A 57,671-nucleotide genomic window follows, 5' to 3' on the forward strand; every position below is an offset into this window, starting at 1 on the left:
TTGCCTTGAACTCTCTAATTCAAGCTTTTGCTGTGAGAGTAACCTGAGGTTTTCCTGCAAATGTTTATTGGTCGTTTCGAGTTTTTTAGTTTGTTGTTTTACGGTGTGCTTTAAACGGGAATTAAACCTTGCTTGAACCACTGCATAACCGGTTGCCAACAAGAGGATGGACAGTCCGATGTACAACAGACGCAGATCTAACAAACGACTTTTTGCTTCATACTCATGCAGCAACAACCCATCTATAGAGCCATTGTCCGGCGCCATTTTTAAATCTTTGTAAGTTTGCGCAATTCGTGCAAAACGATCTTCAAAAACGGTACCGATGGCAACCAACTTGGGTCTGATGATAGTTTCAGTCACTCTGGCTTCTTTTAAAACAGACTCAACAGATGCCTTCGGGGTGTATTTTTCGACCAGCAGTTCAGCCATTTCCTGTTGATTTTCTAAAGCGTATTGCCAGCCCCGCCTTGTCGCATCGACAAAGCGCTTTACTCCTGCCAGGTCACTTCTCACTCTAGCCTCTGTCGTAAACAGTAAGTCGCCATAAAAATCAATGCCATAACTAGCCGGATCAATGATGTTCAGGTCGATTTTTCGGTTTCTATACTTAATCGGTTGATTAGAAAGATAGGCTGACATGACGTCGGCTGTGCCATTGGTAAGCGCCCAGTCATCGAAGTTGTGTGGCACATACTCATAGTCATTCTCATCAATGCCAAACATCACCATCAGCGCCTGCAAAGATGCATCATCAACGTTGCGCTGAAACATTACTTTCTTGCCCACCAGATCATAGGGACTTTTAATATTTAGCTCTGACGTGGAAATGAAAACCAATGGACTCGTTTGGAAAATGGTGGTGGCAATGACCAGTGGTTTGTCATTTAAGCGTTGAAGTACCAAAGAAGAGTCTGCGACACCAAAATCAGCTTTCCCGGCTAATACATCGGCGGCGGCACTGGAGTTAATGTCTCTTTCCCTGATTTCAACGTCGAATCCGGCCTCCTTATAAAAGCCCTTTTCTTTTGCTGCGTAAAAACCGGCAAACTGAAATTGATGAAACCACTTCAATTGCAGGACGACTTTTTCCTGGGCGAAGGCAAAAAGAGGTTGGAGAAGCAATATAAGTATCAGGGTACGGCGCATTGCAAAATTTAATTGTTAAATTTATTCAAATGACTATAGCCAACTAAACCACGATACCCTGGCTAATCATCGACTTATTGAGTAAACCGAAAACTAAATGGCTCGTTGACAGAATAAATAGGTCGGTCGCTTACACCTCAACGCCCCCACACATGAAACGCATTCAGATACAGCCGTTCCACTTTTTCGCGGGCCCAAGGCGTGCGGCGCAGAAACTTCAGACTGGATTTAACCGAGGGCTCATGGCTAAAGCAATTAATGGGCACGGCCTTGGCCATTTCTTCCCAGCCCAGTTCTTTTTCCAGGCGCACCAGCATTTGTTCCAGGGTAATGCCGTGCAGGGGGTTATTAGTTTGTGTGCTCATACTGTCCACAATAAAAAGGAGAGCGTTCTTTATATCAATATACTTGCAGATTGGGTACAGCCTGTTTCCTTAAACTTGGCACTCGGCATTGCTGGGTGTAGCCTAAAGCAATACATAACCTTATCAGACATTGTGAATCAGACTCTCATCCCCAATGCTTTTGTGCGCTGGCATTGCCAGGCCTTGTTACAGCGTCGCTACGATATTCAGCCTTTGTTGAATACTCTGGGCATGCAGCTGAGTGATTTTGATAGTGACGGTTACCTCTTGCGAGCAGAGCAGTACGCCGCCCTGATTAAACAAGGCATCAAATTATTTGATGATGAAAGCTTTGGAGCAATGGACCCGCCTCTTCGCAACGGCACTTTTGAGTTTATGGCCAGAGCCTGCCTGCATGCAGCCAACCTGGAAGAAGCCATACAGCGCATGCAACACTTTTTTTATTTGCTTGATCGTCCGCTTGCCTGGCAAGCCAGTCAAGTACAGTCACAAAACATACTGGAATTACAGACACCTGATAGTCAGACTCACAGTTATTTTGTTGCCTACTGGCTGGCGGTAGTATGGCGTTTCCTGTGCTGGCTTATTGATACTCCGATCAAACTCAGCCGGGTTGAATTTGCTTTTTCCACACCAGATTTTGCTCATGAAATCAGACCTGTTTTTGCTGATTTGACGCATTACGGACAGTCGAAAAACGCCCTGTATTTTGCTAAAAGCTTTCTGACCTTGCCTGTGAAGCAAACGCCGAGAAGTCTTCAAACATATCTGATCAATGTCCCCGAATGCCTGTTAAGTCACTACAAACAGGACCTGAGCGTTGCAAGGCGAATTCGGGAGTATCTAGAATCTTTGCCAGATTTGTCCCAAGCGCAATTGGGAACAACGGCGGCGCGGTTTAATTGCAGTGAACAAACCTTGATTCGCGCTCTTCGCCAAGAGCAGCAAAAATTCAGCGATATCCGTGACAAGATCCGCAAGCAACGTGCAGGTTACCTTTTGCTGACCACCGACCTCAGTGTTTCACATATCGCCCATCGTTTAGGTTTTAGTGAAACCAGTGCCTTTCACCGCTGTTTTCGTAAATGGCATGGACAGACACCCCAACAATTCAGACAGGCTAGCGGCCAGTCCACAACAACAATGTAGATACTCTGGCTGACAGTTCTGTCGAAAGCCACTCAATCTGACAGTTTTTGCCACTAACTTGATAGTTTCCAACCTATGCCAGGTTCAAAGGCTGACTAGAATAATCGCTAGCTTATGATTCTCAGATAAGGGATTGTCAATGCAACAGGCCTATATCCTCGATGCCATCCGCACCCCCAGAGGGCGAGGCAAGCCCGGTGGCGCACTTTACCAAGTTAAACCCATCAACCTTTTAAGCGACTTGCTGATAGAGCTGCAAAAGCGCAATGGCTTTAACAGTGCAGAAATAGACGACATTGTGATGGGCTGTGTGACCCCCATAGGCGAGCAGGGCGCCGATATCGCAAAAACAGCGGCTCTCGTGGCCGGATGGCATGAAAATAATGCCGGGGTCACCATCAACCGCTTCTGCGCTTCCGGTTTGGAGGCGGTCAATATGGCGGCCATGAAGATCCGCTCCGGCTGGGAGCAACTGGTAGTCGCCGGCGGCGTCGAGTCCATGTCGCGGGTGCCCATGGGCAGTGATGGTGGTGCCTGGGCCCAAGATCCACAAACCAGCTTCACTACCCGTTTTGTACCGCAGGGTGTCGGCGCCGATTTAATAGCCACGTTGCAGGGCTACAGCCGCACACAATTGGATGAATTTGCCATGCAATCCCATCAAAAGGCCGCCGCAGCCTGGCAGTGCGACGCTTTTGCCCGCTCGGTGGTGCCGGTGCGCGATAGCCTGGGCAATGTCCTGCTTGGCAAAGATGAACTCATTCGTCCCGACGCCAGCTTGCAAAGCCTTGGTGCCCTTAAACCTTCATTCGCTGCTTTAGGGGATATGGGCTTTGATGCCTTAACCAAGCAAAAATATCCGCAAGTAGAACGTATTGCCCATCTGCACACCCCCGGCAATTCATCCGGCATCGTCGATGGTGCGGCGGCGGTGTTGATTGGCAGCGAACAAATGGCCCATAAATACGATTTAAAACCACGGGCCAGAGTATTAGCCACGGCGTTGGTGGGCACCGATCCGACTATTATGCTGACCGGGCCTGGTCCCGCTGCACAAAAGGCACTGGCCCTGGCGGGCCTGGAGGCAAAGGATATCGACTTGTTTGAAGTCAATGAAGCCTTTGCTTCGGTAGTACTGCGCTTTATCGACGATCTCAAAGTCGATCCTGCCAAAGTTAATGTAAACGGCGGCGCCATTGCCATGGGCCATCCTCTGGGGGCCACCGGCGCCATGATCCTGGGGACCTTGTTGGATGAACTGGAAGTGCGCGGCGACAAACTGGGGCTGGCTTGTCTTTGTGTAGGCGGCGGCATGGGTATTGCCACTATTATCGAGCGGTTGTAGGAGAAGGACATGTACATGCACATGAAACATATCAAGCTCTCTGTGGATGAACACAATATCCTGCATCTGACCTTTGACCGTGCCAATTCACCCGTAATTTTAATCGATCCGGCATTTTGCCAGGCCTTTTCCGCTGCGGTGGAGCAGGCGCTTAGCGGACCCTGTGTGGGCGTTATCCTACGGTCGGCGAAAAGTACTTATTTTGCCGGTGGCGATATCGACTTGCTGTACGCCACCAACAAGGACAACAGCGATGCCTTAAGTACCATGTTGGCTCAGCTGAAAGCCGCTATCCGCCGTTTGGAATGCGGTGGTAAGCCGGTGGTAGCCTGCATCAATGGCGCCGCACTGGGCGGTGGTTTTGAGCTGGCGTTGGGCACACACCGCCGACTTGTTGTAGATGATCCCCGAATCCGACTCGGGCTGCCGGAAGTTAATCTTGGTCTGCTGCCAGGGGCAGGCGGTTTGACCCGGATGGTCCGTATGCTGGGTTTGACTACAGCCATGCCTTATTTAACCGAGGGGAAATTGCTCGACCCGCAACAGGCGCTGCAAGCCCAATGGGTGCATCAGTTAGCCGATAATCAGGATGAGATGTTGCGGGAAGCCAGTCAGTGGATCTTGAGTCATCCGCAGATAGCGGCGCCTTATAGTGGTAAAGAAGACTGGATCCCGGGCGGCAGGCCAAACGATCCTAAGCTGGCTTCGGCCATTTCTGTGGCACCGGCTATGCTACGCCAAGCTACCCGCGGCAACCTGCCTGCACCTGAGGCCATTCTATGCGCCATGGTCGAAGGGGCGATGGTGGATTTTGACAGCGCCTGTCGCATTGAAAGACGCTATTTTATGCAGTTGGCACAGGGGGCCGTGAGTAAGAATCTGATCAATACCTTTTGGTATGGACAAAATGCCCTGAAATCGGGCTTCAGAAGGCCCTCCGCTGAAAAGCCTTGCGCTGAACGGCGTCAGTTCACAAAAGTGGGTGTGCTCGGTGCCGGGATGATGGGGGCCGGTATTGCCTGGGCCTGTGCCAGTAAGGGCATTGAGGTGGTGCTTAAAGATCAGAGCATCGAGCAGGCCGATAAGGGCAAAGACTATAGCCGCGCTCTTTGTGAAAAAGCCAAGGCCAGTGGAAAGCTGTCAGCCGACGATGCCGAAGCGCTGCTGGCAAGAATTCATACCCGTGCCGAGGCCTTGGATCTCTGTGACTGTGAGTTAGTGATTGAGGCGGTATTTGAAGATCGCGAGGTTAAACGTCAGGTCATCGAGCAGGCCGAAAGCGTATTGTCAGAATCAGCCATTTTTGCCTCCAATACCTCCACTTTGCCCATCGGCAGCTTGGCTAAGTATGCCAAACGCCCCGCACAATTTGTCGGTCTGCACTTCTTTTCGCCGGTGGATAAGATGCCTTTGGTGGAGATTATCCGTGGCGAACAGACTAGTGACGACACCCTGGCCGGTGCCTATGATCTTGCTGTGCAACTGGGGAAAACCCCGATTGTGGTTAACGATGGACGTGGCTTTTTCACCTCCAGGGTCTTTGCCGCCTTTGTCAAAGAAGGCATTGCCATGTTGCAGGATGCCCCGCCTGCACTTATCGAAAATGCGGCCTATCTGTGTGGTTTTCCAGTGGGGCCCTTGGCGGTTTCCGATGAGGTCAGCCTGTCGCTGTTCGCCCGAATCAAGCAACAGACTCATACTGATCTAGCTGCAAACGGACAAAGTGCGCCAAGTCATGCTGCCGATAATATTATCGATAAAATGCTTAACCTTAGCCGCAGCGGGCGCAGTGCAGGCAAAGGCTTCTACGACTATCCAAAAGACGCCGAGAAACAGCTTTGGCCGCTGCTAAGTCAGACCTTTTTAGACGGTGAAGGTTATCTTCGTTTAGAAGAGGCCAAAGACAGATTACTGTGCATTATGGCCCTGGAGACCGTGCGTATTCTGGAAGAGGGCGTACTGCAATCGGTGGCCGAGGCCAATCTTGGCGCCATTATGGGCTTAGGTTTCCCGGTGTGGACCGGCGGCCCGTTGCAGTTTATCAATTATCTGGGCGTGGCTGAATTTGTGCGCCGCTGCGACAGCTTAAGTCGTCGCTATGGTCAGCGCTTTGAGCCTACACAGAAGCTTCGCGCCATGGCTGATGCCGGTCAGCAGTTTATGGTGGAAAAGCCGTGACTCTGCATAGCGTGAATGGGGTGAATAAACCCAAAGGCCCGCTGGAGGGGATACGCATTCTGGATTTCTCCACCTTGCTGCCTGGGCCCTATGCCACCATGATCCTTGCCGATATGGGCGCCCATGTGATTAGAGTAGTCGCCCCCGAGAGGCCCGATCAGGTGGAAAGCCTGCCACCTTTTGTCGAGGTAAAGGGCAAAAAGACCAGCGTCGCTCATCTATATCTGAATCGAAATAAGCGCAGTATTGCCTTGGATTTGAAGGTGCCGGAGAGTGTCAGCGCGGTGAAAAAACTGCTGGTACAGTCGGATGTATTGATTGAGCAGTTTCGCCCCGGTGTGATGGCTAAATTCGGTTTGGCCTATGAGGATCTGAAAACCACCTATCCGGGATTGGTCTATTGCTCCTTGACCGGTTTTGGTCAAACCGGCAGCCACGCTAAGCGCGCCGGGCACGATATTAACTATCTGGCGTTAAGCGGACTTGCCAGTTACAGCGGAAGAAAAGAGACCGGTCCGGTGTTAAGTGGTGCGCAGGTGGCGGATTTGGCCGGTGGTGCGCAGCAAGCGGTGATGGCGATTCTGGCGGCACTGCTGGCGCGGACAACCAGCGGACAGGGGCAACATCTGGATATCAGTATGACAGATGGGGCTTTTGCCCTGAATGCGCTTTTTGGTGCCTGCGCCCTTGGCACTGATACACCGCCTGCAACTGGCGGTACTTTGTTAAACGGCGGCAGCCATTATGACTATTACCAAACTGGTGATGGCCGTTATCTGGCTGTCGGTGCTCTTGAACCTAAGTTCCTGAGCGGGCTCTGTGAAGCCCTTAATCACCCGGAGTGGAAAACCTTAGGTGATCATTCTCCGGCAATGTTTAAAGCCTTACTTACAGAAGCTTTTAAGCAACATCCCCTTAGTTACTGGCAGGCGCTTTTTGCACCACTTGACATTTGTGTGGAGCCGGTGCTGGATTTTTGTGAAGCGGCAAGCTTAACGCTTGTTAGTGAAAGGCAAATGCTGTGGCCTTATCAAACTTGCGATGGGAAGGAAATCAAACAAATCGCCCCACCGCTTAAATTCGACGGCTGTGAACCGCCTCGTCATACCGCAGTGCCAAGTGGTGCCGATAGCCAAGCCATATTAGCTGCGCTGGGATTCAGCGACAGTCAGATTCAAATTATGAGTCAACCCAGTAGGAGAACCTCCCTTGAATGAGTACCTGGCACCAAGCCAATACTTTGATTTTGACCACCCCGATGTGCGGGCACTGGCCGTGCAGTTTACGAACAATGATCCCAAGCAGAAAGCCATCGATATGTATTATTGGGTACGCGATGAAATTCGCTACAACCCCTATCTGGTGGTGGAAGGGGCTGACAGCTTCAAAGCCAGCTATTGTCTGCAGGACAGTGAAGGGTATTGTATTACCAAGGCCAGTTTGTTGATTGCCTTATGCCGTTTTCACGGTATTCCTGCGCGTATTGGTCTTTGCGATGTTAAAAACCATCTCTCCAACGATCGTCTCAGCCGATTGATTGGTAGCAATGTGTTTCCGATGCATGCCTATGCCGATCTTTATCTCAATGGCAAATGGGTCAAAGCGACGCCTGCCTTTAATGTCTCCCTGTGTGAGAAGTTTGGTACTGCTGCCCTTGAGTTCGATGGCGAGCAAGACGCAATCTTCCAGGCTTTTACGCCCGATGGCCGCGCACATATGGAATATGTAAAGGATCATGGTACCTTTGCCGACATGCCGGTGGCGTTTATGTTGGCCTACCTAGAAAGCTGTTGTCCGGGACTGTTTGGTTCACAGGCAATACTAGGCCAGGCACTGGAACTGGAAAAATAAGGAAAAGATTGATGAACCCTATGCTTGATGACCAAGAAGTATCGTTATTCCGCGATACAGTGCGCGGTTTTATGCAAAAAGAAGTGGCCCCCCATTATGAGCAATGGGAAAAAGACAAATGCATACCCAAGTCCTTTTGGCTGAAGATGGGCGAACAGGGCATGCTGTGTGCCGACATTCCTGAGGAATATGGCGGTATCGGCACCGATTTTCGCTTTAATATGGTGGTGATTGAGGAGGCCTCCCGCGCAGGTTTTGCGGCATTGGCCACAAATTTGACCGTGCATTCCGATATCTGCGCTCACTACATCTTGAACATGGGCAATGAGGCGCAAAAGCATAAATACCTGCCCAAGATGGTATCCGGCGAGTGCATAGGCGCCATCTGTATGACCGAGCCGGGCGCGGGCTCAGACCTGCAAGGTATGAAAACCAACGCGGTGAAAAACGGTAACGAGTGGCGTTTAAACGGCTCCAAGACCTTTATCACCAATGGGCAAAATGCTTCGCTGTATATCGTTGCTGCCCGCACTAATCTGCAGGTTAAAGCAGCCAAGGGTTTATCCTTGTTCCTGGTGGATGGCGATAAGGCTGGTTTCCAGCGTGGCCAGAACCTGCACAAGATGGGCCAGCACGCTGCCGATACCTCTGAGCTGTTCTTTGAAGATGTGATCTTATCTGATGAGGATATTCTGGGACCGCAAGACGGTGGCTTTATTGCCTTGATGCAGGAGCTTCCCCGCGAGCGCTTGGCGCTGGCAGTGGGCGCAGTGTCTCATGCCGAAGGGGCGCTGTATCTGGCCACCCAGTACGTTAAGGAACGTCAGGCGTTCGGTGGGCCATTGACCAACCTGCAAAGCGTCCGTTTCTCTCTCGCCGAGATGGCGACCCAAGTGGAATTGCACAAGGCCCTGAATGAGAAATGCAAAGGGCTGCTGATGGAGAAAGCCCTGAGTACAGAACTCGCCAGTATGGCCAAATACGCTGCGACCGATATGGAATGCAAGGTCATCGACCAGGCCCTGCAGTTATTCGGGGGCTACGGCTATATGCAGGAATACCCCATCTCTCGCTTCTATGTGGATGCCAGAGTACAGCGCATCTACGGTGGCACCAACGAGATTATGAAGGAAATTATCTCCCGTAAGCTGGTGGCCGATTAATCCTCGTATAAAGAAGGGGGCGATGCCCCCTTGGTGATTGCAGACTAGTCTTTTTCCTTCTTATCTATTTCCCATTCATACTCAAACGCGGTCTCGCTGCCGTCCTCTTTCTGCTCCACAAATTTGGCTTCGAATTCGGAAAAATTAAGGGTGACATTTTCCGTGAGCCTGTCCTCACCGCCAGTCCCTCCAGTGGAAATGCTGGTGATTAGCACATTATTCAGGGTGATTTCATAAAGTGGAGTCTGCTGCGAAGCGCGGCGTACCGTTAACACCACATCATCAAAATGGGTTCCCTGCGCCATGTGTCTGAACAAAGGCACAGTGGTGCTGTCGACATACTTAGTAAATTGCATATCCATTTGCCCAATTTTCTTGCCGACTTTGGGGGTATGGTCTCCATTTGACTTAATCTCGACTTTTTTACGAGCGCCCCAATGCCAATTCAACACATCCATTTCACCGGGGTGGCGGGGATCTTTCGCTTCGCCAGCAATATCGCCCATCTTCATAAAGGCAGCGGCCATGACTTCGTGTGACAACAAGGACAGGGCAAAAACGGCAACTACGTAGATTGCTGAAAGCTTTTTCATCACAATCTCCTGGTAGTGGTAGAGTTAAGGCATGGCTGGCGAAATACGCTAGTCATGCCAATAGCAAGTATAGCGTTGCCGTTTGATGAGACATTGTCATCTGGGCAAAAACTTTAGACAGTGGCCGTAAACAGGTTTGGCATCCCCATGTAGCAGGTGACCGTCAGGGTAAAGCGAACGCTGCATAGCGTTGTATTTTAGAACAGCGAATTCGCCAGTTTTGTGCTACTTAAAGACTTATAGGCTGGATGCCTTAATCCGATGAGGCTAGTCTGTTAGCAGGAAATAATGAGACGCCCGGAATGCGACGGATTTACCTGTTTGTATTATCCATTGTGTCATCGGCCGCCGCCCAAGATCATATCCCAGATACGATGTTGTGGCTGACAACCGATGCGCCTGTTCACCGACAGGCAAACCCCATGGATGTCAGTGGAGCGACACTTTCACTTCTGCTGAAGCAGATGCCTCAGATACGGGTCAAGCACATCAGCGCCAACACCAATCGTATCTTCAGTATGCTGGAGCAGGAAACATCGGCTTGTGCCGGCAACTTCCTTAAAACCAGTTTGCGTGAAGAGGCCTTCCCTTCAACCACTCATCCGCAAACCATTTTTCTTGGCCTTCGGCTCTATGTCCGTGCAGATAACGCCTTGGATCTTGCTCAGCCCGTGGTCCTGGAAGAATTCCTGGCATCCATGCCCAATAAACAGTTTGGTGTGGTTGGAGGGCGTAGTTATGGGGATAAATTCGATGCCATTTTTTCCGATGCCCAATGGAATGAAAAGCTTTGGATCCGCAATGCCGAAGATATGGCTGCCGGCCTGGTCGACATGCTGATTCAAGGGCGGGTGTCAGCCATACTGGAGTACCCAAGTGTCGTTGCACATTATAAAAATCAATTTAGTAGCGATGTGCCGTTGTTAAGTTATTCATTGCACCAATCACCGCTATTTAGTCTTGGCTATATCTATTGCTCACCCACCCCTCAAGGTAGGGCTCTGGTTGCCGCCTTTGACAAGGCTATTGAGGCTGCAAGCCGGCAAGAAAGTTATTTGCAAGCTCACTTACGTTGGTTTCCCGAAGCGCAACACAATGAATTACAAGAAATTTTTACTCTGGTGTATGGCACTGAAAAGCAGCCATAGCGCTGTCTTGGAATAATTTTGTTGTTGGCACTAAAGGCTCTCCCCATTTTGTCGATAAAGACTATGGGAGGATCCATTATGAACATCCAATCATATCAGGCGTCGATTGCCCACGAGCAGCAACACTTTGTAAAACATGACAGGCAAGTCGTGGCGCGACAATCCGTGGCTTTACCCATACAAAGTCAGCGAGAGAGGGCACCAACCGCCGTACCTCAAGCCACAGTATCTGAAAAGGCTGCGGCTTCAGCATCGCATAAAGGCGTGCAAAAAGAACAGTCCGATCAAGAAGACATCAAGTCGGACGATCCTGAGCTAAGAATGCTCAGGCGTCTGGTAGAAATGTTAAACGGCCGGCCAATTGACTGGTTTGAAGCTGCCAGATGGGAGGGCGAGTCGGTTCAGTCAGCGTCGACAGGCGATGTTCAACAAAACCCGCAATCTGCAGATGAAACCCAGCTGATCGTTAAAGAAACAGCACTTAACTATCAGGCTTATCATTTTAGCATCTCCCTGGACTTGCAATTAGCAGAGGGGCAACGATTTAGCTTTCAAGGTCAGCTCGATTGGCAGCAACTGAACGTCTCCCAGAGTCTTTCAGTGGTTAAAGAACAGCAACTCAAAGATCCTCTGGTGGTTAGCTTTGATTGGCGACCGGTAAGTTTTAAAGGCAACACCACTTTGGATTTGGACGGTGATGGCAACCTGGACAAATTGCCCACTCCTGAAGGTAATGCCGGGTATCTGGTCAGAGACCTTGACAGAAATCAGCGCATGGATGGTCCTGCGGAATTGTTAGGGGTCACCAGCGGTGATGCCTGGGCCGATATACAAACTCTGGATGATAATGGTGATGGCCTGTTAGATAGCCGGGACAAAGCCTTTAACGATTTATATTGGTGGCAGCCTGGGGCGGGTTCAAAACTCGTGTCACTCACTGCGTTACAAATTGATGCAATATTGTTGCAAGGTGCCAACACTGTCGTGGATATTGCGTCAGAAGGCGAGCCCATAGCCAGACTCAGGAAAACCGGGGCCTTTGTCTATCACGACAATCAGGCGCGCTCAGCAGTAGGGCTGATTCAGCAGTTTGATTTTTATACTTAAGGCTCATTGTTGGATTTTTGGCAGGGTCGATTCACGTCGGAAAAATCTTGCCGAACCTGAATAATTCTCGCTTTGTATGCCTCGGCATCACCGTACTCAAAAAACTTACCATAGCGGTTATGCAGTGCTCGCTGCCGATAGGCATGCTTTATCGGGCACCAGTGCTGCTCGGTGTGCCCGGCAATTTCGCTGACATAAGCCATCAAGCCGTTAAAGTACCCACAATAGAGGCAATTCAGTTTTTCAATACCATTTAAGTAGCCAAGTTTATGCCTGTCTAAGCGGATATAGTCAGCACGACGCACCTTGGGAATGCGATAGACGGGAAAGCAAACCATTTGGTAAAGAGACACCAGAATATCCATGAGCAGGGCGGGGAACAGACAAGCCCAGATAAAGGGGGCCGTCAATATCTTCAGTAGTGAAGAGTGAAAGAGATAGGTGTGCAACTTAGTGGCCAGGGTTTTGTGGTATCGCTGAGTTTGCTCTTCAAAGTAGACCTTCCCTTCTTTGATCTTGTAGGAGAACTCCGTTTCCATTTTTTGCAGCTCTTCGCGCAAATCTTGTTCAAGGGATTTGATTTGCTCGATGATCTTTTTGGCGTTGTCCATGTTTTTGTTCCTGCCTTGCGGTGGCTGCTTGTAGGACAATCGCCCAGGGGCAGCAAGTACTTTTGTATTATAAGAATAGATGTTTCACATCCATGATTGCGCGTTTTCTTTTACTTCCGACAAATTAAAGAGTTGTTTGTTTGCATGGTACGCGGCTTACCAGAAGAGTTGACTCGTTAAATTAGGGGGTAAACCCCTATATAAGCGCATCGCCAATCGGTTCACATTAGTTCCACGTCAGAAATTCTGACCCTGAAATTTGTTTTTGACAGGAACTACCGATGAAATTATTCAAACTCTCCGCGCTGGCTGTTGCCAGCATGATGATGGCCTCGCCGCTGGCCTTGGCTAAACCCACCCTTGGCAAAGAGCTCGCCTCTGTGCTGCCAACGCTCTCTGGCGCTGACACCCTGATGGCAGTATTGACTTATGATCAATTGGAGCCCGTATCCGAAGCTCAAGTGCAGAAGCTCCTGAGCTTGGGGATCACTCAGGGCGTGCAGTTTAAGTCCGTACCCGTTGTTGGCGTGATGGTTAATGCCGCGCAAATCCAAGCCTTGTCAGAGGACGATGATCTGCGTTCAATTTGGTTAAACCGCAAGCTGGAATACTTCACCGCCGATGCCAGGCAAATTACCGGTGTCGATGCGGTGCAGGGAACTGAATTTGCAGCACGCAACGGCCAGGAATTCACAGGCAAAGGCGTAACCATTATGGTCAATGACTCTGGTGTGGACGCTACCCACCAGGATCTGTTCTTTGGTCAGCAAGTGATTGAAAACGTTCAGGCCATCACCCATGCCAGTGCCCTGGAAATTACCGGTGTCACCGAGGGATTTGTGCTGACCGGGCAGCCCAACACCGATACCAACTCCGGACACGGCACCCATTGCGCCGGCATCATTGCTGGTACCGGCGTCATGTCGGATGGCAAATATGTGGGCGCCGCCCCCGATGCTAAGTTGGTAGGTTATGGCTCCGGTGGCGGACTCTTCATCCTGGATGCTGTCGGTGGTTATGACTATGCCATCAACCATGTCTACAGCTTCGATGATCCTATCAGGGTAATCAGCAATTCCTGGGGCTCCAGCGGCAAGTTTGACCCAGCTGGTCCGGTCGCGCTGGCCAGCTACAAAGCCCACAAACTCGGCATTCTGTCAGTGTTCGCATCAGGTAACTCGGGCCCCGGAGAGGACACCCACAACCCCTATGCCCAGATCCCCTGGGGCATCGCTGTCGGCGCCGGTGACAAGGACGGAAAATTAGCCGGTTTCTCCTCCCGCGGATTAAAAGGCGAGGAAGGGACCTTTACCATGCCGGATCAAACCACCTGGACCTATAGCAATGATGTGACCATTGTGGCGCCAGGAGTGGATATTATTGCTACCCGGGCAAGTACCAATTTAAGTGCCAATGGTGGTGAAGCCGATGTGGAGGCAATTGAGCCCGAGTATCTGCCTTTTTACACCATGATATCTGGTACTTCCATGGCCACTCCCCATGTATCAGGGATCGTTGCCATGATGTTGGAAGCGAATCCGGCGCTGGACAATCTGAGCATCAAACGTCTGCTGATGGAAACCGCTACCAATATGCCTGGTTACGAACGCTGGGAAGTGGGAGCGGGTTACGTGAATGCACGGGCTGCGGTGGCAGCGGCATTAAATTACGACCCCGAACACAGAATAACAGTCAATAATCTCGCCGATAAAACCTTTAACGCCAACGCCCTGCTGTTGCCCAGCGAGCGCAGCGAAGAGCTTGAGGTGTTTTACAGCCCGGTAGGTGAACCTGAGGTGAAAACCTTTGTGGTAGACGACCAGGCAGCCTGGGTAAAAGCCAGCGCCAACACAGCCACCAACCTGACCAAGCTGGTGCTGGTGGATCCTGATGGCGTGGAGTATTTCGGCAACTTGTCCACCCCGGTGCTGGAAGAGTCCATGCGCGTTTCTGCGCCGGCTAAACCCGGTAACTGGGGCGTCTATGTTTATGGTCTGACGTCTTTGTCCGGTGTGCAGGCCGATCCGCTGGGACTGACCAACGGACCTGGATTGCCTGAGTTTTTTGATGTGCTGGTGCAGTTTGAAAACTCCGGTGGTTATCAGGGATTGGATGATATCGCCGGTCATCCCCTGCAAACGGCTGTTGAATTTGCCATCAGCGAACGCTTAATGGATGGCTTTAATAACAGCGTGTTCAGACCCGATGCCCTGCTAAGAAGAAAAGATCTGGCTAATTATCTGGTGATGGGTGGGGCGGTGCGCCAGTACCGGGATCTGCTTGAAGAGCCGGCCCCCATGCTTTCCCAGGTGCCAAGCAGTGCCAAGGCCTTCGTTGAGTCTGTGTCGGTGAAAGGCGCAGCCATCAAGGACAGATTGCGTGAGCAGGATCCCCTGATGCAAAGTGCCCAGGGTAACTTCAATCCCAACGGCACCGTCAGTAAGTTGGATATGGCTTACACATTAGTACAATTGTTGGGAATGCAGGCACAAGCCCGGGCCTTTAACAGTGACGATGATATTGTTGTGGATTACCGTGGGCAAACGGTGGTTCTGAGCGATCAGCATCTGATCCCAGCGTCGATGAAAGGCTATGTACAGACGGCCATCAATCTGTCTTTGATTAATGTGCAGTTTGCCGTGCAGCAAGGAGCATTTGATCTTGAGCCGACCCTTGAAGCTTACTTCCAGCCGGATGTGAAGTTGACCCGGGCCGCCTACGCACTGACAGCATCAAGATTCTATGAGGCCTACCTACGATAGGGTCCTTTGCCAGTTCAGCCTCGGCAGAGGTTGAACTGGCTATTTTTTGACGGCTGTTTTATGTTGTCGCTGGATGCTTGGAGGTTTTTTATGATGAAAAGGTTTTACTCCCTGATTGTGGCCAGTCTGCTTTTGCTGCCGGTGGCATCGGCGCAATCCGTTGCGCCTCAAGTGCTGAGCTTTTCAGAGAACAAGATTACCGCCCACTTTGAGCTCACCTCTCCCACAGGGCAGAGCCTGGCTCTGGACTTGAGGGTCGATTTTGAACGCACTGTCGGACTCAGTGCCGAGCAGTTTGTGATTGAGGCAGAATGGGTGAATCCCTTGGATTTACTGAATCGTCTGCCAACAAACGGGGTCAACGTGCCGGCTGCTTTTCCGGTGGTAGTGCGCATCGCCCCCCATGCTGATCGTGGTTTTAGCTTCGAAGGGGTGGCACAAATAGAGTTCTATACCAAGGCGCTGCACTATGTAAACGGCAGTCCTTTGCGGCTCTACCGCTCTCATGCCAATGGTCCCTTTGAAGACATTACCCAAAGCACAGGGGCAGGCAGTATCAGGGCCAGAGGTAATACCGGCAGTTTTTCTGACTTTATTATCCTTGCCGATACCCGCACCACGGCCACGGTATTAGGCGATAAGCTGGCGAACTTAAGTGATTTTTTCAGCACTCACAGAGGCAGTATTAACCCTGTACTGGCAGATACACTTGTCACCACGCTGGATACCCTGTCCATGCAGCTAAATGGGGCCAATTACAATGGTGCTCTGCAAACAGTGAACCTGCTGATAAATCTGTTAGAGCAGGCGCAAAGTGCAGATATGCCATACGTTTGGCGGGCCAGTGATGATTTGGTCAATGTCAGGGGGGAGTTGCTGACTTTAAGCCAGACCCTAGGCTATAGCTTGCGGATCTTGTGAGATCGACATGCCCTGCAGATTAACCCTTCACTATCAGGATGCGCCCAGCCAGCAGTTTTTTCTGTTCGAAGGTCGTCATTATCAGCTTGGCCGGGATGCGCAAAGTGATATTCAGATCAATGCTGCCAGCGTATCCCGCGAGCATGCTCTGTGTTACGCAGAAAAGGGCAATTGGAATCTAGTGGACCAGGGCAGTCTTAACGGTTGCCTGGTCGCAGGGCAACGCCAGCAAAAGATAGCGATCAGGGCGCCGCTTAAGGTGTTGGTGGGCGATATCCTTTGCCTGTTTGAACCTATCAGTCACCAGGGCATAGTACACTACGAGCAGGCGCTCAGTTGGCGCCAAGCTCAGCAACCTGACATCAGTATGTTGACGCAAACCAGCGATATAGAGGATTTACTGCAACTGGTGCGTGAACACCTTATGCACATGCTGGGTTGTGATCGGGCCGCAGTGATTTACCTTGATGAGCAGCAGCAGTTGGAGCAGTGCGTTGGTTACCCTGCCTGGTTGGCCAAAGACAGCTTTAGCGGCAGTAAAACGGTTATCAAGCGGGTCGCTGAAAGTGGGCAAGCTCTGGTGCTGGCCAACTTACAGACCGATCAGGACCTGGCCGCCAGAGCCAGTGTGCTACGTGCCAATATACAGGCGGTATTGTGTTACCCGGTACCGGTCAACCGGCAGGTGAGAGCGGTGCTCTATGCCGACAGCAATATGGCTCAGCGGTGTTTTTCTGAGGCTGACGTTGCCCTATGTGAGGCGCTGGCCGAGCAGCTTGGTATCGCCTTGTCACTGCAGGCATTGGATCATGCACTGCTGCAGATAGGCAGCAGCCTTCAGATGAATCATTGCTTTTAATTCTTTAACAACGCTATCCTTGGTGCGCATAAGAGGTTTGAAATAAGGTACACAGGTGCAAAGCACCGACCAAAAAACCCAAATAAGCGCCCACGCTGCACGTCCGCCAAGCCAGCTTTCTTCTTTGTCAGTTGGGCATGTGCTGGCCGGACGCTTTGAGATCCGTCAAGCCCTTGGTCAGGGCGCACAAGGCTGCGTATACGCCGCCTACGACCAGCTATTAAATGTGCCGGTGGCGCTTAAGATAATTGCCCCGGTGCAGGCCCTGGACAGTGAATACCTGCAACAGATGCGTGATGAAGTGCTGCTGTCACGCACTATTCAACACCCGAATGTGGTGCGCGTACACGAGTTCTACCAAGATTCTCCCTATGTATTTTTTACCATGCAGCAGCTGGAAGGCCGTCCGCTGCAAGAGTATTTGCATGAGCCGCTGTCCAGGCAGCAGGTGGAAGCATGGCTCTCCCAGCTATTGGATGCTCTGCATGCCTGCCATCAGGCGGGCATTGCCCATGCCGATATCAAACCTGACAATCTGTTTGTGCAAGCCAATGGCCAACTGGTACTGATGGACTTTGGCATTGGCCGGCGCTTAGATGGCCGTGTTGTCAGTCTTGGCCACTCTGTTTATTCAGCGCCTGAAATCCGCCATAGCGGTGTACTCAGTGCCAGCAGTGATCTTTACAGTGTGGGCATATTGTTAGACACCCTGGTTTCCCAGGTGCCGGGCAACTGGCGTACTTTTGCATGGCATTGGCGCATGGGAAAACTGGTCTCCAGACTGACCCAACAGGAGCCGCGTCTTCGTCCATCGGCCCTGGATGCCAAAGCCAGGCTTAGGGTCAGTTTGCGTCCGTTGTATGTGCTGGCCCCTTTGGCAGCGTTGGTTCTGCTGTTGATTTGGCAAGCCAGTCTTCCTTCACCTACCGAGGCAGAAACACCCAGTGAGATGCATCGACTGGCCATCATCTACGACAGGCAAAACCTGGCGCTGGGAGCACTGGCCGATATTCTGCAATTCGCTTTAGGCACCATACCAGGCCTTGAGGTTATCCCCTCTGAGCGCAGCCAGCGACTGATAGAAAATTTGCAACTACAGCCCTGGAAAAACAAAGAGGCGCAATCCTCCCTGGCCAGCTTGTTGAACGCGGACGCCTTGCTGTTACTCAGTGCCAGTGAGATTGAAAATAATCTGCGCCTGTATCAGATACGATTGCTGCGGATGCCGGAACAACGGCTGTTGTTTGAGCATCGCCGTGCACTGCCAAAAGATGATATGAGCGCTTTGTACGAAGAGCTGGCAGATCGCTGGGCTGATGATGTGGTGGGGTCGGGCCTGTTGTCCGAACAGGCCATAGTGGATATGGATCATCTGCAACCGGTGTTTGAGATCCTGAAGCAACAACAAGAGCCGGATCCCAGCAGCTTGATTAATGCCCTGCAGAGGCAACTGCCGGCATTTGCCGGGGGCTGGGTAATGGGGGCTGAGCTGGCGCTTGAGCAGAACAACCTCAATAGTGCGAGAATCCAACTCTCTAAGCTTGCCGAGCTTACGGAGCCTCATCCGTATTGGCAACTTCAGGCCAACTGGCTGCAAGCGGAGCTAGATGGTGATGTCACCGCTGCACTGCAGGCGGCAGACCGTTTGCTGGCGCTTTTTCCCCATCGCACAGAGTTGTTGGCGAAACGGGCCGGACTGTACCAATGGGCAGAGCAACCCGACAAGGCCATAGCCGATTATGAGCAGGCATTGTCAGCAGACCCTTCTGATGCCTCACTCTGGTTTGAATTGGGCAAGCTTAGGATCGTCAACGGCCAAATCGAACATGCCATCGACAATGAATTAACCCAGGCGCTGCTGGGGTATCGCCGGGATCGGGATTATCTTGGGCAGGGCTTAGTGCTGAATGCCTTTGGTGTGGCTTATCTTCGCCAATCCCAGTACCAACAGGCCCAGCAATATTTTTCTGATGCCCTGGCCATACGCACTAAGGAACGTGATCCCCAGGGGCGGGTCACCAGCTTGGCAAACCTTGCCAATGTGGTTGCCATCACCGGCGAATACCAGGAAGCAGAAAGTCTGCTGCAAGAGGCGATAGATATAGTATCGACCCTTGGCGATCCGGTGCGCGAAGCGCAGATTGAAGATACCTTGGGACAAGTGTTCGAAGAGCAAGGCAAATACCGCCAGGCTCAACAACATTATAAAGCGGCCCTGGACTTGCGGGTGCAATACGACAGCAGTACCCGTAAAGCCCAGAGCATCAGCAATGTGGCTTACATGCATTTCCTGATGGGCGACTTCTCCCTGGCCGAAATCTACTGGCAGCAAGCGTTAGAAATCTTTGCCCGTGCCCAGGATGAAACCCATCTGCTGCGCACCAGACAAAATCTGGTGCAACTGGATATGGCCCGCGGCAATATGGTCAATGCCGGCAGGATGCTGGCGGATTTACTACAGCCTGCCAATAACGAGGCATCAGAAGAGACGCTGATCACTCAGTATTTGGTGAGCCAACGCAATTTCGATCAGGGCCTGTTGCAAGGGGCCTTTGACAGTAGTCATCAAGCACAGCTTATGGCGAGTGAGCTCAAAGACAGCCGCAGCATGGTCGAAATGGGCCTATGGCAGGCGGAGATGTGTATGCGTCTGGCCCGCTGGCAATGTGTAGAGGATAGCCTGCAAAGCGTCGGGCAATCTGGCGGCCCGGTGTCCGCCGAGCAACAGCTGTTATTCTTATGGTTGCAAAGCATTGCCAAAGAGCAGGTCAGCGGCAGTATGTTGCCAACGAATACTGAGGCTCTGTGGCAAAGATTGCGCCTGACACCGCTGCCCGTGCTTAGCGAACTCAAAGTGTTGCTGGATGGTATCGAGCGCCAGGGATTGGATGCAAGTAGTTGGCAATGGCAGCGGGTCGCTGAGGTCATTAATCCAACCTATTACAAAGAATACTTGCAGTGGTTGTACCTACAACCGAACACACCGGCCAATCAGCGCAGCCTGGCGCAACTCCTGGCGCAGTATCCAAAACATTGGCGTAATCATATGTATTACCGAAAATTGGATGAAAGCTACAAACAGACCCTGCCATTGGCCCAATTTGATGCCTTCTATGAGCAGCTAAGTGAGCGAGAGTTAGTTGAGTACCAGCAAACCTACAACACCCCCTGAGTCAGCCCTGCAAGATCAGTTTGACTTGTTAAGTCAGCAACAAGCACAGTTGAAGGCCTTGTTGTTGCAGGAACAAACAGAATTGAAGCGTCTTGGGCGGCGGCTGTGGACGCAACAAGAGGCTGAGCGGGCGGCGTTGGCCAGGGAGTTACATGACGGTGTGGGGCAATTGTTGACCGGGCTGACCCGTCAGTTAACAGAGCAGTCGGCTGGGCAACCCGCATTGCAACCTCTGGCTGAACTGGCGTCACAGGCATTGGCGGATGTGCGCCAGTTGTCCCGTTTAATGCGTCCCGCCATCCTTGACGATCTGGGGCTGGAGGCCGCTATTCGCTGGTTGTGCCGTACTCTGTTTACCCATGCGGATACCCAATGCAATTTAAGCTTCAGTGCATTGGACAAGGTGCCGGAAGAATCGGCCATTCTGGTGTTTCGTATTGCCCAGGAGGCTTTGACCAATTGTCTTAAGCATGCCAATGCATCACAGGTTGATCTGTACCTGGGTCAGGGCGAGGGGGTGCTGCGCATGGACATTGTGGATAATGGTTGTGGATTTGATCCTGCCACGGTGCAGGGCTTGGGGTTGGTCAATATGAATGACAGAGCTAAGGCTTTTGATGCCAAATGGCAAGTCGCCAGTCGGCCAGGACGGGGATGCCACCTTAGTCTGGTGGTGAAACTGTGAGTATCCGTCTGGTGGTGGCCGATGACCATGTGATGCTGCGCCAGAGTTTGGTGCAGGTGATCAGCGCCCAGGATGATATGCAGGTGATGGCCCAATGTGACGAGGGGGAGAGTCTGATCCAGGCCGTGCTAACCCATCAACCGGACGTGGTTTTGATGGATATCAGCATGCCCAACATGAATGGACTGGTAGCAATTGATAAGTTACTTAGTCAGCGGCCGGGCTGCAGAGTGCTGGTGCTGACCATGCACAATGAAATGGAGTATGTGCAGGCCATGCAGCGCGCCGGTGCCTTTGGCTATCTGCTTAAGGAGTCCTCGACTGACACCCTGCTTAAAGCCATACGGCAAGTAGCCCTGGGTAAAAGGGTGTTCCCCGGTGAGGCCCAGCGTAGTGTTACCCCGTCAACCTTAAGCCAGCATCCGCTGGATGTATTGACCCGCCGTGAGCGGGAAGTGTTTTTTTTAGTGGTGGCGGGGAAAACCAGTAAAACCATTGCTGAGCTGCTGAATATGAGCTTGAAAACGGTGGAAAATCACCGTTCTAAAATTCTTAAAAAATTGCAGGCAGGGAATGTGGCCGAGCTTATCCGCATTGCCGGAAAGCTCGGCCTGCTTGAATAGGGGCGTCCCCCTAGCAAGCCATTACTGGCCCATCAAAGGATGCAGCAGGGTCAGCGACTTGGCCAACTGAGCACGGCTGATCTGACGGTCAGGACGGAAGTGGGCCACAAGCTTTGGCGTCAAATCAAAGGGCCCTTGTACCACACTTACCTCGGCTTGCAGCAAGCCTAAGTCCAAAGCCAGTTGCACGTAGCCACGCCACTTTGCAGGAATATCCTTTCCATCGCTGAGCTCAATGTCCTGATTGAAGTGTCTGACGATGATTGGCGCACTGTCATCAAAAGCTCGGGCCGGTTCCTCTAATCCCAGGCTTTGTACCAAGGAGTAGGCCAACTGCAGTCTGTCCACCGGGTTGTCGGCGCCAAACAGACTAGGGTTGTCGGCCAGAAGGGGAGCTTGCTGACTGTAATCCAGTCCTTTAAGGGCGGCGCCCTGACGAGTTACTGCATTGATAGCTGCAGCATTTTCACTGCCATCCACAAAGAGGGAGGCGTTGCCAAACTGTGCTTGTCGAATGGCGCCACTCAGTACCAGGGCATCTGCCAGCTCAGCCTTACGCACTATGGCATCGGGCATAAAGCCATGTGGTGTGGCATCCATCAAACTTTCAGAGACAACAAATTCCACAAAGGCTCTGCCGGGATGACCTTGAGTATCATCGATACCACGGATTTCATCGGTTTGCAGCAGACGAACATTGACGTCAATTGGGCCGGGGACGCCAACCCCATTAGTGACCCCTAGCGGGTCAACATTATTGCCGCTGATGGAGCCGATGCCTCTGGCATACAGCTTCCAGGTACCTGTCATACCAGGGGCAGAGGTGCCTACTGCCGAGCCCAGCACAGGCAATCCTATGCCTGAGCCATAGCGGTTGCCAGCAGGATCTTCCAGCACAAACGCGGTAGCGGTTTCAATACTGGCGCTGGCCAACACCAGAGATACGCTGTCATCCACATAGAAGGTTTCAATGGGGCTGTCACCGACAGGCACATATTCCACGGTGCGCGTGAAGCTGTCTTGCTCACTCAGGCTGGCACTGGCGTTAAACTGACGGTTAAGCTTAACCGTATCGCCGAATCGACCGTCAGCACTAATGGCAGCCTGTACCGCCGCATAGGCATTAACGTAGCCTGCACCGGCTTCCCAGGGCTCACGACCGGCCATGTTAGTGGCGGTATCTTGGAGGATACGTTTGACCTCGCTCCAGGTCAGATCGGGATTGGCTTCCAGCATCAAGGCCACAATACCGGAAACGTGGGGAGCGGCCATGGAAGTACCGCTGGACACCGTATAGTAGGCAAGGTGCTCAGGAGCAATCATATCGGCGTCGTCACTGGCGCTGAGGCCCCCCAAACTGGAGGTTGAGGCCCTGGCGGAGATAATATCTACGCCGGGCGCAGTCACCGTGGGCCGATCTTCCCAGGTGTAGAGCTCGCCATCGACTTCAACTTGACCGCCTTTACCTTGTACACCCCTTGAACTGAAGTCGGCCAGGTTTCCTTGCTTGTCACCGGCGGCTACCGTGATCACCCAGGGCGCTTTTTTAAAGTTACCGGTGATGGTGCTTTCGCCTGCGCCTGAATTGCCTGCTGAAAAGACGGTGATGATACCGGCATCGGCCAGGGCCTTGGTGGCGATATTGGTCGGATCGTCAGGATTAAAATCGGTGCCAGTGTCTGAGGTATTACCGAAGGAGTTGGAAATCACACGAATGTTGTAATCAAACTGATGGGTCAGGGCATAATCAAAACCGCCCAGGGTATCCAATATAAACAAACCCGCACCAGAGCCATAGCCTATGATGCCGGCACCCGGCGCTACGCCGCGGTGCAAGCCGTTACTCATGGCGCCATTGCCACCGACGGTGCCTGCCACATGGGTACCATGGCCCCCGCCGATATCGGTATTGGCCACATTTTCACGGTAGGTGATGGGCAGCAAGTCGCTGAAACTTTGCAGATTGGTTTGTGCCAGCACATTTTGTACCACGTGATGAGGAAACATCAGGTCGCCATGGTTGCCATCGATACCGGAGTCATTGACGACCACACCGACACCTTTGCCAGAGTAGGGGACACCTTGATTGCGCATATTGGCATCGGCGCGCAGTTGTTGTACGCCAGTGAGTTGTGTGGCGCCATAGTTTTCCAGCGCCAGGGGCTGGTTGGCCCAAACGGAAATGACATCATTCCTGGCATAAATGCTTTGGATCTGTGCCTTTGTGGCTAAAGCCCCAACCATGGGTAGCTGGTTTAAGGCCACCCCTTTGAGGCCAAGCTGGCGCAGGAAGGCCAGTTGTTCGTTGGTGGCGGCACCTTGATTATCGAAGCTGATAATCACCGGCAACAGACTATGCTCATCAGCCTGACGCATTTTCTCTTGCAAGCTGATATCCAGTGTTTTTGCCGCCAGTCCACTGGCAGGAAGCGCCAGGGCAATGGCCAAAGGCAGCGCTTTGAGGGTATTGAATTTTACTTGTTGCATGTTTCACCTGTTGTTTTTAGTAGGGCAGTGCAAGCATGTCATTGCTGCGAGTTTGCGGACTATAGGGGTTTCCCCTTAGCCTTGGTTTGACCAGATTGGCTCTGGCACCGGTTGATTGGACAGATTTAGTGTGTTTCTGAGACCCAGGGCGAGCAGCAGCCCGGCAATAAGCAACGCCAGAGTCCCTGGCGCGTTGACTGCCATTGCAGGGTAATTTACTTTGGTGGCTTGCGCGGATTGCGATACATATTGTTGCCATTCCACGTACACGCCAGGACTACCGAGCATATTCAGGCCGGCAACCAGGTAAGCATTTGGGGCGTTGATGGCCTCCAACCCCTCTTCGGGATTGTCACCAAAAAGACCGCCGTCCAGCCACAGGAAGAAACTGCCCAAGTCCACCAAACTCATCGAAAAATCGTGGAAGCCGTCAGGTGATTGAAAATCCAGGCTGAATTCGGACAGCTCTTCCAGCGACAGGGCCAAGTCTGCATTGCTGTCCTGACCGATAATGCTGGCATTGAAGCTGGCGCCATCATCGAAGGCATAATTGAACAAGGTCAGATTAATGAGGCTTGCTTGAGCCGTTGTCTGAACAGACATCATAAGCACCAGGCTCAGCAACGCTTTGATAAAGGTATTGCGCATAACGAACTCCTCTGTTGTCTGCGCAATAGCCTAAGAAAGGGCACACAGAGGTTATATAGGGGTTTCCCCTAAACCTTGTCGTGGTTTGGTGGAGATTGATTGCTGGGGGCTAGCTTAGCTGACTCCTTACCCTCAGTTCGCTATGCAAAGTTCTGTGCACCGGGCACTTATTGGCAATCTCCAACAGACGCTGGCGCTGTTCATCACTTAAATCGCCTTTAAGGCTGATATTTCGCTCTATCACTTCGATGGCCGTGTCTTTATCGGTGCAGTCTTTGCAGTCCTGTCCATGTTCACGATGATGGGAAAGGCGCACAGCGATATGTTCAAGAGGCCACTCTTTACGCTCGGCATACATGCGTAACGTCATCACGGTGCAGGCGCCCAAGGCTGCCAGGAGATGTTCATAAGGATCCGGGCCCATATTGTCTCCGCCGACAGCAAGAGGCTCATCGGCCAGCCAATGGTGACTATCACTATGCACATGCACGGTGAATTGATGATTTTTCTCTTCGACTTGCACCTGACCCTCGGACAGGGTCGGTGCTGTTGATTGAACCTTGGGAAGATAGCGGTCAGCCCAGGCTGCTATTACGGATGCAGCATATTCTGCATCGGCCTTTCTGCTTAGCAGATGATCGGCGCTATCCAGGCTGACAAAGCTTTTTGGGTGCATGGCATCTTTGTAGATTTTCTCTGCCTCACCGATAGAGATCATTTCATCAATGGGGGAATGCATGATCAGCAAGGCTTTTTTCAGGTTGGCCATGGGCATACCGCGGTAGCGGTCAACGTCATCCAGAAATTGTTTCTTTATTTTGAAGGTACGTGCGCCCATTTTTACATCGGCTTCGCCGTCTTTTTCGATTTGCGCCAGTGAAGCCGAGAACTGCCGTGCGATCACGCTGGCATCATGGGGCGCACCGATAGTGACTACCGCCTGGGATTCAGGGACTAACTCAGCCATGGCCAATACCGCGGCTCCTCCCAGACTGTGGCCAATCAGCAAGGCCGGCGCCTGATGTTCACGGCGCAGATAATCCGCAGCGGCTATCAGGTCTTCAATATTGGAAGAGAAGTTGGTGTTGGCAAAATCACCGTCGCTGCTGCCAAGGCCGGTAAAGTCGAATCGAAGCACGGCAATACCCAGGCGGGTGAGGGCGCGGGAGATGCGCGACGCTGCCGCCACATCCTTGCCGCAGGTAAAGCAATGGGCAAAGAGCGCATAGCAACGAATATCGCTGGCCGGGGTTTCCAGAGCACCGCTGAGACGATGTCCCTGACTCTCGAAGCTGACTTTAATACGCATGTAGTCTTCCTGAATTTACCGCTGCTAACGCCCAGTATACGCCCGGGCGTAAGAAAAACTTTTGATTAGCTTGGGTAATTCATCAAATCCCCGGATGTTGGATAATTAATCGGATGGTGAATTAAGCGGCTATCCTTAAAAATTAGCCACCCGATTAATTCGAATTCAGGAAATTACCATGTCACAACGCGGCAGACCGCCATCCGGGGCGGACGATAACAGAGACAAGCTGATTGAGGCTGCCAAGCGCTGTTTTACCCGAATGCCCTATCATCAGGTCACCACCCGTTTACTGGCGGAAGAGGCCGGCGTAAATGCGGCGCTGATCCGCTACTACTTTATTAATAAGGAAGGCCTGTACAAGGAAATGTTTAATGCGGTAATGGGGCAGGTGCATGGCCAGTTGATGGAAGCTTTGGACAGCAACCCCCAGGTCAACTTCCACACCCTGTTTAATCTCTATTATCAGGTGATGAAGCGAACGCCGGCTTTTCCCATTTTGATGATCAAAGAGCTGGCCTTGGGCGAGGGACAGTGCCGCGACTTTCTGCTGGACAAGCTCCGCTACGACGGCTTTCCGGCATTCGAGAGGTTGCTTGGCAGCATGAAACAGCAAGGACGACTTAAGCCCCATTTGGATCCCCGCCTGATACGGATGAATTGCGTAGCCCTGATGATCTTTCCCTGGCTGACCGCCAGTCTGGCAAAGGATATGGACGGCTTCGAACTTAATGATGATTTTCTCGCTTTTTTAGCCGCCCACAACGGCGAGATTATGGCTACCGGTGCTTTTTTGCCTGAGCAAACTAACCAGGAGACAGAGGAGAAACAGCCATGAAACTGGATTGGCAAAAAAGACGTTGGCTATTGATTCTGCCCCTGGCTGGACTGGTTATTCTGATTGCCCTGGCCAAGCTCAGACCCGGACCTGGCCTGCGGGAAGACAGTAATCCACCGCCATTGGTGTCGGTGGTAAAGGTACAGCAACATAATCTGCGACCCTATGTGCTGGGATTTGGCCGTGCCCAACCCAAAGAAGTGTGGCAGGCGCTTGCCGAGGTCTCCGGGCGGGTGATCTATCGTCATCCTGAGTTAGAGCAGGGTAAAACCCTCACACAGGGTACCCTGCTGCTAAAGGTCGATCCGGTGGACTACGAGCTTAAATTGGCGCAAGCCAAATCAGATCTGCAATCGGCCGAGGCAGAGCTGGCGCGCCTGGCACTGAACAAAGACAAACTGAGTCTGTCGGTGAAACTGGAGCGTCAGCGTCTGGATATCCTTAATAAAGAGTTAAAACGTAAGCAGGGCCTTTTGGGTAAGGGCTCTGTATCGCAATCCTCGGTGGATGCCGAGCAAAGTAACGTTTGGGCGCAGGAGCAAAAGCTACTGGATATTGAAAACAGCCTCAAGCAACACCCGGCGGAGATGGAGGTGGCCAGGGCCAAGGTCAAAGTGGCCGAAGCAAGATTAGATGAAGCGAAGCGCAAGCTGGAAAAAACCGAAATTCGTCTGCCATTCGATGCCCGCATCGCCAATATCAGCGCCGAGTTGGAGCAAGTGGTGAGCGAACGTGAGTCGCTGCTAAGCGCTCACCGCCTGGGCGCGATGCAGGTCCCGGTGCAGGTTTCCTTAAATGATATGCGCCATTTTGCCCGCTATCTCGCCGGGCCTTTGCCGGAGGATGGCGCCTATCCTGATATTCAGCGCTGGGAGTTAGAGGCCGAAGTCAGCTTAAGCGTTGGCAATCAGCGTTTTGTCTGGCCAGGCAAATTGATCAGCGTCGGCGAGAGTATCGATCCCAAGGGCAATACGGTGACCCTGCTGGTGGAAGTACCGGCTGACAATGAGCCCTTCGATCCGAAAAAGCGTCCTCCTTTGATTAATGATATGTATGTACAGGTGCGGGTGTTAGGCCAACCACAATCCCTCTTAGCAGTGCCCTCTGAAGCGCTGCACGGCGATCGCCTGTATCTTCTGGATGACCAGCACAATCTGCAAATTCGCAGCGTAACCTCTGCTTTCGAAAGCCAGGGGCTTACCGTGATCCAGCAAGGTATAGAAGCGGGCGAATGGGTGGTGCTTAGCGACATAATGCCCGCCGTTCCCGGCAGAAGTCTGCGTCCTGCTCCTGTTGATAATGCCCAAAGTGACAAGCGTGCCGGAGGCAAGCCATGATCAGCTACTTTGCCAAACACCCTACCGCCGCCAACTTATTGATGCTTGGGATCATCGTGTTGGGACTGACCAGCTTACCGGCCTTAAAGCGTGAAACCTTTCCTGAGATTGAAGCCAGTAAAGTCCAGGTGACGGTGCCTTATCCTGGTGCCAGTCCGGAGCAGGCGGAGCAGGCGCTGTGTATTCCCCTGGAAGAAGCGGTAGATGGTCTAAGTGATGTTGAGCAGGTCATTTGTGAAGCCAGCGAGGGACTGGCCAAGATGCAGGTGGAAATGCTCGAAGGCGGCGATATCAGCCGCCTGCTGGCCGATGTCAAAACCGAAGTGGATGCTATCGACAGCTTCCCGGATGAGGCGGAAAGTCCAATCATCAAAGAGCTTGGCCGCACCGAGGCGTTGATTACCCTGGCCATTGCCGCCGACCTGCCGGATTTTGAGCTAAAGGCCTATGCCGAAGCCATCAAAGACAAACTGCAAAAACTGCCGGACATTGCCATCGTCAATATGGCCGGTTTTTCGGCCCATCAACTTAAAGTTGAACTGAATATGGCGCTGCTTCGTCAATATGGCTTATCGGTCAATGATGTGGTCTCACGCATTGAGCGTCAGAATCTGCAATTGCCCAGCGGCAATATCAAGATGCAGGGTAAAACCCTGCAGATCCGCTTCGATCAGCAGCAAGTCACCGCACAAAGTTTGACACAACTGGTGGTAGCCGGTACCCCGCAAGGGGCACAAATCAAGCTTGGTGATATTGCCACTGTTGTTGAGGGGTTTGAGCTTTCCGAGGCCAAGGTGCTGTTTGATGGCAAACAGGGCGCGCTTTTGAAAGTCCAGAAGACCAAGGAGCAGGATGCACTGGATTTGGTTCAGCAAGTGTATGACTTTGTGGAAAAGGAAAGGCAGCTTGCCCCGGTTGGCGTTGAAATGGCGCTGATTTCGGATCAGGCCAAGATAGTCGAAGATCGCCTTAAAATGCTGATAAGCAATGCCTGGCAAGGGATCCTGTTGGTGTTTGCGGTGATGTGGCTGTTTTTCGCCTGGCGCTATTCCTTCTGGGTGTCCATGGGATTGCCGGTGTCTTTCCTCGGGGCGTTTTATCTGATGACCCTGCTTGGCGTTAGTATCAATATGATCTCCATGGTGGCGATGCTGATGGCCATAGGGATCCTGATGGATGACGCCATTGTGATTGCAGAAAGTATTGCCTCTCATATCGAGCGCGGGCAATCCATCGATAAGGCAGTGGTAGTCGGTGTTAAACGGGTGGCTGCCGGGGTGTTATCTTCTTTCTTAACCACCGCTGCCGTATTTACCGGACTGGCTTTTATCTCTGGTGATATTGGCCAGGTGATGAAAGTCTTTCCTTTGGTGCTGTTGGCGGTGTTAGTGGTCAGCCTGGTGGAAGCCTTTCTTATCCTGCCCAGTCATCTGTTGCACTCTCTACACCACAAAGACAACTTTCAAAGTGCCGGCTTTAAAGTGCGTTTCAATCAAAAATTTGAGCAGTTTCGCAGTCAAACTTTGGTCACTTGGGTGGAAAAGGCGGTTGCCCGACGCTATTTGGTAGTTGGCGGTGTTTTAGGGTTGTTCTTTCTCTCTATCGCGCTTTTCTCCAGCGGTTTACTAAAATTTAAAGCCTTTCCTGAGCTGGAAGGGGATCTGCTGGAAATGCGCCTGCTGATGCCACAAGGCACCCCTTTGGCATACACCGAATCTGTGGTGGCCGATGCGGTAAGTAAGCTTGAAGTGTTGAACAAGGAATACCAGAAGGATCAGCCGGACAATCAATCTTTGGTCAAGCATATTACGGTGGAGTACAACACCAACCTGGATGCCAACGAGACCGGTACCCATGTGGCCACGGTAAGGGCTGATTTACTCACCAGTGAAGATCGAAACACCAGCCTGCTGACCCTGCAAACACGCTGGCGAGAGGCGGTGGGAGAAATCCCCGGGGCGTTGGCGCTGTCTTTCAAGCAACCAACCTTTGGGCCTGCCGGGCGGGCCATTGAAATTCGTTTGCATGCCAAGGATCTGGGGTTATTGGAAGAGGCCTCATATCGTATCCAGCAAACCCTTTGGCAATACAAAGGCGTAAATAACCTGATGGACGATCTTCGCCCCGGTAAGGAAGAATACCGGGTAAAACTGCTGCCTGGTGCCATTTCCTTAGGAGTGGATGGGGCCACCATCGCCAATCAACTGCGTACCGCCTTTTTTGGGCAGCGGGCCGATGAATTCCAGCGTGGTGATGAAAATATCGAGCTTGAAGTAAAGCTGCGCACCGCCGACAAAGATAGCCTGTGGCAGCTGCAAAATTATCCTATTACCTTAAGTGACGGTACCCAAATCCCGCTCTCGGCGGTGGCAGAGCTCACGCCTGCGCGCGGTTATTCAAGAATCAACCGGGTCAATGGCGAGCGTACCCTGACCATTATCGGCGATGTGGACAATGAGCTGGCCAATACCTCGGAGATTATTAATCAGGTTAGACAAGGTGTGATTGCAGACTTGCTGGCCGAGTATCCGGAGCTTTCGGTGAGCTACGAGGGCGAAGTGAAGGAGGGTGGTGGTACCGGCGCCTCTATCGGTCAGAAGTTTATGATGGGCCTGATTGGTGTGTTTATTATCCTGAGCTTCCAGTTCAGAAGTTATATCGAACCGCTGATGGTGATGCTGGCCATTCCGCTGGCCCTGATTGGCGCCCTGTGGGGCCATCTGCTACTAGGCTATGATTTTACCATCCCCAGCATGATGGGCTTTGTGTCGTTGGCGGGGATAGTGGTCAATGACTCCATCTTGCTGGTGACCTATATCAAGGAGCATATGCGAAAAGGCATGGACGAACATCAAAGTGCGGTGCTGGCTGCCAAAGAACGCTTTCGCGCGGTGTTTATCACCAGCGCCACCACCATCGCGGGCATGCTGCCATTGCTACTGGAAACCAGTATGCAGGCGCAGATTCTGCAACCGCTGGTGGTGAGTCTGGTGTTTGGCATTACCGCCTCTACTTGCCTGATATTGTTTGTGTTGCCTTGCTTGTACGTGATCCTCGAAGACTGGAATTTGGCAGCCAGACATCATTTGCCAGAGGAAGAGCCTGCCATAACCCACGAGGCCAATAGTTAAGCAGGAATCTGGCGAAAAACTATGCGCTTGGCTGATGTGGGGGGAAAACTTTGATCCGCATCAGCCTTTTCTTACTACTAACACCCTATATTGAGCGCAATTTCGCTTGTGCGTAGACAAGCTATAACGCATTCGGGCTGGTAGACAGCCTGCCAACGATTTTTTATCAACCCTTGGAGCCAAAAAATGAAGAAATCGATTCTCTTGTCGCTTGCCTTGCTGGGTTTGTCACAGCAAGCCCTGGCAAATGACTGCACTTTGGAAGTGGGTGTAGCAGATTCAATGACGTTCACGCCTGCGGCGCTTGAAATCTCTGCGTCTCAATGTAAGACGGTGACAGTGAACCTGACCCACAATGGCAAACTGCCCCGTAACGCCATGGGGCACAACTGGGCGCTGGCCAAAACCGAAGATGCCCAGGCTGTTGCCCAGGCCGGATGGTCTGCCGGGTTGGACAATCAGTATTTGCCACCTGATGACGCTCGCGTTATCGCGGCAACCGATATCATTGGCGGGGGAGAAAAAGCCTCTGTCACTTTTGATACCTCGGCGTTAACCGCTGGCGGTGATTACACCTTCTTCTGCTCCTTCGTTGGTCACTTTGCCATTATGAAGGGCAAATTTACTGTGACCGAGTAAGGTCATTCCGAGGGTTAATCTTCAGGGCGTACTCAGGTACGCCCTTTGTTTTTAAGCGGCCAGAAGTGTGACTTGTCTGCATTGGTTTTTTGCAGCTGCCGCCAACAAAAGCGCAACAACATAAAAAGACAGACCATTCCAACTGCAAGTAGCAGGTGCACATAGGGGCTTGTCCAATGGTTATGATCATGACCTGTATGCGCAACCACAGGGCCACACAGCAGTGCCAAAAAGAGGCAAAGTAAATGATGGTGCACTGTTATCTCCCTTAAAACCGGCTGGTAATTTTGAGGTTTTTAATACACTTTTAGATTCAATAACATAGTACAAAAGGCGAGCGGAATGTGGCGGATATTTGATGTAATGCTGGCGGTGGGTGCCGATGCGCCGACCCAACAGTCAGAAGTGGCTGCCGTTGAAGGTTTGTGGCATGAAGCGCAGCAGTTGATGCTGTCCATGCTACAAAACCTGCCGCTGATCTCTTTGGGGCTGGTGCTTTTTGTTGTGATGTTCTGGCTGTCTGGCCCCTTGTCTCGTGTGTTGGTGAAGCCTCTGGGTATTGTAGGTAGCAGCGCCTTAGTCACTTTGGTGGTGAGGCGAACCATCAGTTTGTTGCTGATCTTATTGGGGCTCTATCTCTTTTTGCGTCTTGCTGGATTAACCCAGTTCGCACTGGCGATTTTAAGCGGAACCGGTGTGCTGGGTTTGATCCTTGGCTTTGCCTTTCGTGATATTGCCGAGAACTTTATGGCCAGTTTGCTGTTAAGTGTGCAACGGCCTTTTAATATCGGCGATGTGATTGAAGTGCAGGGGCATACCGGCGTGGTGCATCAGGTGACCGCCAGGGCCACCACCCTGGTGGATTACGACGGCAATCATATCCAAATCCCCAATGCTGCCGTGTATAAAAACATCATTAAAAACTTTACTGCAAATCCCAATATTCGCGGCCATTTCACCATTGGTATTGGTTATGAATCGGGTATTCGCCAGGCGCAGGCTCTGGCCATGGATATATTAATCAAGCATGAAGCGGTATTAGCCGAACCACCACCGCAGGTGCTGATCAACAGTCTTGGCTCGGCCACCGTAAACTTAAAAAATTACTATTGGATAAACGGCCAGGAGCATAGCCTGTTAAAAGTTTCCTCGGTGCTGATGCGACTCATCATGCGTGAGTTTGAGCAGCATGGGATCAGCTTGCCGGATGAAGCCAGGGAGCGGATATTCCCGCAGGGTATTGCTCTGTTGCAGGCAGGCAAGGAAGAAGACGGAGCGCCCAAGACAGGGTTAACGAAAGAGGCGGAGATTCAGGCAGATCAGCAGCTTGCCGAAGAGGATATCAGCAGCGAAACCGAAGAAATCAAAGAGCAGGGCCAACAAGCGCGCGACCCCGAAGGCGGCCAGAATATTCTTTAGCTAGTGGGGTCAGGTCTTGAATTGTGCAGCTTGCAAATTTCAAGACCTGACCCCAATTGGCGCAGGGTATTGCTCTGTTGCAGGCAGGCAAAGAAGAAGGCGCAGCACCCAAGACAGGGTTAACGAAAGAGACGGAGATTCAGGCAGATCAGCAGCATGCCGAAGAGGATATCAGCAGCGAAACCGAGGAAATCAAAGAGCAGGGCCAACTAGCCCGCGACCCCGAAGCCGGCCAGAATATTCTTTAGCTAGTGGGGTCACTAGTGGGGTCAGGTCTTGAATTGTGCAGCTTGCAAATTTCAAGACCTGACCCTAATTGGTTTTAAGCAGAGGGATCGCACCAAAGGCCGTACTTATCTCCCTGCCATGTAAGCAGGTGAAAGAGGTAGGCACTGCCTAGCATAATAAGGCCGCCTGCCAAGGCGGGCTCACTAAACCATCCCAGGCAGCAGAACAGAAAACCGAAGAAGTGGCAGAGCCACAACACTCTAATTGCCGTCTGTCGTTTGGGACGAAGTTGCAGAAAGTTCACGGCAAACCATAGCTTGACCAGCGGTGAGAGGGTTTTCCAATTGTCCGATGTTTTATCAATCATAAAGCTCTCCTGATGTAAGGTTTGAAGATCAACTTCAAGGGCCGCGGCGAGACATTTCTGCGATTCCACACTGGCGTTGTGTCCGCTTTCGATACGCTGGATGGTGCGTACATTTAGTCCGGACATCTGGGCAAGTTGCTCTTGTGAAAGCCCTCGGCTTAAACGAAGTTGCCTTAAAATCATGTAGTTATCTCATTGCACTTACGTAGGAGAGTAGGGGAAATCCTACCCTGTCGGTGACGAAATTACCCCGACATTTGCCCGACAATGATGAAAGGTAAGACATACATGCCTGCGAAAAGCTTGTAGTCTCTGTCTTTCTGTTTTCACCTGCTAATCAAGGCATTGTTGCTGTCAGTAACAATGCCTAACATCAACACAGTTTATTACCGGCACTGCATACTTTATGATCAGGGGCTCTCGAGTTGGGGTGACCTATGATGTCTATTGATTTTGCCTATTCCTTATTGTTACTCATTGCGCTGGCAGTGATGGTGGCCCAGGCGTTTTTTCGTCCCCTTAGGATTGAGCATATCCTGGTTGCCGTTCTTTGCGGCTCGCTGTCGATGGTTGCATTGCAAAACCTCACCGCCGATAGCATTGGCCCCTATCAATACCTCTTTGCATTAGGGACCTGTGCAACTTGCAACTGTGTATGGCTGGTATCCCGTGCTCTGTTCCAAGGCAGCAAAAGTATCACCGCAGGTCACTATCTGTTTGCCGGTAGCATCGCCATCCTGGTGATCATTAGCCGTAGCCTGGATCTCTTTGTTTCCGTTGAGTGGCTGTCCCCTGGCGCCGTTGACTGGTTGAAGCGTTCAGTCGGTGAAGTGACGCAGCTATTGTCATCAACAGTGTTAGCCCTGGCCTTTTGGGAGGCCATACGCGGCTACTCTTCAAGCTCAAAGGCAAGCCGCTATCAACGCACCCTATTTGCCGCGACCTTTTTTGCAGGGGTTTTCAGTTGTACGGTGGTAGCCGACGGGATCTTGTCTGGCGCAGACAGTCTCGCAGCCCGCCCCTGGCTGGTTGTGCTATCCGCTTTGGCGATTATTATCAGCACCTTTGTGGTGGTTATTTGGCAACACCTCGAACGTAAAGCGCAGATGGACGCCCAAAATGAAATGCCAGAAGCGAGTGATTGTTCACAAGACAGCGCATTGCTGACACGCATCGAAGAGCTAATGCAGCGCGAAAAAATGTATCTGCAACAAGAGCTTAAGATAATTGATTTGGCCAATGCCCTTGGGGTGTCGGAATATAAAATCAGTCGCGCTATCCGCAATCTGACCCCATCGCCAAACTTCAATCACTATGTAAACAGCTATCGTATAACCCATGCCAAACAGCTGTTAACCGAGAAAGATAGCCACCGGTGGACGGTTCTGGTTGTCAGCCTCGAGTCGGGTTTTGCCTCGCAAGCGCCCTTTAATCGCGCCTTTAAAGCTTTCGAAGGCTGTACCCCAAACCAATACAGGCTCAAACACCAAACTGAGGGGGCCCGTCAGGCTCTCTCAAGCGCCTCATAAACGAATACGGTATGGTTGCCGTATTCGTGATTTTTCATTAGAAAGCAGCCAGGATCCTAGGTCCCCACATCATCATAGTGGCGGATACCACGCCGATAAAGGTGATAAGCGCTGCAAAGGTCACCCCCATGGCCGCCATTAATGTGACCTTGGGTTTGGCCTGCTTCTCTGCCCAGAATACCAATTCAGCAATGGCCATAGGCAGCAAGTAGGACGCAAAAGCGAGCACCATATCGGCAGGTCCGTCAATGGTCGAGTTGTTGCCCAAGGGCCCCTGATTGATCATAAACCAGCCCATCAGGTACAAGCGAAAGGTCCATACGCCGTTGATAAGGATAAAGGCGTGAACCGCAAAGCGGCGATGCTGTGCAAACTGCTTCTTACGGGCGAATTGCCACGCATAATAGACGGCAATAGGGATCAGAATACCGTTTAGCGTCACCCCTAAAGCGCCCAAGTCGCTGAGCCGGCTGCCAATGCCCCAGGTCATATACAGACCGCTAATCGCCCCCAAAAAGCCGACAGTGAGAAATACGCGGCCGTTAAGGCGATGAAATGCCGGGTAACGCTTTCGAATAGAAGGCACCAGCTGGAAGGTCGCACTCATGCATATCAGCATTACCGGAATGACATGCAACAGCAGTATCGTGTTATCAATGGTTTGCCCATTCACGTAGCCTCTGATCATATGGCTGAATTGAGACTCATCAAGTTGGCCGGTGACCAGGGGCAAAGTAAATTGCGCCAGGATATAAAAGGCGAACATCCACTGCCCGATAAAAACGGCGCCAATCCAGGCTTTGATGGCAAGGCCCAACCATTGCTTGAGGGAGGGATGATAGGTATCTGCAAGATTAAGAGTTGATATGGTCGATTTGTTCATGATACGGCTCTAGTCCAGGTTTAATCGGGCCTAGAATGCCATTGCCACAGGAATGAACTAGTCGAATTAAGAATTCGATCATCACTTTTACCTGGAAATTTAAGGTTAGTGTGAAGGGCCCTTGCCTTGAAGAACTTAGTCTGTGGTTTTCGACAAGAGAGCTGGGATTTTAGTCTATGGAGTTGTCGCTAATGAAAGCGCTCTTGCAAACGAACAAGGAGCAATTGACGGCAGTAGTCTGCTTGTCGAAAACAATGAGGTCTGTATCAGCGGGAAAGCGTCGACCCTATGTAGAGCGGATCAGGAAAAATAGAAAGGGCGCACAAGGCGCCCTGAAATTAAGTGGCTTTGATTAACCTGCCGACCAGGCGTTTACTGTCTTGTACCATATGCGCTGTGTTTCTGCGCAGTTTCAGTAGCAGCAGGTAGGTCAGCGGCAACAGGAACAGACTGGTTACGGTGGAGAACATCAGTCCGCCGATAATGGCAATAGCCATGGGGGAGTAGGGCGGGCCGTCACCCCCGATTTGGGTATTGCCCAAAGCCAGGGGCACCAGGCCCAATACGGTGGTCGCTACCGTCATCAAAATCGGCCTCACCCGACTCATACAGCCTTCCAATATGGCATCAATCACGTGATGGCCTTCGTTAATCAGCTGATTGATCCTGTCTACCAACACAATGCCGTTGTTGACCACTATTCCCATCAGAATGAGCATACCAATCATGCCCATAATCGACATATTGGTGCCTGTCAGCATAAAGGCCCAGAACACCCCGGTGAAAGAGAAAAGCAGCGAGGTGATTACGGCTGTAGGCAACAGCAGAGATTCAAACAGGGCCGCCATCACCACATAGATCATACAAACGGCAAGCAGCATATTGGTCTGCATCACGGCTTCATTCTGGTTTTGACGTTGGAAACTGCCGTCTAAAGTCCACTTGTAACCGGCTGGTAGCTCGATATTGGACATAATGGACTCGATACGTTCTCTGGCCTGATCAAGGCTGGTGCCTTCCTTGAGATTGGCACCAATACCCAAAGCGGTCTGGCGGTAGTGACGTTGTATTTCAGAGAGTCTTGGCGCCACGCTGATATCGGCGACCATATCCAGGGTCACATTTTGAGTGTCATCGCGCTTGATGGTCAACCGCTTCAGTTCTTCCAGCGAATGTTGCAGCGATTCATCGAACATCAGACGAATATCCACCTCGCCGGTATCACCATGGCGGAAGGTACGCAGGTTGCTGCCGCGCAACGCAGTGGCGATCACATTGGCCACATCCTCGGCGGATAAGCCAAATCGAAATGCCTTTTGCCTGTCGATGCGCACTTGTAATTCTTCTTTTTGGCTGTTGATATCGGCGCGCACATCGGTAAGCCCTTCCACCTGTTCAAGCACCGGTACTATCTGATCGGCGATGCGCATTAACGCCTCAGAAGATTGACCTAGTAGAGTCAAACGCACGCCTCCGTTACTCTGGTTCCACTGAAAGCTCGGCTCTGAGCGCACCAGGCTGGGGAAGTCCTTCTTAATCATCTCCTTGACCACATTCTGGTGCACCGGTACATCATCATTCAGAGTAATGCCGGATACCGCAAAGCCGGCATTGAAAAAGCTATACACCTGCTTGATATGGAACTTTTCCTGATTGGCGTAGAGGTATTCTTCCATCCGGTTGACCTCTTTCTCCACCTCATCCATGGTGAAGTTACCCTGGATGTTGTAGTTCAGCCACAGCTGGTTATTGGGGTTTTCATTATCCTCATCGCCGCTTACTACGCCCATTGGGATGGCGGTAGACAGTAAAATGGCCACCGCAATCAATACCGTTTTGCCCTGATGGGCCAAGGTCCATTGCAACACATTGTGATACCAGGTTTTCCAACGGCTGGGCTTATCATCCTTGGGCTTAGTGGTTTGCTTGAGCTTGGTGGTTAACAAGGGGATCAGGGTTTGGGCCAGCAATAATGAGGCAAACAGGGAGATACAGATGGCGATAGCCACATGTTCCAAAAATACGGTGACGTTAACTTTGGCGCCGACAATATTGGGCAAAAACACAATGGCAGTGGTCGCGGTACCGGCAATCATCGCCAGGCTCACTTTACTGACCCCGGACCTGGTCGCACGAAGGGGATCTTTGTCATGCTCTTTTTCCTGGAAGATGCTTTCGGTGACCACCACCGCGTTATCCACCAGCATCCCTACGGCCAGCATCAACCCCATCAATGACAGAATATTCAGGCTATAGCCCATAAAGTACATGCAACCCAGGGCAATACAGATGGAGAAGGGCACAGAAAGCACCACAATCAGGGTACTGGCCACCTGACGCAGGAACAAATACAACACAATCACTGACAACAATGCGCCCACCAGACCGGCGTTCAGCAAGTCGCCGAGGGAGTCGGTGACGCTTTTCGCTTCATCCTGCATGATAAACAGGTTTATGCCATTGAACGCCGGACTGTCATTGGCCTCGTCCACTACCTTAAGCACAGCCTTGGACACTTCGACCAAGTTACTGCCGGACTCGCGGAAAATATTCAGGCCCACCGCATAGGTGCGATCCAAATGACGACCTTCGGTGCGACGTGGCGTTTCATAGCCGATATCGGCAATATCCTTAAGACGAATGCCTTGTTGCACAATGAGGTCTTCAATCTCTTCCTTACTGCGAAATTCGCCTTGCGGATTGACCATAATCTTCTGATTCAGCTCGACAAAATGCCCTGCGCTCATTGAGAAGTTGGCATCACGCAGTACTGTTGTCAGTTGATTCACATCGATATGCAAAGCGGCAATGCGCTCAGAGTCCAAACGAATGGCAATTTGCTTTTTCAGCACGCCATAAAGCTCGACCTTAGATACTCCTGGCACCCTTTCGATAGGCATTTTCAGGTTGCGATCAAGCAGATCATAGGCATTAGACAGATCGCGCTCACTGGATACCCGAAGCTGAAAGATGGGCATATCACTGGTGTTGAACTGGTAAACCAGGATGCGCTCCACATCAGTGGGCAGCAGATGACGAATGGCATCCACCTTTTCCCGGGCTTCAATGCTTTTAGCACTGATATTTTCATCCCAGGAAAATTCGATATGGATTTCGGCGCCATCTTCGTTAGAGGTAGAAGATAAACGCTTGATGCCCGACATGGTCGCCAGGGCTTCTTCCACCGGCTTGGTAACCATTTTTTCCACTTCGGCCGGCGTCGCGTCCTGATAGGGGATCACCACCATCATCTCGGGGATATCGATGCCGGGGAATTTCTCAAGGGGCAGCAGACGACTGGCAATCAGGCCAAGCAGCAGCATGGAGAAAAAGAACATGCCGACGGTGACCGGGCGGCGGATAGCAAATTCCGCCAGACCCGCACCCATGGATTCGAACTTATTCATGGCTGGCCTCCATTTCTACCGCAGGTTCAAAGCGCTTGCGGTCAAACAGGCTGTACAGCACCGGAATAAGCAGTAATGTCAGCAGGGTCGCGAATAACAATCCGAAGATCACCGTCACTGCCATGGGGGTGCGGATTTCTGCACCTTCACCGAGGCCGATGGCCATCGGCAGCAAGCCCAGTGTGGTGGTCAGGGTGGTCATCAGAATCGGACGCAGTCGACTGTGGGCGGCCTCGAAGATGGCCTCTTCCTTGTCTTTGCCTTCGGTGCGAAGCTGATTGATCCTGTCCACCAACACGATGGCGTTATTGACCACGATACCGGCCAGCATAATCAGGCCGATAAAGACCACCACCGACAGGTGCGTACCGGTCATAAACAATCCATAGATGGAGCCGGCGCAAGCCAAAGGTACGGTAAAGAGAATAAGGAAGGGATGCAGTAAGGACTCAAACTGTGAAGCCATCACCAGATACACCATAAATACGGCCAGTAGCAGGGCAAATTTGAGCGAGTCGAAGGAGACCTGCATTTCTTCATTCTGACCGGCGATACGGGCATTCATGCTCATTGGCAGATTGAGGTCGCTCAGCATGGCTTTTGCCACTTCCACCGCTTCACCCAAATCGCCATAGGCCAGGTTGGCGGAGACCACAGCCACACGCTCCTGACCGATACGGGTAATTTCACTTGGACCCACCGACATGCGGATATCGGCTACAGCGCCCAAAGGCACTGCAGGACTTTGTCCGGGGTTAACAATCATATTGGCAATATCTTCGGCCGAATCCCGTTGCTGTTCCTGGGTGCGCACCAGAATATCCACTTTGCGATCGTCGATGGTATAACGGCTGGCCACTTCGCCACCGACTTTAGCGGCGACCATTTTGGAGACCTCGGAAGCGGTCAGGCCGATTTGCGCCAGACGGGCATGGTCGAAGTAAATTTTAAGCTCGGGATGGCCGGCTTGCAGGCTGGTTTTAACATCGGCAAAGCGATCGTTGCCTTCCAGCATCGCCACCAGCTTGTCGGCCTGGGTACGCAGCATACCCAGGTCGTAACCGGTGATCTGTATTTCCATTGGTGTGGAGAAACTGAAGAGCTCTGGCTTACCAAATTTGGCGGTAACACCAGCCTTGGTAGCAAGGTAGTCACGCATAGCCGCCATTACCGTTTCTTCATCCTCAGCGCTGCTGCCGTCTTTCAGTACCACATTGAGCTTGCCCCAATAGTCACCGCCCTGGCTGGGAGAGGCATTCATCAGGCTGCCGGTACCGGCCAGCGAATAGGTGCGATCGACACTTTCCTGTTTTTCCGTGAAGGTGGCCAGCTGCTCTAACACTTTATCGGTGTCTTCAAGACGGGCGCCCGTCGGCAAAGTGAGCTCGGCATAAAACTCACCCTGGGACATGGGGGGAATAAGCTCCACGCCCAGGCGTGGCAGTAGTGTCAAAGAGATCAGTGATAAGCCCAGAATAGAAGCAAGTACCATCACCCGTTGTTTAAGCGCGCCTTTTAACAGGACCAAGTAGCTGCGCTCGATGGCGACAAAGGCTTTGTCAAACATCCAAAGCAATGGACGAAACAGAGTGCCAAAAACTTTTTTCAGTACTCTGACGGTCAATACCACCAGGCTGCTGATAGCCAATGAGGTCAAATAAAATGCCTTGCGCACTAACCAAAGTAACTTGGCAAAAGGCCACAGCAATACGTAGCCAATCTTGCCCATCCGGCTTTGGGGCTGCCATTTCTGATGGGGTGGGCCAAGATCCAGTGGCTCTTCTTCCTGGTGTTCGCTGCTGCCTTCGCGGGCGGCAAGCATGGGGATCAGGGTCAGGGCGACCAGCAAGGAGGCGCCCAGCGCGAAGGTCACGGTCAGCGCCTGGTCCGAAAATAGCTGTCCGGCGATACCTTCCACAAATACCAAGGGGAAAAACACGGCCATGGTAGTCAGGGTAGAGGCGACAATAGCGGTGGACACCTCTTTGGTGCCTAATGCTGCCGCCTGCATAACGCGCTGACGCTTGACCGTGCCCGCTTCGCCGGCCTTTTGCAGTTTTTTATGGCGATCGATGTTTTCCAGCACCACGATGCTGTTGTCCACCAACAGACCGATGGCCAGGGCGATACCGCCTAAGCTCATGATATTCAGACTAATATCATTGCCGTACATGAGGTTGAAGGTGGCGATGATGGACACCGGAATGCTGATAGAAATAATCAGCGTTGGCCAGATGTTTTTAAGGAATAAATAGAGCACAAACATGGCCAGAATGCCACCGATAATGGCTGCCGACTTTACTTCGTCGATGGCATTGGCGATAAAGCGGGATTGGTCGTAGACCTTCTGCAACTCATACTGGACCGGGATCTCGTCTTTTAGCTGATTTAAGCGGCGCTGAACATTTTCGGCCACCTGCACAGTATTGGCGTCGCCTTCCTTGTAGATGGCGATTTCTACCCCTTCAAAGCCGTTGAATCGGGTAATGGACGTGCGCTCTTTATAGCTGTCTTCGACTTCAGCTATATCCCCTAAGCGGATATTGCGCCCGTCGCGGTTGGCAATAAAGAGATCACGCATCTGATCCAGGGTTTCAAACTGATTCAGGGTGCGCACCAGATATTCACGGGTGCCATCTTCTACGCGACCGCCGGAGGTATTAACGTTCTCGGTCTTCAGGCGTTGGATAATTTCATCGATTTTGATATTCAGCTGGCTGGACTTTTGCTGGTTAATCAGCACCTGGATTTCGTTTTCCAGACCACCACCGATGCGTACAGACGCGACGCCGTCCACAGACTCCAGCTTACGTTTGAAATCTTCTTCGGCATAAGTACGCAGACGCTTCATGGATTCCACATCCAGCATGGGGGAGGCGGCACCCTCTTCAGCGCTATCGGTGGCTTTGCCTAAGCCAAAGCGCAAGATGGGGTCGAGGCTGGGGTTAAAGCGCAGCAACAGAGGCTTCTCCACATCCAGTGGTAACAACAGCACATCAAGTTTTTCGCGTACTTCGAGACTGGCCATATCCATATCGGTGCCCCATTCAAATTCGAGCACGACATCAGACTGACCGGCTTTGGAGGTGGAGGTAACAGTACGTACCCCTTTGACCACACCGATAGCCTCTTCAATGGGTTTGGAAACCAGTTGTTCTACCTCCGCTGGCGCCGCACCGGTGTAATCGGTACGGATGGTCAGGGTCGGATAGGACAACTCAGGTAACAGGTTCAGGGCCAGGCGGGAGAGAGACACCATACCAAACAACAAGATGGCAAAAGTGAACATCCACACGGTAACCGGCCGCTTTACGGCAACATCTACAATACTCATGATGACCTCCGGGATTAGCCGTTAACGATTTCGACCGGGGCTTTGTCTTTGAGGTTGTGATGGCCGGTGATCACCACCTGCTCGTCACCAGTAAGGCCGCTTAGCACTTCCACCATGTTGCCTTCCTGATAGCCAGTTTTGATCTGGATCTTCTCGGCAACGCCGTCCTTGACCACAAACACGTTGACCTTATCGTCGATGTTCAGTACCGCCTGACGGGGCAACAGAGTGGCGTTTTGATGGGTATCGTAGTTCAGGCGAACCTGAGCAAACATGCCTGCTTTGAGGTGGTTGTCTTCATTAGGTACACGCAGCGTCACTTTAAAGGTACCGGTGTTAGCATCGATTACCGGGCTGATGCGTTCCACATAAGCATTAACGCCGTTATCCCCCAAAGCGGTAACATTCAGCTTGGCTTGTTGCTGCACGTGCACACGGGGCAGTTCTTTCTCAGGCAGATGCACCACACCGTATAGCTGTTTTTGCTGCACGATATGAAACATACGTTCACGTTGGAAAGATTCAGTCAGATTGCCCACCTTGGCATTACGCTCGGCGATAAACCCGGCAATTGGGGCGCGGATAGTGGTTTCAGACAGATCCAAACGGGCCAGTTCCAGTTCGGCTTTGGCGCCATCATAAGCGGCAGTGAGCTTATCGAAAGCGTCATCGCTGGCTAACTTACGCTGATACATATCACGTACTTTCTTCAGCTCTTTTTCGATGCCTAGCAGATTGGCCTCGGCGCGCTTCAGATTCAGCTCATAACGCTCTGTCTCCAGGCGTGCCAGCACCTGATTTTTTTCCACATAATCGCCTTCTTCCACCATGATTTCGTGGATGATGCCGGAGGCTCGGGCTACCACAAACGCCTCTTCCTTAGCTTCCAGAATGGCGGTGGTGGCGTAATTAGAAGAGATATCGCCGCGACTCAGAGGAGCGACTTCCACGGGAATGGCAATGACTTCTGCCTGCTTGTCGGTGTTATTGGTGGCTTCGGCGTCTCCACAGCCACTCAGCAAACTGGTGCCGGCGAGCATGGAGCACAGGATAAGTGGTTTAAAAATCTGGCGCTGCATAGTCTTCCCCTGAATCTGTTTTTTGTGGCCTGGCCAACATGACACGTACGTAGCTTTCGTCACCTTGGCCCATATGTCGCTGTGTTGCAGGCATTGTGCCACTGTTAAAAATCCATATAAATCAATGTTTTATTATTTTAGTTTGACTTGATAAGTTTGCTTTGCCCGTAAACTTAGTGAAAACCACCAATTTGTAGTCAGCAATGCTATTTGGCTAGGGTATCTAAACGGGCGCGGCTGTGTGACAACAAAAATCTCAGATAGTTGTCATCTATATAGGGTAGCGCAGTCCAAGGCCTGCGCCGTAAGGTGCATTTGTAAGAAAGTGTGCGCAAAGGGCTAAGGATAAAGAGGTCTGTACAGATGAGAATTGTTGAAGTTGTGCTACACCTGATGCAGGCACTCAACAGTGGAGAGCAGTGATGATCACCAAAGAGCGTTGGACGGAAATCATGCGGGCTTCTGGCCTGGATGAGGAAGCCATGGCCAATTGGCATAAGCAGTTTGAAATGATGGAGCCTGAAGCTCATCAGGAATTTTTGGAGTTCTTGCAAATACCCGAGGAGGAAATTGCCGAAATTCGTCAGTGGGCTAAGCCCTTTCCTTAAAGCAAGGGCAATCGATGGCTGACAGATCAAGGGGCTAAATAGGCCTCTCCGAGTGCTGCTTTCAGTTCACCGCTTTGACGCATTTCGAATAGTATCTTATTGATATTCCTTGTAAATTTATCTGTTTTTTTTTGACGGGTGGCACAAGAAGCTGTCATCTTGCACATAAAAGGGGTTTTGGGCATCGAATTGCAAGCCTTTTAACTGCTTAAGTTGTGGGCGGACATCGGGCAAGTAGGCCAATACGGCGTCTACCCTCCCGCTTTTGAGCATGCCAAAGCTTTGTTCATCGTTAGAGACTTCTATTAATGAATGCCGTTCCAATTTGTGTAAGGTATTGCCAAATGAGTTCCCCCTGCGAAAAGCGATAGTTAGTTGCGGAGTGGCTTCGCTGAGGAGCGAAGAGGGGAGCAGGGGAGAAGGAGAGAAAAAAATGCTTTGGCATAGTTTACAGGCTGGCTTTGAATCCGGGGCTGTTCATTCTCTGCGGCCATGGTGCTTCCGGGAAATAGGCAATCTGACTCTTCTTCATTAAAGGCTTTGGCTGCTCTGACGGCCGGATAGTAGTGAAACACCATTCTATCTTGAATTTTGCTACTCAGCCGGTTGAGCAGCTTTGAATAGGGGGCCTGAGAGTTCTTGTATTCTAGAATGTCGGGGATAGTGTTGAGTGCAATCACCACCTGTTCGGCCATCTCATCAGCATACAAATGCGTATTAAGCAGCATTGAACAGAAAGCCAGGCTTTTCCAAGATATTTGCTGATGTTTGCAAAACCCCAAATTCGCACAACCCCATTATAGATGTCTGTTTGCAGCCCATTCATCTGCATATGCAAAGATGGCTGGAGCCCCCCCAGTATGCCAGAACAGTATTTTGTCCTCAGCAGAAAAATGTCCCTTTTGCACTAGATCCAGTAAACCCGCCATGGCCCGGCCAGTGTATACCGGATCAAGCAGGATCCCTTCTAAACTTGCCATCAGCGAGATGGCTTCCTGTTCAGGCTCACCCATCACGCCATAACCTTGCCCCAAATAGTCCTCGTTGAGAACGATGTCTTCAGCGCTTAGATTGGCCAATGGCTCCAGGTCCGTCAGCACATCCTGAGACAGGGATAAAAGCTGTTGTTGGAAAGGGCTTCCGTTATTTTCCTCTTTGTCGATGCGAATGCCTAAAATCTGAGTGGGCAGGGCCATCCATTTTGCGGCGGCCAACAAGCCAGCATGGGTACCGCCGGAGCTGGAGGCAAACACAATATGGCTGAAGGGTTCTTGAGTTTGGCGGCATAGTTCGACCAGCGCATTGGCAAAGCCCAATGCTCCAAGCTTATTTGAGCCGCCATAAGGCACCACATATGGCCTTTTACCCGCCGCGATAAGCGATTCGGCCAGGGCCGGGATATCTTCGCCTTTACGCTTACTGCCGGCAAAGTGCAGATGGGCGCCAAACAGCGAATCGAGCAGTAAATTACCTTGAAGCAGGGGCGGTGCGTAACCACCTAACACCAGATGGCATTCCAGTCCCAAACTGGCAGCGGCTGCCGCTGTCTGACGGCAGTGATTGGATTGAATAGCGCCGGCGGTAATCAGCGTGTCTGCCCCTTCAGTCAGGGCGTTTTGCAGCAAATACTCCAATTTTCTGACTTTGTTGCCACCCAAGGCGAGACCACTTAAGTCATCGCGCTTTATCCAGATGGATGGACCACCCAAGTGTTCGCTCAGGCGCCGCAAGGGAGACAAGGGGGTTGGAAATACACCCAGAGCGATGCGTTCGCTAAGTGGTGGCAGCATTTCAGTCACTTTCAATTTGCTCCGGTTTGACCTTGCTCTCACCATTTGCCAGCAGGATCACCGGCACTTGCAGGATCATGCTGTTGGGGTAGGTAATAAGATCACCATCAGATTTTTTAATCAGCACGTGAAAGGTGGAGATTTCCTCAATCACCCCACTGATATCGAAGTCTTTATTAATGACCTTTATATGGTCACCTACACGGTAGGGGAAATTGAAAAAAATCAGCACACCCGCCGTGATATTAGAGAGTATCGACCACTGGGCAAATAACGCGACACCAAGCACCGCAAAAGTGGACGACAAGAACACCATCAGATTGGCGTAGTCGATGCCGAACACCAGCAGTCCGGCAAACAGGTATGCCCCCAAATGCACGGTGGTCAGAAATTTTTTGACCATGGCCTTGCGCTGCATGGGGGCGTCCTTGGCATCCAGCAACTTGCGAACCACAAAATATAAGATGGTGCGGGTGATAAAATACAGTACCACCAACCCCAGCGTAATCAGAATATTCAGTTCCATAGACAGCTATTATTCCGTAATAGACTTACGCAGTTGCACCGCATCACTGCGCTTTTTGCGTAGGCGTATATTGAGCATTTCCACTGCTATCGAGAAGGCCATGGCAAAGTAGATGTAGCCCTTGGGTACATGCACATCGAAGCCTTCGATAACCAGAGTAAAGCCGACCATAATCAAAAAGGAGAGCGCCAGCATCTTGATGGTTGGATGGGCATCAACAAAGTCACCGATGGATTTTGCGGCAAACAGCATCACCAATACCGAGGCCAATACCGCAATCACCATAATCGACAGATGATCGACTAAGCCCACCGCGGTAATCACCGAGTCCAGCGAAAAGACAATATCGAGGATGGCTATCTGTATCAAGATGGCGCCGAAATTGGCTGCGCCGCCCAGGCCTTGGGCATCCTCTTCCCCTTCGAGACTGTTATGGATCTCATGGGTAGACTTGGCCAGCAGGAATAATCCTCCGAGGATCAGGATCACATCCCGGCCGGAAATTTCGTTACCAAACATGGAAAACCAGGTTTGGGTCAGGCCCATCACCCAGGTTATACCGAAAAGTAAGGCCAATCGTGAAAGCATGGCCAGGGAGATCCCCAATTTACGGGCTTTTTCCCGTTGCTCGGGGGGCAAGCGGCCGACCAGAATTGAAATGAAAATAATGTTATCGATGCCCAGTACGATTTCCAGCGCCATTAAGGTGGCCAGGGCAATCCAGGCTTCGGGACTGGCTATCCATTCAAACATGCTAATCCTCAAAAAAGTGTCAGTGCCTTGCGGACTTCAAAATAAGTGAAAATCGCCGGATTTCAAGTCCGGCGGTGGCTTATATTTATTTGCAGATAACTATTGACGCGGTGCGTGAAACGTAAGGGAGGAATTACTTCTTGATCCAGTCATCACCCATCTTTACATAGTGACCTGTCTGGGTTTTCTCTACCGCTTTCTTACCCGCCAGTGCTTCCACTTGTGAAAGTTGCAGGTTGTTTTGGTTGGCCAATTCCAGATACTTTTCCTTGCGCTTGGCGTTGATGTCATTGACCAGCGCCTGGACGTCTTTAGAGGCTTTGATCACCCCCAGGTAACCATCGGGCTGTTCACCCACCAATCCTTGGTCCTTGGCCTGATCTAATTCCAGGGCAAAGGCCAGAAAACTACTGAACAACAAGGCAATCAACAGGCTAATACGCTTTTTCATATGAGTACTCCTTAGAATAAGTCGCTGTCTTCGCTGAACAGTTGATCCAGTTCCTTGTCCACTTTGACACGGATTTCATGATCGATTTTCACATTCAGGTTAATGGTGATGGGTTCTTTAGTTTCTACTTGTACCGTATGGGTACAGGCGGCCAGCATTAAGCAGGCTATCAGGGGGGTTAGGTATTTCATTTTATCCCTTGTTGCACTTTTTGTTTGACCGACTCACCGAGACGCAATGCCTTGAGCAGAGTAAGGATATTTTCCTGGTGAGTATAGTTAAAGTTTATGTCCTGTTTCTTTGTGGGGTTACGTCCTTTGATGTTCATGGCCAGATCCAGCCAGCCATCTTCTGCAAGGCTGACATCGCCGGTCAGTTGAGAGAATTGTAGGTCCTGTAACAAACCCAGTGCGCTATCCATTTGCGGCTGACTGGCTTTCAGACTTTCAAAGGCCGCATTGTTCTGAATGCGCAGGTATCCTGGCCCGCTATTTTTGACCTTACCTTTGTCGATGAGGGCACCCGATGCACTGATGGTGAGTGGCAAGCTGCCCTCAATCCGTCCTTGAACATCGATGCCTGATTGTGCCTGCAGGGCAAGTATTTTGGCGCTATCGAGGTTTTCCAGGGTCAGCATGACTTTCTGTGGTTCGGGTTTCAGGACGACGTTATCCAGTAAAAACTGGCCGTCAAACACATTGCCGCGGATGTCGCTGAGCAGCAATTCCCCGTTTAGACTGGCGAATGTGGCTACTATCTCGTTCAATTCGATACCCGTGTCAGCATGCTTTATGTTTATCTTGTCAGGCATCACCTGAAGGCTATCTGAACTAAAGGTAAATTGTGGCGCCAGGCTCACTCCGGTTAGCTTGTAGTCGCCGTATTGCATCGCCAGGTTATCCAGCTTGATATGACCATTGAGGCTGTCATTGCTCAATGTGTACTCCACATAAGCCGCCAGGTTGCCGCCTGTCAGTTTGGCCTGTGGCCAGGTCCTGGCGATGATATTGTTGAGCCGCAGGGCTGATTGCACCGGTAAGGTCAACGCCAACTGACGAGAATTTTGTGCCACATCAAAGGTTAAACCCGAGGGCAACATCACCTGATGGCCGAATTTGAGCGCAGAAGAGGATTGCACCGTGCCTTTGTGGCTGATCTTGATGCCTTGTAAGTTAACAGAGGGTATATCTGCAGACGCGAGTTCGGTCTGCCCACTGATTTGCAGTTTGCCGGAGATATCACCATCTACCTGTCCCTTATGCTGAATGGTATTCAGCTGAATATCCCCGGATACGGCCTTAGCCACCTTACTTTGGTGATTAAGGATAAAACGCTTGAGATCTTTGCTGACAACACTTATTTGACTGCTAAGGGCTTCCAGAACGAGGTTTTTGTGACTGACATTGCCAATGATGAGTTCGGCATCAAGCTGCAAACCTTGCACCTGCTCCATCTGAAAGGTGAACTGGCTTTGCAGTGTCTGCAAGGTCAAGTCCGCGTCTATAAACCTGGCCAGCGAAAAGCGGTTATCCATGCCTTGCAGCAGATAACCGTCGGGGTGCCAATCCACTCGTCCTTCTGATTGCAATTGTCCATAGGTTTTGTGGTTGAGGCTAAGTTGGTAGTCCAGTGACAACTCACTGCCTTGCAGCAGTTGTACGTTATTCAGGAAAAGTTTTCCTTGCCATAGTGCTGCGTCATTGATTTCCACCAAAGACGTCGATATCAGGTGCGGTGTCAGGTTGATATCCCGCTGAAACACCAGATTCAGCTGCTCGGGAATATACTCTTTGGCGATGCCATCGCAGGAAAGTGCCTGAAAGGTTAATGGTAGCTGGCTGAAATCGATAATGGCGCTCTGCATCACAATATCCAGGCTCAGGCCAAACTCGCCGTGGGCGACCAAATAAGTGTTGCACTGTTCTTTATCTGAGAGCGAGAGGTTCAACGGGCCGCTGATATTCACCTTGTGACGGGTGTAAATCCTCGGACCATCGAGATCAAAACGGCTGATAATATGACTTTGTGCTAACCAATCGGGCAGGGTCATGGGCAGGTTTAAACTGTCTTGCAGCAGAGCCGGTTGCCAGTCTAACTCGCCTTGGGCGCGTCCGTCGGAAAGTTGCAGTTCGGCTTGCCAGTCACCCTCAATGTTTAGCAAATTGCTATCCAAAGCCAATTTCAACTGAAGGGGATTCTTAAGCCAGAAACTGTCTATATGTAAGTCGGCAATTCGCACTGAGGGAAGTACTGCCGGCAGTTGCCATTGCCAGGCGTTGTTGTTGCTTTGTTCAGAGGGAATGTAAACCAGGCTGCGTTTATGGTTGATGGCAAGCTTATTGATGGACAACTGATTGTCACCAGGCACATAAACAAGATCTTCGGCCTGTACATCCAGACTATCTGAAATCAGGCAAAGGCGGGGCAGCTTCAGGGTCAAAGGCCATGCCAACTCAATACTCAGGCAACCAATGCGATAGCCTTGCTCTTTGAGATAGGCATTGCCCCAGGCTCGCAGCAATGGAACACGCTGATTCCAGGCAATAGCGGCTGAAACCAGTGTGAACAACAGAAAAAAGACTGTCCATTTGACAGGGCGTGCCATGGGATCCCGTTTGGCAAGAAACTGCGTTGATAGCTTAACCTTCCTTGGGGCAAAAAATCTATCAGCCGCTATGAATACTCACCAACTGACCATCCTGCAAACGCTCTGCACCGCGGGTGGCTACCCGATCGCCTGCTTTAAGGCTTTGCGCCGAGACACCCACCCTGTCTAAATGGCCATCGCCTACCTGTACTTTCTCGCGTCTGGCCCGATTCTCTTTGTCGATGACCACCACATAAGTGCCGTCACGGCGAAGAATAAGGGCATCACGATGCACGGTCAGCACCTGCTTAGCATCCTGAATGGGCAAGCTGGCAGTGACCAGCTGTCCAGCAGTCCATTGCGACAAACTGTCGGCAGAGAGACTGACTCGCAGTTCGAAGGATTGAGAGCGCATATCGGCGGCCGGAATAATGGCTTTGACAGTGGCGTAGCTTTGCAGGCCATTGGCCTTAACCAGAATCTCTTTGCCTTGGCGAATAAAGGGCAGATATTTCACCGGCACGTAGATGCGCCCCTCAAGGTTTTCTGTGTCCAGCATGGTGACCAGGTTTTCCCCACGATTCACATCACCACCGGCCTCACGCTGACGTTCAGTTATAACCCCATCAAAGGGCGCCAGTACCTTAGTACGGCTTAACTGATCCTCGATTTGCGCCAATTTTAACTTGGCAATCTCCAGATCAGCTTGGGCCAGATCATATTGGGATTGCGTCTGATCCAACTGAAACGCCGAAGCACTGTTGCTCTGACGTAACTCTTTGAGACGCTGCAACTCACGCTCCAGGTACTTGAGGTTGATACTGGCACGCTTTATTTGTGCCTGCTGTTCGGCCTGTTGCAAAGTCAGTGGAATATCATCGACCTTGGCAACGGTTTCGCCCTGATGCAAAAAGGTCCCAGGCTCTGCTACCCAATCCAATCTTCCTTGTACGCCGGCCGTAAGCTGCACATTGCGCTGGCTGTAGATGCTGCCGACCATGTCAACGGTGGGTATAAATTCCTGCATTTCTACTTCGCCAACCCTTACCGGACTTGGCGGTGGCCCGGCCGGCGGCTCAGCTGACTGCGCCATGCTACTTATGCTGGTTAGCAGCAACAGACTTGAAATAATCTGGGCTCGCATATTGGTTCTCCTAATTGGACTGTGCGACAAGCGCATTGGATTCGTTTGCTGCCAACTCATCGGCTTCGCCCAGCCGTAAAAGGGCAGGGAGCAATACCAGAGTACATAAGGCGCTGATGGTCATGCCTCCCACTATCACCGTGGCCAGTCCGCGGTAAATCTCTGAACCGACGCCGGGCATCAGCATCAACGGCAGCATGCCGAACAAGCTGGTCAGGGTGCTCATATACACCGGCCGGGCGCGAATGAGCACGGCTTGTGCCACAGCTTGCTGACGGGGCAACCCTGCGCGCTCGGCATAGCGGGTTTGATCAACCAGTAAGATAGCGTTATTGACCACCAAACCGAGCAAGATGATAAAGCCGATCATGGTCAGCAGATCCAATGACTGGAAGGTGAAGAGGTTCAACACCCATAAACTCAGCACCCCACCGGCGAGTGCCAAAGGCATTACGGTTAATACCAGTAGGCTGTCTTTGGCGGACTTAAACAGCGCTGTCATCAGTAAGAACAGGATCAACAGTGCTAACAGGAAGTTTTGGCCCATCTCAACAATGGCCTGGTTCATACGGTTGGCATTGCCGCTGACCTGGACACTGGCATTTGGCGGTAAGGCTGCACGAATGGCCGGCAGCACCTGCTCATTAATCTCCGCCATGGCTTCTTCCAGAGACAGGTTTTCCGGTGGATTGACGACCAGGCTGATAGTGCGCTTGCCGTTGACGCGACGAAGCTGGCTGGGCCCTACGGTACGCTCCACCCGGGCCAGTTCGCCCAGGGTTTGGATCCCAGCTGCCGGGGTAAAGACGGGTAAAGCCGCCAACTCTTCAGGGCTGTGCCAGCGATTGGCGCGTAAAATCACGTTCATGCGATCGTTGCCGTCGAAGTATTCTGAGACAAACAAACCGCTGGCCATGGCGCGCACCATATTGGCTACTTGTCCTCGGTCCAGGCCTGCCTGGCCAATGCGTCTGTCATCGGGGATGAGACGCAGCTCCGGTTCAGCCATGTCCAAACCTGGCACCGGCTGCGCGCTGATGCCGGGTAAGGCGCTTTGGATAGTACCAAGACCAGCAGAGGCGGCGTCCAGTAAGGCTTCGATATCGGGCCCCTGAATATCGATATTGATGGAGCGTCCGTTACCGCCGCCAGTCACATTAATCATAGAGCCGCGGAATAAGAAAACTTGGGTATCAGGCAGGCCAGAGAGTACTTCGGTGCGCACTACATTCATCAATTCTTCAACGGCCGTCGGATCATCGGCATAGACAAAACCGCCGCTGGCGCCGGGACCGAAGGAATAGAAGTTGTAGCTTTTAATTTTGGGCAATTTACTGCCATCAAGATAAGGCAGCATGCGCTCTTTAACCCGACTGGCCAGTTCTGTTTCTAGAAAATCGACGCTGCCACCAGGCGGCAGGCTAAAAGAATAAAAGAAACCATCGATGGGGGCGCGCGGCATAAAGTCGGTTCTGGGCAACAGACTCAATGTCACCAAACAAGAGATCCCCAGCAGTCCGCCAATCCAACTTAGGCGCTTAAATTGGCTATTGGTTAAACCCATGACCAAAGCGGTTAGCTTGTGCCAATACTGCACGAAGGGATCGCTGCTTTGATCGGATTGCAGCCAGTACTTGCTGGCCAGCGGTAACACCGTGATGGCCGCCACAAAAGAGGCAATTACCGCCACCGACAGGGTTAATGCCAAATCCGAGAAAAGCTGCCCCTCAATACCTTCCATAAACAAAATGGGCAGGAAAATGGCGACACTGGTGGCCGTAGAGGCAAAAAGTGCACCGGCTACCTGAAGCGCACCTTTGAGCACTGCCTTGTTGTCTGACGGATTGTCATTGCGCAGGCGCACGATGTTTTCTTGCACGATAATCGCCGCATCCAGCACCAGGCCTACGGCAAAGGCGATGCCGGCCAGGGAGATGACATTAAGCGAGCGGCCCAGAGCACTTAAGGCCAAAAACGCCACCATCACCGAGAAGGGGATGGTCAGGGCAATAATGGCGGTGGCCCGCCAGCTGCGTAAAAAGGCCCACAGAATACCCAGCGCCAGGGCAACGCCCAATCCGAGGTTACTTTTCACCAGTGTAATGGCATTGCGAATATGTACGGAAGAGTCGAAGCTTAAGTCAATTTGCAGGGCATGCTCGGCCAGTGCGCCGTCATTCAGTTCTTTGATGGCTTTGTTAATGTCATCCATCAGGGCCACGTTATTGGCATCGTGGGAGCGGTTGATGGTGATGTAGTAGGCAGGGGCCCCATCGCGAAGGGTAAAACCAAATCTGTCCACTAAGGTGTCTTCAACGGTGGCAATATCGTGCAGATACACCGGTCTGTCACCACTGTGAGCAATGATCATATCCCCCATATTGTGAATATCGTATTGCCCGGCAAAGCGCACGGTGTACTGACGTCTGCCTACTTCGGCAAAGCCACCTGAGACATCGGCCGAGCCGGCGATGGCGCGGCTGATGTTATTGATAGAAACGCCCAGGGCGGCGGCTTTATAAGGGTCGAAGCTGATACGGATTTCACGCGGACGCTGGCTGTTAAGATTGACCGCTGCCACGCCAGGAATGCGCGCCAGTCTGGGCTCAACCACATCTTCAATTATCTTCTGATACTGGGCAATATCTTCGGCGTCATTGCCTGGTGCGGTGCGCACCAGCAGTGAGGCGGCATTAGGGCCATTACGCCCACCACCTGCTGAGACCACCGGCTCAAAGGCATCGAGTGGCAAGGGGGGAGCTTGGTTTAAACCGTTGATCACATCCAGCATTGCTTTTTGCATATCGGTGCCCACCTCGAAGGTGAGGGTGATATTGCCAAAGCCGCGCTGAATATTGGTGGTGATGTCGGTGACCCCGGGGGTGTTCTTCACCGCGTTTTCCAGGGGCTCTAAGATCACAGACTCCATTTCTTCCGGTGCCGCGCTGCGCCAGCCAGTGCCGATATTGATTTGTGGCTGATCAATGTCGGGGATCAGCTGAATGGGTAATTTGAATATTGCAATCAGGCCAAAAATCATTATCAGCGCCACGATCACCAGCATGGCTGCAGGGTGCTTCAAGCTGACTTTGGTTAATTGCATGGGGATTCCTGGGCGTGGGGTAAATTTATTTGCAGTTTATGCTAATTGAGCGCGGCGAAAATACCATGGCTGTGCGGTCATCGACAGGCTTTTCGGGATGAAAACGGGTGCTATTAACCCTTTGTTACAGTTGGCAATATTAACAAGGTGAGGCGTTAACATTTCTAAGCGCGGAAGCGATCCTGTCACAAGATACTGTGGTGAGTGGCTAAAAAAGCGATAAAGTAGCGAAAAGTCATACTTTATCAGTGTTGTCGCATTACTATTGGCTATCATTGTCATTCAAGATGCAATTCAAAGCATTGAAAAGTAAGGGCTTATTGTTTTTTTTCTTGGTGGAAATTGATTGGTCTGAATATTGCGCTAAGAAGTCAGTATTTAAAACAAAAGAACAGTGAGTAGAATCGATGCGAGTGATGTTTAAGTATTGTGCCTGGTTATTGATGCTATTGGCCGCAGTGGCCGTCGCCTATTACAGTATTTCATTGGCCATGCACCCTGAAAATGCTCCGGGATTTCTGCGTGAAGGGATGCTCTCTGGGCAGTTGCGTTACTATTTTCACTTTATTTTTGGGGCCACCGCATTGGTTTGTGGCGCGCTGCAGTTTTTATCCTGGCTACGTCTGAAACTCCCCGTTTTGCACAGGAATCTGGGCAAATTATACCTGCTCAGCATTTTAATCAGTGGGACCGCAGCATTGATCATGTCGTTGCAGGCCCAAGGGGGGATAGTAAGTGTCACTGGGTTTAGCCTGCTCGCCATATTGTGGCTGTACACCAGTTATCGTGGCTATCAAGAAGCAAGAAAAGGCAATTTCAGCGTACATCGGCAGTGGATGGTGCGCAGCTATGCCCTGACTTTAGCCGCAGTGACACTGCGTCTTTACCTTGGCCTGGCCTTAGGCGTGTTACAGCTGGATTTTGAAACTGCTTACGTGGTGATCGCCTGGGCCTGTTGGTTACCCAATCTAATCATTGCAGAGTTGTGCTTTAACCGACCCGCTATGGCTAAAGAGCAAAACCATCAAGCCAGGCTGGCTTAGCGCTAAGCCAGGTAAAGAAAAACCGCCCTGAGGCGGTTTTTCTTTATGCTTATTTCTTGCTGATTGGCGTGTATTTACGCTGGTCGTGGCCGGTATAAAGCTGGCGCGGACGGCCAATCTTCTGTCCCGGTTGGCTCAGCATTTCATGCCAATGAGAGATCCAGCCCACGGTACGGGCCAGGGCAAAGATACAAGTGAACATATTGGTTGGAATGCCAATAGCCTTCAGGATAATGCCGGAGTAGAAGTCCACGTTAGGGAACAGCTTCTTCTCTTTGAAGTAGGGGTCGGACAGCGCAATACGCTCAAGCTCCATGGCCACATCCAGCAATGGATCCTTGATATTCAGCTCGGCCAACACTTCGTGGCAGCTTTCACGCATTACGGTGGCGCGTGGGTCGTAGTTCTTGTAAACGCGATGACCAAAGCCCATCAAACGGAAAGAATCGTTCTTGTCTTTGGCGCGGGCGATAAACTCCGGAATACGATCCACCGAACCAATTTCTTCGAGCATGTTCAGGCACGCTTCGTTGGCACCACCATGGGCTGGTCCCCACAAAGAGGCCACGCCGGCAGCAATACAGGCATAAGGGTTGGCACCCGATGAGCCGGCCAGACGCACGGTACTGGTAGAGGCGTTTTGCTCATGGTCCGCGTGCAGGGTAAAGATACGATCCATGGCCCGGATAACGGCCTTACTGGCTTTATATTCCTCGGCCGGCACCGAGAACATCATATTCAGGAAGTTTTCGGCGTAGGATTTGTCGTTACGAGGATAAACGAACGGCTGACCGATGTTGTACTTGAAGCACATGGCCACCAGTGTCGGCATCTTGGCGACCAGACGATAGGCACTGCGCAGACGCTGTGCTTCATCGGAAATATCCAGATCGTCATGATAAAAAGAAGACAAGGCGCCGACGGTACCGCACAGCATCGCCATGGGGTGGGCGTCACGGCGGAAACCACGGAAGAAGTTGTTCACCTGATCATGGATCATGGTGTGACGAGTGATGGTGTTCTTGAACGATGCGTATTCTTCGGCTGAAGGGGCATCACCATGCAGCAGCATGTAGCAGACTTCCAGGTACTCGGCATCACGGGCCAATTCTTCAATGGAGAAGCCGCGGTGCAGCAGCACGCCTTTTTCGCCGTCTATATAGGTAATGGCGGACTCACAGGAGCCAGTGGCCATAAAACCGGGGTCGAACGTAAAATATCCATTGGCTCCCAGGCTGCGAACGTCGATCACGTCATGACCAGCGGTTCCGGATAAAATGGGAAGTTCGATTTCCTTCTCGCCTACCTTCAAGATGGCTTTATTTTCTGCCATAAGATGCTCTCCTTCAG

45 protein-coding genes (1 of these 45 running past the window's edge) are annotated in these 57,671 nt (G+C 51.6%); 23 read left to right on the plus strand and 22 right to left on the minus strand.

The window, feature by feature from the left end; translation table 11 throughout:
• Positions 1 to 1,149, minus strand: the 5' portion of a protein-coding gene (locus P2G88_RS07750; RefSeq protein ID WP_275795269.1) for an ABC transporter substrate-binding protein. Its footprint begins 1,125 nt before the window's first position; only the first 1,149 of its 2,274 coding nucleotides appear in the window; the start codon lies at positions 1,147 to 1,149; the stop codon falls past the left edge of the window.
• 137 nt (positions 1,150 to 1,286) lie between these two features.
• The gene (locus P2G88_RS07755; RefSeq protein WP_275795270.1) at positions 1,287 to 1,466 is read right to left on the minus strand and encodes a VF530 family DNA-binding protein; all 180 of its coding nucleotides are present in this window, start codon (positions 1,464 to 1,466) and stop codon (positions 1,287 to 1,289) included.
• On the opposite strand from P2G88_RS07755, the gene P2G88_RS07760 reads away from it, so the two are divergent.
• The 6 genes from P2G88_RS07760 (at position 1,392) to P2G88_RS07785 (ending at position 9,200) form a co-directional block, all read left to right on the plus strand.
• On the plus strand, positions 1,392 to 2,663 hold the full coding sequence (locus P2G88_RS07760; protein ID WP_275795271.1) for an AraC family transcriptional regulator: 1,272 nt from the start codon (positions 1,392 to 1,394) through the stop codon (positions 2,661 to 2,663). The genes P2G88_RS07755 and P2G88_RS07760 overlap by 75 nt on opposite strands.
• Positions 2,664 to 2,802: 139 nt before the next feature.
• The gene (locus P2G88_RS07765; RefSeq protein ID WP_275795272.1) at positions 2,803 to 4,008 is read left to right on the plus strand and encodes an acetyl-CoA C-acetyltransferase; all 1,206 of its coding nucleotides are present in this window, start codon (positions 2,803 to 2,805) and stop codon (positions 4,006 to 4,008) included.
• Positions 4,009 to 4,017: 9 nt separating this feature from the next.
• Complete coding sequence (locus P2G88_RS07770) at positions 4,018 to 6,186, plus strand: 3-hydroxyacyl-CoA dehydrogenase NAD-binding domain-containing protein (RefSeq protein WP_275795273.1); 2,169 nt, start codon at positions 4,018 to 4,020, stop codon at positions 6,184 to 6,186.
• Positions 6,183 to 7,403 (plus strand): CaiB/BaiF CoA-transferase family protein, encoded by a 1,221-nt coding sequence (locus P2G88_RS07775; RefSeq protein WP_275795274.1) that lies wholly within the window; start codon positions 6,183 to 6,185, stop codon positions 7,401 to 7,403. The genes P2G88_RS07770 and P2G88_RS07775 overlap by 4 nt, the downstream gene beginning before the upstream one ends.
• The gene (locus P2G88_RS07780; protein WP_275795275.1) at positions 7,396 to 8,037 is read left to right on the plus strand and encodes a transglutaminase family protein; all 642 of its coding nucleotides are present in this window, start codon (positions 7,396 to 7,398) and stop codon (positions 8,035 to 8,037) included. The genes P2G88_RS07775 and P2G88_RS07780 overlap by 8 nt, the downstream gene beginning before the upstream one ends.
• Before the next feature lie 11 nt (positions 8,038 to 8,048).
• Positions 8,049 to 9,200 carry an acyl-CoA dehydrogenase family protein gene (locus P2G88_RS07785; RefSeq protein WP_275795276.1) on the plus strand — a complete coding sequence of 384 codons (1,152 nt, stop codon included), beginning with the start codon at positions 8,049 to 8,051 and terminating at the stop codon, positions 9,198 to 9,200.
• A gap of 44 nt (positions 9,201 to 9,244) precedes the next feature.
• On the opposite strand, the gene P2G88_RS07790 is transcribed toward P2G88_RS07785, so the two are convergent.
• On the minus strand, positions 9,245 to 9,793 hold the full coding sequence (locus tag P2G88_RS07790) for a type VI secretion system tube protein Hcp (protein ID WP_275795277.1): 549 nt from the start codon (positions 9,791 to 9,793) through the stop codon (positions 9,245 to 9,247).
• 302 nt (positions 9,794 to 10,095) lie between these two features.
• On the opposite strand from P2G88_RS07790, the gene P2G88_RS07795 reads away from it, so the two are divergent.
• Both P2G88_RS07795 and P2G88_RS07800 read left to right on the plus strand, forming a co-directional pair.
• Positions 10,096 to 10,941, plus strand: coding sequence for a transporter substrate-binding domain-containing protein (locus P2G88_RS07795; protein WP_275795278.1), 846 nt, complete (start codon positions 10,096 to 10,098; stop codon positions 10,939 to 10,941).
• Between the two features lie 78 nt (positions 10,942 to 11,019).
• Positions 11,020 to 12,048 (plus strand): hypothetical protein, encoded by a 1,029-nt coding sequence (locus P2G88_RS07800; protein WP_275795279.1) that lies wholly within the window; start codon positions 11,020 to 11,022, stop codon positions 12,046 to 12,048.
• Here the strand turns inward: P2G88_RS07800 and P2G88_RS07805 are convergent.
• Positions 12,045 to 12,659 (minus strand): hypothetical protein, encoded by a 615-nt coding sequence (locus tag P2G88_RS07805; protein WP_275795280.1) that lies wholly within the window; start codon positions 12,657 to 12,659, stop codon positions 12,045 to 12,047. The genes P2G88_RS07800 and P2G88_RS07805 overlap by 4 nt on opposite strands.
• Positions 12,660 to 12,940: 281 nt before the next feature.
• On the opposite strand from P2G88_RS07805, the gene P2G88_RS07810 reads away from it, so the two are divergent.
• From P2G88_RS07810 to P2G88_RS07835, 6 genes are all read left to right on the plus strand, one after another.
• Positions 12,941 to 15,421, plus strand: a complete 2,481-nt coding sequence (locus P2G88_RS07810; protein WP_275795281.1) for a S8 family serine peptidase — start codon at positions 12,941 to 12,943, stop codon at positions 15,419 to 15,421.
• A 90-nt stretch (positions 15,422 to 15,511) separates the two neighbouring features.
• Positions 15,512 to 16,342 (plus strand): DUF6689 family protein, encoded by an 831-nt coding sequence (locus tag P2G88_RS07815; RefSeq protein ID WP_275795282.1) that lies wholly within the window; start codon positions 15,512 to 15,514, stop codon positions 16,340 to 16,342.
• Positions 16,343 to 16,349: 7 nt separating this feature from the next.
• Positions 16,350 to 17,201, plus strand: coding sequence for a cofactor assembly of complex C subunit B (locus P2G88_RS07820; protein WP_275795283.1), 852 nt, complete (start codon positions 16,350 to 16,352; stop codon positions 17,199 to 17,201).
• A gap of 55 nt (positions 17,202 to 17,256) precedes the next feature.
• Positions 17,257 to 20,373, plus strand: a complete 3,117-nt coding sequence (locus tag P2G88_RS07825; protein WP_275795284.1) for a tetratricopeptide repeat protein — start codon at positions 17,257 to 17,259, stop codon at positions 20,371 to 20,373.
• On the plus strand, positions 20,342 to 21,058 hold the full coding sequence (locus P2G88_RS07830; protein ID WP_275795285.1) for a sensor histidine kinase: 717 nt from the start codon (positions 20,342 to 20,344) through the stop codon (positions 21,056 to 21,058). The genes P2G88_RS07825 and P2G88_RS07830 overlap by 32 nt, the downstream gene beginning before the upstream one ends.
• A complete protein-coding gene (locus P2G88_RS07835; protein WP_275795286.1) occupies positions 21,055 to 21,681 on the plus strand; it encodes a response regulator transcription factor in 627 nt (208 codons plus the stop codon). Before P2G88_RS07830 ends, P2G88_RS07835 begins: the two co-directional genes overlap by 4 nt.
• Before the next feature lie 21 nt (positions 21,682 to 21,702).
• Here P2G88_RS07835 and P2G88_RS07840 read toward each other — a convergent pair whose 3' ends face one another.
• The 3 genes from P2G88_RS07840 to P2G88_RS07850 form a co-directional block, all read right to left on the minus strand.
• The gene (locus P2G88_RS07840; RefSeq protein ID WP_275795287.1) at positions 21,703 to 24,168 is read right to left on the minus strand and encodes a S8 family serine peptidase; all 2,466 of its coding nucleotides are present in this window, start codon (positions 24,166 to 24,168) and stop codon (positions 21,703 to 21,705) included.
• A gap of 75 nt (positions 24,169 to 24,243) precedes the next feature.
• Entirely contained in the window at positions 24,244 to 24,816 is a 573-nt protein-coding gene (locus tag P2G88_RS07845) for a hypothetical protein (protein WP_275795288.1), read from the minus strand.
• A 109-nt stretch (positions 24,817 to 24,925) separates the two neighbouring features.
• A complete protein-coding gene (locus P2G88_RS07850; protein WP_275795289.1) occupies positions 24,926 to 26,125 on the minus strand; it encodes a bifunctional alpha/beta hydrolase/OsmC family protein in 1,200 nt (399 codons plus the stop codon).
• Between the two features lie 178 nt (positions 26,126 to 26,303).
• Between P2G88_RS07850 and P2G88_RS07855 the strand changes: the two genes are divergently transcribed.
• The 6 genes from P2G88_RS07855 to P2G88_RS07880 all read left to right on the plus strand — a co-directional run bounded on the left by P2G88_RS07855 (position 26,304) and on the right by P2G88_RS07880 (position 33,737).
• Positions 26,304 to 26,963 (plus strand): TetR/AcrR family transcriptional regulator, encoded by a 660-nt coding sequence (locus tag P2G88_RS07855; RefSeq protein ID WP_275795290.1) that lies wholly within the window; start codon positions 26,304 to 26,306, stop codon positions 26,961 to 26,963.
• A complete protein-coding gene (locus tag P2G88_RS07860) occupies positions 26,960 to 28,300 on the plus strand; it encodes a hypothetical protein (RefSeq protein ID WP_275795291.1) in 1,341 nt (446 codons plus the stop codon). The genes P2G88_RS07855 and P2G88_RS07860 overlap by 4 nt, the downstream gene beginning before the upstream one ends.
• Entirely contained in the window at positions 28,297 to 31,431 is a 3,135-nt protein-coding gene (locus P2G88_RS07865; protein ID WP_275795292.1) for an efflux RND transporter permease subunit, read from the plus strand. The genes P2G88_RS07860 and P2G88_RS07865 overlap by 4 nt, the downstream gene beginning before the upstream one ends.
• A gap of 186 nt (positions 31,432 to 31,617) precedes the next feature.
• Positions 31,618 to 32,070 (plus strand): azurin, encoded by a 453-nt coding sequence (azu, locus tag P2G88_RS07870; protein ID WP_275795293.1) that lies wholly within the window; start codon positions 31,618 to 31,620, stop codon positions 32,068 to 32,070.
• A 342-nt stretch (positions 32,071 to 32,412) separates the two neighbouring features.
• On the plus strand, positions 32,413 to 33,489 hold the full coding sequence (locus P2G88_RS07875) for a mechanosensitive ion channel family protein (RefSeq protein ID WP_275795294.1): 1,077 nt from the start codon (positions 32,413 to 32,415) through the stop codon (positions 33,487 to 33,489).
• 56 nt (positions 33,490 to 33,545) lie between these two features.
• Positions 33,546 to 33,737, plus strand: coding sequence for a hypothetical protein (locus tag P2G88_RS07880; protein ID WP_275795295.1), 192 nt, complete (start codon positions 33,546 to 33,548; stop codon positions 33,735 to 33,737).
• A gap of 74 nt (positions 33,738 to 33,811) precedes the next feature.
• On the opposite strand, the gene P2G88_RS07885 is transcribed toward P2G88_RS07880, so the two are convergent.
• Positions 33,812 to 34,267, minus strand: coding sequence for a helix-turn-helix transcriptional regulator (locus P2G88_RS07885; protein ID WP_275795296.1), 456 nt, complete (start codon positions 34,265 to 34,267; stop codon positions 33,812 to 33,814).
• A gap of 254 nt (positions 34,268 to 34,521) precedes the next feature.
• Here P2G88_RS07885 and P2G88_RS07890 point away from each other — a divergent pair, with 254 nt between their 5' ends.
• Positions 34,522 to 35,613: a helix-turn-helix domain-containing protein gene (locus P2G88_RS07890; RefSeq protein ID WP_275795297.1), complete on the plus strand. Its 1,092-nt coding sequence runs from the start codon at positions 34,522 to 34,524 to the stop codon at positions 35,611 to 35,613.
• 37 nt (positions 35,614 to 35,650) lie between these two features.
• On the opposite strand, the gene P2G88_RS07895 is transcribed toward P2G88_RS07890, so the two are convergent.
• From P2G88_RS07895 to P2G88_RS07910, 4 genes are all read right to left on the minus strand, one after another.
• The gene (locus tag P2G88_RS07895; RefSeq protein WP_275795298.1) at positions 35,651 to 36,496 is read right to left on the minus strand and encodes a DUF2306 domain-containing protein; all 846 of its coding nucleotides are present in this window, start codon (positions 36,494 to 36,496) and stop codon (positions 35,651 to 35,653) included.
• 338 nt (positions 36,497 to 36,834) lie between these two features.
• Positions 36,835 to 39,903 carry an efflux RND transporter permease subunit gene (locus P2G88_RS07900; protein WP_275795300.1) on the minus strand — a complete coding sequence of 1,023 codons (3,069 nt, stop codon included), beginning with the start codon at positions 39,901 to 39,903 and terminating at the stop codon, positions 36,835 to 36,837.
• Positions 39,896 to 43,237 carry an efflux RND transporter permease subunit gene (locus P2G88_RS07905; protein WP_275795301.1) on the minus strand — a complete coding sequence of 1,114 codons (3,342 nt, stop codon included), beginning with the start codon at positions 43,235 to 43,237 and terminating at the stop codon, positions 39,896 to 39,898. Before P2G88_RS07905 ends, P2G88_RS07900 begins: the two co-directional genes overlap by 8 nt.
• Positions 43,238 to 43,251: 14 nt before the next feature.
• Complete coding sequence (locus P2G88_RS07910; RefSeq protein WP_275795302.1) at positions 43,252 to 44,316, minus strand: efflux RND transporter periplasmic adaptor subunit; 1,065 nt, start codon at positions 44,314 to 44,316, stop codon at positions 43,252 to 43,254.
• A 422-nt stretch (positions 44,317 to 44,738) separates the two neighbouring features.
• On the opposite strand from P2G88_RS07910, the gene P2G88_RS07915 reads away from it, so the two are divergent.
• Positions 44,739 to 44,924 (plus strand): hypothetical protein, encoded by a 186-nt coding sequence (locus P2G88_RS07915; protein WP_275795304.1) that lies wholly within the window; start codon positions 44,739 to 44,741, stop codon positions 44,922 to 44,924.
• 371 nt (positions 44,925 to 45,295) lie between these two features.
• Here the strand turns inward: P2G88_RS07915 and P2G88_RS07920 are convergent, their stop codons facing one another.
• The 9 genes from P2G88_RS07920 to P2G88_RS07960 all read right to left on the minus strand — a co-directional run bounded on the left by P2G88_RS07920 (position 45,296) and on the right by P2G88_RS07960 (position 55,278).
• Positions 45,296 to 45,652 carry a hypothetical protein gene (locus P2G88_RS07920; protein WP_275795306.1) on the minus strand — a complete coding sequence of 119 codons (357 nt, stop codon included), beginning with the start codon at positions 45,650 to 45,652 and terminating at the stop codon, positions 45,296 to 45,298.
• A 69-nt stretch (positions 45,653 to 45,721) separates the two neighbouring features.
• Positions 45,722 to 46,723 carry a D-cysteine desulfhydrase family protein gene (locus P2G88_RS07925; protein ID WP_345798879.1) on the minus strand — a complete coding sequence of 334 codons (1,002 nt, stop codon included), beginning with the start codon at positions 46,721 to 46,723 and terminating at the stop codon, positions 45,722 to 45,724.
• Positions 46,716 to 47,240, minus strand: a complete 525-nt coding sequence (locus tag P2G88_RS07930; RefSeq protein WP_275795307.1) for a mechanosensitive ion channel family protein — start codon at positions 47,238 to 47,240, stop codon at positions 46,716 to 46,718. The genes P2G88_RS07925 and P2G88_RS07930 overlap by 8 nt, the downstream gene beginning before the upstream one ends.
• A 9-nt stretch (positions 47,241 to 47,249) precedes the next feature.
• A complete protein-coding gene (locus P2G88_RS07935) occupies positions 47,250 to 47,993 on the minus strand; it encodes a TerC family protein (protein ID WP_275795308.1) in 744 nt (247 codons plus the stop codon).
• A gap of 133 nt (positions 47,994 to 48,126) precedes the next feature.
• The gene (locus tag P2G88_RS07940) at positions 48,127 to 48,444 is read right to left on the minus strand and encodes a YdbL family protein (RefSeq protein ID WP_275795309.1); all 318 of its coding nucleotides are present in this window, start codon (positions 48,442 to 48,444) and stop codon (positions 48,127 to 48,129) included.
• Positions 48,445 to 48,455: 11 nt separating this feature from the next.
• The gene (locus tag P2G88_RS07945) at positions 48,456 to 48,635 is read right to left on the minus strand and encodes a YnbE family lipoprotein (RefSeq protein WP_275795310.1); all 180 of its coding nucleotides are present in this window, start codon (positions 48,633 to 48,635) and stop codon (positions 48,456 to 48,458) included.
• Positions 48,632 to 51,049: a YdbH domain-containing protein gene (locus P2G88_RS07950; RefSeq protein ID WP_275795311.1), complete on the minus strand. Its 2,418-nt coding sequence runs from the start codon at positions 51,047 to 51,049 to the stop codon at positions 48,632 to 48,634. Before P2G88_RS07950 ends, P2G88_RS07945 begins: the two co-directional genes overlap by 4 nt.
• Before the next feature lie 61 nt (positions 51,050 to 51,110).
• Positions 51,111 to 52,175: an efflux RND transporter periplasmic adaptor subunit gene (locus P2G88_RS07955; protein WP_275795312.1), complete on the minus strand. Its 1,065-nt coding sequence runs from the start codon at positions 52,173 to 52,175 to the stop codon at positions 51,111 to 51,113.
• Between the two features lie 10 nt (positions 52,176 to 52,185).
• Complete coding sequence (locus P2G88_RS07960; protein ID WP_275795313.1) at positions 52,186 to 55,278, minus strand: efflux RND transporter permease subunit; 3,093 nt, start codon at positions 55,276 to 55,278, stop codon at positions 52,186 to 52,188.
• A gap of 407 nt (positions 55,279 to 55,685) precedes the next feature.
• On the opposite strand from P2G88_RS07960, the gene P2G88_RS07965 reads away from it, so the two are divergent.
• A complete protein-coding gene (locus P2G88_RS07965) occupies positions 55,686 to 56,321 on the plus strand; it encodes a DUF2306 domain-containing protein (protein ID WP_275795314.1) in 636 nt (211 codons plus the stop codon).
• Positions 56,322 to 56,370: 49 nt separating this feature from the next.
• Here P2G88_RS07965 and P2G88_RS07970 read toward each other — a convergent pair whose 3' ends face one another.
• On the minus strand, positions 56,371 to 57,654 hold the full coding sequence (locus P2G88_RS07970; RefSeq protein ID WP_275795315.1) for a citrate synthase: 1,284 nt from the start codon (positions 57,652 to 57,654) through the stop codon (positions 56,371 to 56,373).
• Between the last annotated feature and the right edge of the window lie 17 nt (positions 57,655 to 57,671).

The sequence above is a fragment of the Aliiglaciecola sp. CAU 1673 genome (assembly GCF_029223185.1).
Classification (GTDB): Bacteria; Pseudomonadota; Gammaproteobacteria; order Enterobacterales; family Alteromonadaceae; genus Bowmanella.

Excerpts from the sequence above, each read along its gene's own strand:
- P2G88_RS07875 (WP_275795294.1), top strand. The coding sequence starts at position 32,413 with ATGTGGCGGATATTTGATGTAATGCTGGCGGTGGGTGCCGATGCGCCG.
- P2G88_RS07845 (WP_275795288.1), bottom strand. The coding sequence starts at position 24,816 with ATGCGCAATACCTTTATCAAAGCGTTGCTGAGCCTGGTGCTTATGATG.
- P2G88_RS07920 (WP_275795306.1), bottom strand. The coding sequence starts at position 45,652 with ATGCTGCTTAATACGCATTTGTATGCTGATGAGATGGCCGAACAGGTG.
- P2G88_RS07930 (WP_275795307.1), bottom strand. The coding sequence starts at position 47,240 with ATGGAACTGAATATTCTGATTACGCTGGGGTTGGTGGTACTGTATTTT.
- P2G88_RS07950 (WP_275795311.1), bottom strand. The coding sequence starts at position 51,049 with ATGGCACGCCCTGTCAAATGGACAGTCTTTTTTCTGTTGTTCACACTG.
- azu (WP_275795293.1), top strand. The coding sequence starts at position 31,618 with ATGAAGAAATCGATTCTCTTGTCGCTTGCCTTGCTGGGTTTGTCACAG.
- P2G88_RS07885 (WP_275795296.1), bottom strand. The coding sequence starts at position 34,267 with ATGATTTTAAGGCAACTTCGTTTAAGCCGAGGGCTTTCACAAGAGCAA.
- P2G88_RS07805 (WP_275795280.1), bottom strand. The coding sequence starts at position 12,659 with ATGGACAACGCCAAAAAGATCATCGAGCAAATCAAATCCCTTGAACAA.
- P2G88_RS07855 (WP_275795290.1), top strand. The coding sequence starts at position 26,304 with ATGTCACAACGCGGCAGACCGCCATCCGGGGCGGACGATAACAGAGAC.
- P2G88_RS07960 (WP_275795313.1), bottom strand. The coding sequence starts at position 55,278 with ATGCAATTAACCAAAGTCAGCTTGAAGCACCCTGCAGCCATGCTGGTG.
- P2G88_RS07865 (WP_275795292.1), top strand. The coding sequence starts at position 28,297 with ATGATCAGCTACTTTGCCAAACACCCTACCGCCGCCAACTTATTGATG.
- P2G88_RS07850 (WP_275795289.1), bottom strand. The coding sequence starts at position 26,125 with ATGCGTATTAAAGTCAGCTTCGAGAGTCAGGGACATCGTCTCAGCGGT.
- P2G88_RS07860 (WP_275795291.1), top strand. The coding sequence starts at position 26,960 with ATGAAACTGGATTGGCAAAAAAGACGTTGGCTATTGATTCTGCCCCTG.
- P2G88_RS07945 (WP_275795310.1), bottom strand. The coding sequence starts at position 48,635 with ATGAAATACCTAACCCCCCTGATAGCCTGCTTAATGCTGGCCGCCTGT.
- P2G88_RS07820 (WP_275795283.1), top strand. The coding sequence starts at position 16,350 with ATGCCCTGCAGATTAACCCTTCACTATCAGGATGCGCCCAGCCAGCAG.
- P2G88_RS07970 (WP_275795315.1), bottom strand. The coding sequence starts at position 57,654 with ATGGCAGAAAATAAAGCCATCTTGAAGGTAGGCGAGAAGGAAATCGAA.
- P2G88_RS07755 (WP_275795270.1), bottom strand. The coding sequence starts at position 1,466 with ATGCTGGTGCGCCTGGAAAAAGAACTGGGCTGGGAAGAAATGGCCAAG.
- P2G88_RS07810 (WP_275795281.1), top strand. The coding sequence starts at position 12,941 with ATGAAATTATTCAAACTCTCCGCGCTGGCTGTTGCCAGCATGATGATG.
- P2G88_RS07935 (WP_275795308.1), bottom strand. The coding sequence starts at position 47,993 with ATGTTTGAATGGATAGCCAGTCCCGAAGCCTGGATTGCCCTGGCCACC.
- P2G88_RS07890 (WP_275795297.1), top strand. The coding sequence starts at position 34,522 with ATGATGTCTATTGATTTTGCCTATTCCTTATTGTTACTCATTGCGCTG.
- P2G88_RS07765 (WP_275795272.1), top strand. The coding sequence starts at position 2,803 with ATGCAACAGGCCTATATCCTCGATGCCATCCGCACCCCCAGAGGGCGA.
- P2G88_RS07790 (WP_275795277.1), bottom strand. The coding sequence starts at position 9,793 with ATGAAAAAGCTTTCAGCAATCTACGTAGTTGCCGTTTTTGCCCTGTCC.
- P2G88_RS07955 (WP_275795312.1), bottom strand. The coding sequence starts at position 52,175 with ATGCGAGCCCAGATTATTTCAAGTCTGTTGCTGCTAACCAGCATAAGT.
- P2G88_RS07905 (WP_275795301.1), bottom strand. The coding sequence starts at position 43,237 with ATGAGTATTGTAGATGTTGCCGTAAAGCGGCCGGTTACCGTGTGGATG.
- P2G88_RS07965 (WP_275795314.1), top strand. The coding sequence starts at position 55,686 with ATGCGAGTGATGTTTAAGTATTGTGCCTGGTTATTGATGCTATTGGCC.
- P2G88_RS07785 (WP_275795276.1), top strand. The coding sequence starts at position 8,049 with ATGAACCCTATGCTTGATGACCAAGAAGTATCGTTATTCCGCGATACA.
- P2G88_RS07915 (WP_275795304.1), top strand. The coding sequence starts at position 44,739 with ATGATCACCAAAGAGCGTTGGACGGAAATCATGCGGGCTTCTGGCCTG.
- P2G88_RS07900 (WP_275795300.1), bottom strand. The coding sequence starts at position 39,903 with ATGAATAAGTTCGAATCCATGGGTGCGGGTCTGGCGGAATTTGCTATC.
- P2G88_RS07840 (WP_275795287.1), bottom strand. The coding sequence starts at position 24,168 with ATGCAACAAGTAAAATTCAATACCCTCAAAGCGCTGCCTTTGGCCATT.
- P2G88_RS07815 (WP_275795282.1), top strand. The coding sequence starts at position 15,512 with ATGATGAAAAGGTTTTACTCCCTGATTGTGGCCAGTCTGCTTTTGCTG.
- P2G88_RS07910 (WP_275795302.1), bottom strand. The coding sequence starts at position 44,316 with ATGCAGCGCCAGATTTTTAAACCACTTATCCTGTGCTCCATGCTCGCC.
- P2G88_RS07895 (WP_275795298.1), bottom strand. The coding sequence starts at position 36,496 with ATGAACAAATCGACCATATCAACTCTTAATCTTGCAGATACCTATCAT.
- P2G88_RS07940 (WP_275795309.1), bottom strand. The coding sequence starts at position 48,444 with ATGAAAAAGCGTATTAGCCTGTTGATTGCCTTGTTGTTCAGTAGTTTT.
- P2G88_RS07800 (WP_275795279.1), top strand. The coding sequence starts at position 11,020 with ATGAACATCCAATCATATCAGGCGTCGATTGCCCACGAGCAGCAACAC.
- P2G88_RS07770 (WP_275795273.1), top strand. The coding sequence starts at position 4,018 with ATGTACATGCACATGAAACATATCAAGCTCTCTGTGGATGAACACAAT.
- P2G88_RS07760 (WP_275795271.1), top strand. The coding sequence starts at position 1,392 with ATGGCTAAAGCAATTAATGGGCACGGCCTTGGCCATTTCTTCCCAGCC.
- P2G88_RS07795 (WP_275795278.1), top strand. The coding sequence starts at position 10,096 with ATGCGACGGATTTACCTGTTTGTATTATCCATTGTGTCATCGGCCGCC.